We start from the raw sequence: 57,671 nt of genomic DNA on the forward strand, positions 1-57,671 counted from the left end.
CGCGAGGTGCAGGGCGACGAGGGAGGAGGAGCAGGCGGTGTCGACGGTGACGGCGGGGCCCTGGAGACCGAGGGTGTAGGCCAGGCGTCCGGAGGCGACGCTGGACGCCGAGCCGGTGCCCACGTGCCCGTCGAGCTGTCCGAGGGACGCGGCGGACAGGTAGCCGCTGTCGTAGAGGCCGACGTAGACGCCGGTGTTGCTGCCGTTCAGGCTGTCGGGGAGGATGCCCGCGCGCTCGATCACCTCCCAGCCGGTCGCCAGGAGCAGCCGCTGCTGGGGGTCCATGGCCGCGGCCTCGCGCGGGGAGATGCCGAAGAAGGACGCGTCGAAGCGGTCGATGGAGTCGAGGAACCCGCCGCGCAGGGTGTAGGCCCGGCCGACGGCCTCCGGGTCGGGGTCGAGGAGTTGCCGGGTGTCCCAACGGCCCGCGGGCACTTCGGTGATGGCGTCCTCGCCCGAGGTCAGCACCCGCCACAGGCCCTCGGGGTCGTCGGCGTGGCCGGGGAAGTGACAGGCCATGGAGATGACGGCGATGTCGTCGTGGGCCGGTGCGGACCGCCGCGCGGACGCCTCGTCCCCCGGCCGGTCTCCCCCGGGCCCCGGTTCGGCGAGCAGCGCGTCGGCCAGGGCCGCGACGGTGGGGTGGTTGAACAAGAAGGACGGCTCCAGCGGCCGGCCTACGTGCTCCGCGAGTTCGACGGTCAGGGCGACCAACTGACGTGATCCCAGGCCGAACTCGGCGATCGGCCGGTACGGGTCGACGGTCAGCGGGTCGAGTCCGGCCGCCTCGGCGACGGCCGTCGCCAGCCAGGCCCGTAGGCCCTCGGCGGTCTTGGGGGACGGCTCGGAGGTCCGCTTCGGGGACTCGTTCGCAGGCATCGGGAAAAGGTGTCCTCGGGAACTGGGGTTCAGGCGGAATGCCGTACGTACCGGGCACGGCCGTACGGCGGCTGCGGGCGGGCACGGGCCGCGGGGCGGGGGCGGGGTGGACGGGTGTCGGCGTGGGCCGCAACGTGCTCCCGGGCCCGGCCGGGTGCCGGGTGTCGGACCGTCGGCGCGAACGGGCTCGCCCATGCCGGACGTACCCCCGCCGGCCCGACCGGGACCGGCCGCCGCGGGCACCCTGCCGTCGGCCCCGCGCCCCACCCGCCGCCGACGTCGGACCGGTGGCGCCGACGCACGCACCCACGATCGGCGCCGTACCGTCGGCGTCTTACCGTCCGCGTCGTACCGTCGGCGGCGACGGAGTCATCCGTCGTCGGCCTCGCACCGCACGCGCGGACGGACGGACGTGCCCGCGCCCGGTGTCATCCGGTGGCGGGCGCGCCCACCGTCGAGAGGGTGCCGTCGCGGTACGCGGCCCGGCAGGCGCGGCGCTGGATCTTGCCGCTGGAGGTCTTGGGGATGGTGCCGGGGTGGACGAGGACGACATCGTGCACGGCCAGCCCGTGGGCGTCGCCGATCGCGGCGCGCACCAGATCGGTGATCTTCTCGGCCTCGTCGGCGGCCTCGGGGGCCACCTCGGCGACCAGGACGGGCAGTTCGCCCTCCACCCCGGCGTCGATGGAGAACGCGGCGGTGCAGCCGGGCCGCAGTGCCGGGTGGCACATCTCGGCGGCGAGTTCCAGGTCCTGCGGGTAGTGGTTGCGCCCGTCGACGACCATCAGGTCCTTCAGCCGGCCGGTGACGAACAGCTCGCCGGAGCGCAGGAATCCGAGGTCGCCGGTGCGCAGGAAGCGGCCCTCGTGGCCGGCCAGAGTGGCGCGGAAGGTCTGCCGGGTGGCGAGGGCGTTGCGCCAGTAGCCCTTGGCGACGCTCGCTCCGCTCACCCAGATCTCACCCACCTCGCCCTCGGGGAGTTCGACGCCCTGCTCGGGGTCGGCGACGACGAGGGTGACGCCGGGGCCGGGGCGTCCGCAGCCGATCGCGGCCGCGTCCGCCGCCCCGGTGCGCGCTCCCGCGTCGGCCGGTTCCAGCAGGACCGGCGGGGTGTCCACCGAGCCGCCGGTGACCATCACGGTGGCCTCGGCCAGGCCGTAGCAGGGGTAGAAGGCCTCGCGGCGGAAGCCCGCCGGTGCGAAGGTGCCGGTGAAGCGGCGCAGGGTGGCGGCGCGGACCGGTTCGGCGCCGTTGAAGGCGACCTTCCAGGAGCTGAGGTCGAGGCTGTCGACGAGTTCGGGGGTGGCGTGCTTCAGGCACAGCTCGTAGGCGAAGTTGGGGCCGCCGCTGGTGTGCGGGCGGTACCGGCTGATCGCGGTGAGCCAGCGCTCGGGCCGCTGGAGGAAGTGCAGCGGTGAGAAGAGCGTGGTGGTCAGGCCGAGGTGGACGGTGTTCAGGACCGGCCCGATCAGGCCCATGTCGTGGTACGTGGGCAGCCAGCTCAGGACCAGTTCGCCGCCGTACTCCTCGATGGTGTCGGGGGTGTGGCCCATCCGTTCGGTGATGACCCGTTCGTTGTCGAGCAGGTTCCCGTGGGTCACGACCACGCCCTTGGGGGCGGAGGTGGAGCCGGAGGTGTACTGGAGGAAGGCGACCGAGTCGGCGGTGAGGTCGGGTGCGCGCCAGCCGTCCGCCGCGTCGTCGGGTATGTCCTCGGTGACCACCCGGGTGAGGTCGCCCAGTTCGGGCAGGTACGGCGCCAACTCGTCGAGCGCGGCGACGACTTCGCGTCCGCCCAGGACGACCTCGGGTTCCGCGTCGGCGATCAGCCGCCGCATCCGGGTCAGGGCACGGTGGTTGTGGGCCCTTCCCTGCGGGGGGACGCCCGGTACGGCGACGACGCCGGCCGAGAGGCAGCCCAGGTATCCGGAGATGAACTCCAGGCCGGGCGGGTAGAGCAGCAGGGCGCGGGACCCGGCCAGGCCGCGGTCCTGGAGCCAGGCGGCGACGGCCCGGGAGCGACGGGCGAGCCGGGCGTAGGTGATCTCCTGTAATGCTCCGTCACAGTCACCGGTGACGAGATAGCGGTAGGCGACGCGGTCTGGCTGTTGCGAGGCGTGCGTGGTCAGGACATCAACCAGGGAACGAGCCATGAGACGAGTTTCACCTGTCCGAATCTAAGAGAAAGGGAACTGGAGTTCGAAATTCAGGTCCCGCTGATGCGCGGAATCCCCCGACGAACCGGCCCCCTTGCCGGATCGCGCGCGCCGAAGACCTGCCCGGGAAGTCGCGGCACCTCGGCCGCCCACCACCGGCGTCCCCCGCTCGGCGCGCTACCAACGGGTAGACCATAGCAAGTCCGTTCGCCCGACAGGACGGACTCACGTAAACCCTGGATGTCCGACAAGGGGTCGATGACCAGGACTGATTGCACATTAAACCGATACCGACCGGTCGGGCAGTGTCCGGCGGCCGGCGTCAGAAGTCCACAGGGTCCCGCACGATCGGGCACGTCATGCAGTGTCCGCCGCCCCGGCCGCGCCCCAGTTCGGCACCGACGATGGTGATCACCTCGATACCGGCCTTGCGCAGCAGCGTGTTGGTCTGGGTGTTGCGGTCGTACGTGAACACCACCCCCGGTTCCAGGGCGACCGCGTTGTTGCCGCTGTCCCACTGCTGCCGCTCGGAGGCGTAGACGTCGCCGCCGGTCTCCACGACCCGCAGCTCCGGCAGGCCGAGCGCCTCGGCGACCACGTCCACGAAGGCCGTCGAGCCCTCGTCGGTGATCTCGATGCCCGCGGCCGCCTTGTCCGACGGCCGCAGGGAGAAGGTGTGCACGGCCTCCATGATGGCCGGATACAGCGTCACCAGATCACGGTCGGCGAAGGTGAACACGGTGTCGAGGTGCATCGCGGAGCGCAGCCTCGGCAGCCCGGCGACCACCACCCGCTCGGCGGCGCCCTGCTCGAACAGGGCCGTGGCGACCTGGGACACCGCCTGGCGCGAGGTGCGTTCGCTCATCCCCATCAGCACGACGCCGTTGCCGACCGGCATGATGTCGCCGCCCTCGAACGTCGCCTGCCCCCAGTCGCGTTCGGGGTCGCCCCACCAGACGGTGGACCCCACGTACTCGGGATGGAACTGGTAGATCGCCTTCATCAGCAGGGTCTCGCCGTGCCGGGCCGGCCAGTACAGCGGGTTGAGCGTGAGGCCGCCGTACAGCCAGCACGTGGTGTCCCGGGTGTAGAGGGTGTTGGGCAGCGGTGGCATCAGGTACTCGCGCACACCGGTCGACTCCCGCGCGAGGGCGAGGTAGCCGGTGCGGTACTCCTCCGGCAGGTCGGTGGTGGCCAGGCCGCCGAGCAGGAACGTGGCGAGCCGGGACGGGGCGAGGGTCTCCAGATAGGCGCGGGTGCCGTCGATGAGCCCCAGCCCGACCTCGTTCGCGGTGATCTTCCGGTCGAGGAGCCAGTCCCGGGCCCCGGGAATCGCCATGGTCTGGGCGAGCAGGTCGTGCAACTCCACCACCTCGACTCCGCGTTCGCTCATCTTGTCGACGAAGTCCGCATGGTCGCGCTGGGCGTTCTCCACCCACATCACGTCGTCGAAGAGCAGATCGCCGGAGTTGGTGGGGGTGAGCCTGCGATGGGCGAGCCCGGGGGCGCAGACGAGCACCTTGCGCAGCTTGCCGACCTCGGAGTGGACGCCGTACGCGGGGCGGGGGTCTTGACCGGTCATGGTGCACCTTCCGGGTCAGAGGCTGATCCAGCCGAGGGCCAGGGCGGCGATCCCGACCACCGCGCCGACCACCGACACGGCGAGGACGACGAGTTCACGGCCCGAGAACACCCGTCGGTCCTGCTCCCTGCGTGCCATCACGAACAGGGCGGTGGCGGGCGCGTAGACGATCAACGAGAGCAGCAGGAACGTGAGGCCGGCCGCGTAGAGGAGGAACGCGGTGTACACGGTGGCCAGCACGGCGACGAGCAACTCCCCCTGTCCGCGCCCGCTCGCGCCGCCCACCGCCGCCGCGCCCGGTCCGCTCGCCGCCGCGACACGCGCCCCCTCCCGGCGCTCGGCGAGCGCGACCCGTACCGCGAAGGCGGCGGCCAGCAGGAACGGGATCAGCGTCAGCGAGCTGGTGAGGTCGAGCGCGAAGTCGAACGCGTCGTCCGAGAAGAGGGTGACGATCAGGAAGACCTGGCTCAGCAGGGTGGACATCACCAGCGCGGGCACCGGCACGTCGGCCTCGGTGGAGCGTTTCAGGAACCGTGGCATGTCGTCGTCCTGGGCCGCCACGAACAGCACCTCGGCGGCCATCAGGGTCCAGGCGAGATAGGCGCCGAGGACGGACACGACCAGCCCGACGCTGACGAAGACCTGGCCCCAGGTGCCCACGGCGTACTCCAGGACGCCCGCCATGGAGGGCTGCCGGAGCCGGGCGATCTCACCCATCGGCAGCAGACCGTACGACACGATCGTCACCGACGCGAAGATCGCGAAGACGCTGAGGAAGCCGAGGACGGTGGCACGGCCGACGTCCTCGCGGCGGCGGGCGTGCCGGGAGTAGACACTGGCGCCCTCGACCCCGAGGAACACGAAGACCGTGACCAGCATGGTGCTCTCGACCTGCCGGAAGAGCGATCCGGCGTAGTCGGCGCCGGCGAAGTTGTCGGCGAAGACCTGGGGGTCGAGGTAGAAGAGCGCGAGCAGGACGAAGACGATGATCGGCACGACCTTGGCGACGGTGACGATCCGGTTGACGGCCGCCGCCTCCTTCACCCCCCGGCTGATCAGCAGGAAGAACAGCCACAGGCCCACCGAGGACAGCACCACGGCGAGCACCGTGTCGCCTTCGCCGAGGGCGGGGGCGACGGCACCGACCGTCGACATGATCAGCACCCAGTACGTCACGTTGCCGACGCAGGCGCTGGCCCAGTAGCCGAAGGCCGAGAAGAAGCCCAGGTACTCGCCGAAGCCCGCCTTGGCGTACGCGTACACCCCGGCGTCGAGGTCCGGGCGGCGCACCGCGAGCGTCTGGAAGACGAACGCCAGCATCAGCATGCCGGTACCGGCGACGGCCCACGCGATCAGCGCGCCGGCCACGCCCGTGTGCGCGGCGAAGCGGCTCGGGAGGGAGAAGACGCCCGCCCCGACCATGGATCCGACGACCATGGTGGTGAGGGTCGGCAGGCTCAGTTTCGCGACAGCCACGCGTGTGACACTAATAGTGAAATATCGGAAACAGGCGAATGAACTGCCCCAAATGCCTGACGGAGGAATCAGTCCTATCGTTCTGGTATGGAGCACGCACTCAGTCCAACGACCCTCGCCGAGCTGCGGCGACCGCGCCCCTACCCGGCGGTGTCCGTGCTGACCCCGACGCACCGCCGCGAGCCCGACAACGCGCAGGATCCCGTCCGGCTGCGCAATGCCGTGGCCGAGGCCAAGCGACAGCTGGAGACCGATCCCGCGGTCACCCGGTCAGGACGCACCGAAGTCGTCGACCAGTTGGACCGCGCGCTGGCCGAGGTCGACCTCGCGCACGCCGAGGACGGCCTGGTGATCTTCGCCGCCCCGGGAGAGCACCAGGTGTGGTCGCTGGCCCGTCCGGTACCGGAACGGGTGGTGCTCTCGGACACCTTCCTGACCCGGAACCTGGTCTCCGCGCAGGCGGCCGAGCGGCCGTTCTGGGTGCTGTCGGTCTCCGCCGACCGCGTCACGCTCTGGAACGGCGGCGCCGACCGGGTGGCCGAGGAGCGCATCGGCGATTTCCCGATGACCCGCGGCCTCGACAACTTCGACGCCGAGCGCCAGGAGCGCATCGGCGACCATGCCAGCACCTTCCGCGACGAGGGAACCCGCCACTTCCTGCGCGAGGCCGACACCGCGATGAGCCGGATCCTGCGGCACAGCCCGCGGGCCCTGTACGTCACCGGCGAACCGGCGGCGCTGTCCTGCCTGGCCGAGGCGGGTGGGGCCACCAGCAGGAACGCGGTGCACATCCCGCACGGGGGACTCGCGAACGCCTCCCCCGAGGCGGTGTGGCAGGCCGTACAGCCCGTGGTGGCCGCCGAGGCCCGCAGGAACGTGGAGTCCGTCCGCCGGGAGCTCGAATCCGCGCGCGGCCGCAAGGAGTTCGCGGCCGGCGTGGACGAGATCTGGCGCAACGCCATGGAGGCGCGGATCCGGCTGCTCGCCGTCGAGGAGAACTACCGGATCACGGTCCGCGACGACGGCGACCATCTGATCCCGGCCCTGAGCGGCGACCTGGACGCCCGCGAGGACATCGTGGACGAGATCGTCGAGCGGTGTCTGGAGACGGGCGCGGACGTCCGCTTCGTCCCGGACGGCACGCTGGGCGACGCCCAGGGCATCGCGGGCGTGCTGCGCTACTGACCGACCTCCGGCGCACGCGCACCGGCACGCCTGCGCGCTCTCCTGTCCCCTTGACGACCATGAAACGCTGGTCGCCGAGGACCCGCCCGGGCAGCACCGCTGCCCGCCGCGGGGCCCGGAAAGGAGCCTGGGAGTCGTGTCCGACCTGCTGGGGGTAGCTGTTCTGGGAGCCGGCCACATGGGTGCCGACCACATACGACGTCTCGCTCGGGTGGTGAGCGGCGCGCGGGTGGCCGCCGTCGCCGATCCCGACGCGGGACGGGCCAAGGAGGCGGTCGCCGGACTCGACGGTGTCGCGGTGCACACCGAGGTGGAGGCCGCCCTGGCGGCGCCGGGCGTCGACGCCGTACTGATCGCGTCGCCGGGTCCGGCGCACGAGGAGGCCCTGCTGGCGGCCTTCGACCGCGGTCTGCCGGTGCTGTGCGAGAAGCCGATGGTGCCGGGGTCCGCGGGAGCGCTGCGGGTGGTCGAGGCGGAGGCGCGGCTGGGCCGCAGGCTCGCCCAGGTCGGGTTCATGCGCCGCTACGACGCCGAGTACCGCAAGCTGAAGTCCCTGCTGGACAGCGGGCGGTTGGGACGGCCGCTGATGCTGCACTGCACCCACCGCAACGTCTCCTCGCCGCCCGGCTTCACCAGCGCCATGCTGATCGACAGTTCCGTGTCGCACGAGATCGACGCGGCCCGCTGGCTGCTGGACCAGGAGCTGACCGCGGTGAGCGTGTTCCGGCCCCGGGCCGCCTCGGGCGCCCCCGAGGGTCTGCTGGACCCGCAGTTCGTGCTCTTCGAGACCGCCGGGGGCGCGCTGGTCGACGTGGAGGTCTTCGTCAACTGCGGCTTCGGCTACCAGGTGCGCTGCGAGGCGGTCTGCGAGCAGGGCAGCGCCCGGATCGGCGAGGAGCACGCCATGGCCGTGACGGCGGCGGGGGCCGCGAGCCGGGAGGTGCCGCTGGACTACCTCGTGCGGTTCGCGGACGCCTACGACCGTGAGGTGCAGGCCTGGGTCGACGCGACCCGGCGGGGCCGGGTCACCGGGGCGAGCGTCTGGGACGGTTACGCCTCCTCCGTCGTCGCCGAGGCCGGGGTGCGGGCGCTGGAGAGCGGCGGCCGGGTGGGCGTGGAGCTCGCCCCGCGCCCGGACCTGTACGCGGGCGTCAGCCGCTGACGCTGGGGGCGCCGGTCTCCAGGTGGCCGGTGAACCGGCGCGACCAGGTGGTGTCGGAGTCGACGGTGACCGTGAGGTCGTACCAGCCGTTCTGGTACGCGACCACGTCGAAGAAGTCCTCCGTCGACCCGCCCGCCGCGACGCGGTGGGTCCACGGGCCGTCGGCGCGGTAGTGGTTCGCGGTGACGGTGAACGTGACCGCGGCGGCGGCCGAGTTGGTCATCCTCAGCCAGAGCGCCTCGCGGCCCGTGCCGGACTCCGGCGCGTAACGCGCGCTCACCTCGGCCGACTTGCCGACCTTGGTCGCGTCGCCCAGGAACCGGCGCAGGAAGCGGTTGGGGCCGAGCATGGTGAAGTCGTACTTGCCGTCGCCGTATCCCGCGCCGATGTTGAAGGAGTCGGTCGCGGTGGCGCCCGCGTCGACCGTGTACTGCCAGGGCGTGGTGTCGCGGTAGGCGTTGGGGTGGATCGAGAAGTGCGCCGCCCGGCTCGCGGGCGCGCCCTGGTTGGCCATGGTGAACCAGGCGAGGATCCGGCCGCTCGCGCCGAACTCCAGCCGGTCCAGCTGTCCGCCGGGCTGGTAGGGCAGGGCCCGGGCGGGCCTGGTGCCGGGCTCCTGGGCGGGCGGCGTGTTCGTGGTGGGGACCGGGTTGGGCAGCGGCCCGCAGGTGGCGTAGCCGATGACGCTCGTGGCGGGCAGGTCCACCGCGCCGTACACCGGAGCGGTGAAGTCGAAGACGCCGGTGAGGTCGCCGCTCACCCTGCGGCGCCAGGCGCTGATGTGGGGGCAGGCGGCGGGTTTGCCCAGGGCCGTCGTCCAGGTCTCCAGGAAGCGCAGGACCGAGGTGTGCTCGAAGACCTCGGAGGAGACCCAGCCGCCGCGGGTCCAGGGCGAGACCACGATCATGGGGACGCGGAAGCCGAAGCCGTACGGGACCCCGTTGAGGAACTCCCCGGCGGTGCCCGCGGGCGGGGCCGGCGGCGGCACGTGGTCGAAGAAGCCGTCGTTCTCGTCGTAGTTGAGGAACAGGACGGTGGAGTCGAGGACGTCGGGATCCGCGGCCAGCGCCCGGTAGACGAGGTCGACGAAGTGGGCGCCGTCGCCGGGCGGGGCGTACGGGTGCTCGGAGAAGGCCTGGTTGGGGACCACCCAGGAGACCTGCGGGAGCGTGCCCGCGAGCACGTCCGCCCTGATGGCGGCGGCGATGTCGTCGGGGGTCGAGCCGGTGGCCCTCGGCACGGAGGACATGCCCCGGTCGTACAGCGGGTCGCCCGCCCTGGCGGCGGCGAACTTCTTGAAGTACGCGCAGCCGTTGTCCCCGTAGTTGTCCCGGGCGTTCTGGTAGACCCGCCAGGTCACCCCGGCGTCCTGGAGTGCCTCGGCGTAGTTCTGCCAGGTCAGTCCGGACTCGTCGCCGCCGTCGTAGCTGGCCGCGTCGACCTTGCCGCTCCACAGGTAGGTGCGGTTGGGGCCGGTCGCGCTGAGCGTGGAGCAGAAGTAGGCGTCGCAGACGGTGTAGTTGTCGGCGAGCGCGTAGTGGAAGGGGATGTCGGCGCGGTCCAGGTAGCCGAGGGAGCGTACGTCGCCCACGCCCGGGACCCACTTGTCCATCCGGCCCTTGTTCCAGGCGGCGTGCTGTGAGGACCAGGAGTGCGGCAGTTCGCCGTTGCACTGCGCCAGGGTCTCGCCGTCCGCGCCGCCCGCCGCCGGGGTGGCGCTCAGCCGCCACGGGTACCGGCGGCCGGAGCCGTTCGGCTGGTCGAAGACGCCGTGGCCGCCGGCCAGGGTGACGCCGCTGCGGTCGTCGAAGCCGCGCACTCCGCGCAGGCGCCCGAAGTAGTGGTCGAAGCTGCGGTTCTCCTGCATGAGGATCACCACGTGGCGTACGTCCGAGATCGTGCCGGTGGCCGGCGCCGCGGCCGCGGCGGCCGGCCGGGGGCCCGTGCCTGTCGCGATGCCCGCCGCCATGGAAGCGCCCAGTCCCACGAAACCTCTTCGGCTGATCGGTGTCATTCGCCCCGCCCTCGTCAGCGGAGTGCCCTTGCGGCACACCGTCGCAAGGCTGCACGGGGCAGTCGTCGAGCTCCCTGCCCGCGCGGCGAGGTCGAGGTGAATAGCTGTCAAATGCGTCGCACAGAAGGCAACTTGTCTTCAGGCGGTGGGGAAGAGGGCCCTCAGCCCCTCGTCGACGGCGGCGGCGAGATCCTCCTCGCCGGGCGCCACGACCGCGTAGGTGCGGACCAGGAAGCGGCGCAGCGCGGGGGTGTCGAACTGGAGCAGCGCCATCCCGTGGGGGGAGTGGAACTCCAGGACGGTACGGGACCCCCCGCACGGCCAGATGTGCACGTCGCCGCCGCCCGCCGGGCCCTGGAGGCCGGCCTCCAGCAGCGTACGGCCGAAGGTCCAGGTGGCTCCCGCGCCGTCGAGGGAGACCTCGGGCGGGAAGTCGACGTGGACGGCGAGCGGGTCGGTGGCGGTGTAGCGGAAGACGGCGGGGACGGGAAGCTCCCGATGCTCCGCGGTGATCAGGCGGCCGTGGCTGGGCTGCTCGACAGTGACGTCCATGGTCGTTCTCCCCCGGAGTGGTTGGCTGGTCGCTCGGCCGGATCGCCGTCCTGTCTTTACGACCCCGTAGCGGGCCTTCGCATTACGCGAAGCCGATGACAATTTGATGTGACCTGCATCACTCGCTACGTGATGCGCTCACCCATAGAACAAAGAGGCGTCGAACACACGGCTGGACGCGCCCCACGGACTTCGTCGGTCCGCCAAGACGCGTACCTCGCCTACGTCTTACCTCCTCCGACCACGTACATCATTCACCCCGCCCCATCACGCCATGAAGACGCTGGCATATGTCAGAAGCACCACCGAATCGGGTGTTGCCGAATCCCTTACACGGAGTCGCGGGCTGTGCAACAGTCGTAACGGTCCTTCCGTCAGCCTTGGTCGTACCGTTCCCGCATCGGAGTGCGTCATGCCGTCCCCTCGCTCTGCGGACCGCCCCGCCGCGCAGCCGCCCGGACGCGGTTCGGTCGACGCGCTGATATCGCAGGCGCGACGGCTCAAGGGCGAGGTGGACGCCGTACGGCGCGACGCACCCGGCGACGGGACTCACCCGGAAGAACGCTGGCAGCGCGCTCTGTACGATCTGGCGCTGCATCAACTCGACGATCTGGACGCGCACTTGGCGCAGCTGCGGGACGGCCCGCCGGCGCCGCCCACCTCCGGGACGGCACCCGTGCCGCCGCCCGCACCCGCCGCACCCTGCGGCGACTCCCTGCTCAGCCGGGTCGGCAGCGCCGAATGGAACCTGCTGACCGACGAGGCCAGCTGGTCGGGCGAGCTGTTCGCCATCCTCGGCCGGGACCCGGCCGCTCCCCCGCTCACCCTCGACGAACTGCCCTCCCTGGTGCTCGACGAGGACCGTGCGCTGCTGACCGCCATGGTCACCGACTGCCTCGTCGACGCCAGGCCCATCGACGGCGAGTTCCGCATCAGGCGCCCGGACGGCGGCCTGCGCACCGTCCACATGATGGGCGAGCCCGTCCTCGACGCCGACGGCAGCACCGTCTCCATGTGGGCCGTAGTGCGCGACGTCAGCGAACTGCGGCGCACGCAGCGGGCGGTGACCGAGTCCCAGGACTCGCTGCGGCACCACCAGCACCGGGCCCGGACCGAGCACCGGCTCGCGGTCGAACTCCAGGAGGCCGTGCTGCCCCCGTGGCGCGGCGCCCTGCGGCTTCCGCACCAGGGACCCCGTGCGCTCGACCTGGCCGCCCACTACCTGCCCGCCTCGACGAGCACACTGATCGGCGGCGACTGGTACGACGCGCTGGAACTGTCCGACGGCGAGACCCTGCTGAGCGTCGGCGACCTCACCGGGCACGGCCCCACCGTCACCTCCGGCATGGCGATGCTCCTCGGCGCCCTGCGCGGCATGGCGATGGCCGGCACCGGGCCCGCCCAACTGATGGCATGGCTGAACCAGTTGATGGACGCCACCGTCCAGCCGGCCCTCGGCAGCGCGGTCTGCTGCCGCTACCGCCCGGACACCCGCACCCTGGTGTGGGCGCAGGCCGGACACCCCGCCCCGCTGCTGTACCGCGACGGGACGGGGCGCAGGCTCGACTCCCCGGACGGCGTACTGCTCGGCGCCACCTCGGGCGCCGTGTACGGGCAGGCCGAGGTGACCCTCCAGGTGGGCGACCTGCTCCTGCTGCACACCGACGGGCTGGTCCCCGGGCGCAGCCGGGACACCGCCGTGGACCGACTCCTCGACCTGGCCCCGCGCTTCGGCGAGGCGCGCACCGCGCAGGACTGTGTACGGATGGTCGTGGAGGAGTTCGGCGGGGCCGAGCGGCAGGACGACGCGTGTGTGCTCCTGGCCCGCGTGGCCTCGTGATCGCCCGGGTGTCACCGGTCGTGGTCGTCCGGGTGTCACCGGTCGTGGTCGTCCGGGTGTCACCGGTCGTGGTCGTACAGCTGGCGTCGGCTGTGGCCGTACAGCTGTCGTCGTCGATTGTGGTCGCATAGTCGTCGTCGGTCGGGCCCGCGGTCGGTCACCGGTCGATCCGGTGGGTCGGCCGTGCTCTGTCGTCACCTGGTACGGCGTACGACAGCGGCCGCACGCAGCCCTCAGGCCCGCGCGCTGCCGCTCCTCTTCACCGTCTTCGGCAACGCCAGCCGGATCTCCTCGCGCAGTTCGCTGATCCTCGGATAGCCGGCGTACTCCGCGGTGAGCCGGTACATCTCGCGCAGCCGGTCCCAGGTGCGGTGCGAGGAGTTCGAGCCCATCGAGACCAACGCGAGCCGGGCGTAGCGGTCGGCCTGTTCGGGGTCGTCCGCGATGAAGCACGCGGAGGCCATCGACAGGAAGTCGAAGATCTTCGACCGTTGCCTGCCGTCGACCCGAAGGGCCAGGGCCTTCTCCGCGTAGTGCTGGGCGTGCACGGCCGCCGCCGGATCGTGCTCGGCCAGCGTGCGGTAGGCCAGGGCCTGCATGCCGTACAGGTCCTCCTCCTTGAAGGTCTGCATCCAGTCCGGTGTCTCCCGGTCCGCCCGGTCGGAGACGAAGAGGTCCTCCGCCCGCCCCAGGGTGCGGCGCATCGCCTGCCCCTTGCCCATCGACGCCTGCGCCCAGGCCTCCACGGTGTCGAGCATCGCCCTGGTACGCGGCAGCACTTCGTCGCCCACACCGGACTTGGCGAGGTTCATCAGGTCCAACGCGTCGCCGGGCCGCCCCAGATGGACCATCTGGCGGGCCGCCCTGGACAGCGCCTCCCCGGCGCGCGGCCGGTCACCGCCCTCGCGGGCGGCATGAGCGGCGATGAGGAAGTACTTCTGGGCCGTGGGCTCCAGGCCGACGTCGTGCGACATCCAGCCCGCGAGGACGGCGAGGTTGGCGGCGACACCCCACAGACGGCGCTGGAGATGCGGAGGATGGTGGTAGGCGAGCATGCCTCCCACCTCGTTGAGCTGACCCACCACGGCCTTGCGTTGCAGGCCGCCGCCGCGGGCCGCGTCCCAGGCCCGGAACACCTCGACGGAACGCTCCAGTTCCTCGACCTCCTGCGCCCCGACGGGGGCGGCCTCGTAGCGGTCGAACCCGGCGGGATCGGCGTGCAGGGGGTGGTCGAGTCGGGGAGCGTCGGCGGTCAGGGTCGGATCGGTGTGCAGCCAGTCGTACATGGCGCTGCTGAGGGCGGATCCGGCGGCGAGCGCGGCACCCGCGCCCACCAAGCCGCGTCGGTTGAGCATGAGGTCCATTCCCGTGAATTCGGTGAGGACCGCGGCAGTCCGCTCGGGCGCCCACGGCACACCGTCGGGATGTTCCACATCCCCGGCGCCCTGCCGCTTCCCCGCACGCCCGTGCCTGACCAGACCTAGGTCCTCTATGGTCACGACACGGCCGAGTCGCTCGGTGAACAGGGCTGCCAGCACCCGCGGCACCGGATCACGCGGGATCTCTCCCATGTCGATCCACCGCCGCACCCGCGAGGTGTCGGTCGACAGCTGGGGGTGGCCCATGGCCGCCGCCTGCCGGTTGACCAGCCTCGCGAGTTCGCCCTTGGACCAGCCGGCCAGGCCGAACAGGTCCGAAAGACGGGTGTTGGGTTCTCCGCTCACGTCAAGCCCCCAGGTTCTCGGCTGACTTGAATGTAGCCCGGTGAGAGTTGCCGGGCGACTATTCGCCAGGCTTCGCCAGGGTGCGCCAGATGGTGTGCCACGGGGCGACGGGTGTCAGGTAGGAATGCGCCACCCCGACCCGGTCGCCGAGGGACACTCCCCAGGGTGCACCCGGGCGGCCGGGCCGGGCAGCGCACTGACGTCGCAGGCACACGAAGGGATCTGTTTCGCCCATGTACGCAGCATCGTCCTCCGTGTCCGCCCCGCCCCGGCTCCTGCACCCCCGCCCGGGCGGCAGCGGCCCCTACCTCGACCCCGCGCGGTCGACCGCGGCCCCCGTCATCGGTGCGGGCCGGCCGCGGCGGGCCCCGGGCGTCGGTACGCAACCGCTCAGCGGGAGACTCGACTTGTCCGGTCCGCAGGGCGCCCAGCTGCGCGCGGCGATCGCGTCGGTGCACCGGATCTGCCCGGAGTTCTCCCCGGTGCAGGTGCTGCGCCGCAGCGGCCGCTCGGTCCTCCTCGTCGGTACGACGGGACGCAGCACGGCCGTCGCCAAGTGCTTACTCGACCACTCGCCCGTCTGGGCCGAGCGGTACCGCCACGAAATAGCTGCGTACCGCACGTTCGTCCGGCAGCGCCCCCCGGTGCGCGTGCCGAGACTGATCGCGGCGGACCCGGACAACTGCACCCTCGTGATCGAGCGGATGCCCGGCCGGGTGGCGGCCCTCCAGCGGCACCCCGCCGAGGCCCCGCCCCGTACCGACATCCGGGCGGCCCTCGGCGCGATCTGCCGGCTCAACGCCTGGCGTCCTTCGGCGGGAACCTTCGACGCGCCCCTGGACTACGCGGCCCGCATCTCCCGCGACCACGAGCTGGGCCTCCTCACCGACCGGGACATGGGCGACCTCCAGAAGCTGCTGCACGGCATCGCGCTCTCCGCGGGCCGGCAGGGCATGGGCCAGTTCTGCCACGGCGACGCGCTGCTCTCGAACATCCTGCTCTCACCGGCCGGTCCAGTGCTGGTGGACTGGGAGCACGCGGGCTGGTACCTCCCGGGCTACGACCTGGCGACGCTGTGGTCGGTGCTCGGGGACGCACCGGCGGCCCGTCGGCACATCAGCCAGATCGCCCAGTCGGCGGGACCGGCGTCCCGGGACGCGTTCCTGGTGAACCTGATGCTCGTCCTGACCCGCGAGATCCGTACCTACGAGACCGCCGTGCAGCGTTCGCTGAACGAGTCGGCCCCGCCGGCACCGGGCGTGGCCGCCCCGAACGCCGCGCCGTCCGGCGAGGAACAGCGGCTGCTGCTGAGGCGGCTGCACGACGACTGCCAGCTGGCCCGCCGGGCCGTACGCGCGGCGGTCGGCACCCGCTGACGGGGACGACGGTCCGCGGCGCGTTTCCGAGCGACGACGCACACCGCGGACCTTCGTCCTGCCCGCCCCGCCGCCACCGCGGGCACTCGCTCGCTCACCCCCCTCGCCCACTCCCTTCTCGCGCCTCCCGCGCTGCCTCTCCGATGCGCGCTCCGGCGGCCGTCACCGGCCGCCCGACACGGCCATTGGTGTACTCCACTGACGCCCCGCAGGCCCGTGAGCCGTCGCCACGAAACTCGCCGCACGCGCTGCTGACATGGGAAATCGCCTCCCTCTGGGCATGATTGACGGATCGTCGGATAGCCGGTAGCACTGACACGCCCGGCCCCGCACGTCTCATCGCGCCCGATCGCCCCAGGAGGCTGCATTGCCCGCACACGCGACCGCCCCCGACCGAACCACCGGGCGCAGACGCGTCCGCGCAGCCGCGGGCACCGTGGCCTGCGCGGCCCTGCTGCTCCCCCTGCTCGGCGCCGCCCCGTCCGCGGGCGCCACGAACTCCACGGCCCGCCTCCAGCAGGCGTTCGCCGACGCGGCCGCCACCTACCACGTACCGCAGAGCGTCCTGCTCGGCGTCTCCTACCTCCAGTCCCGCTGGGACGGGCACGACGGCGCGCCGAGCGTCACCGGCGGCTACGGACCCATGCATCTCACGGACGCCCGCACCGCCCTCGCGCAGGCGTCGCACCACAGCGACGGCACGGAGGACGCGCGCGGCGACAGCGCCCGTCCCGCCCTGGTGCGCACCGCCGAGGTGCCGACCGACGCGCAGCTCCCCGACCGCCTCAAGACGCTGCCGAAGGCCGCCGAGCTGACCGGCCTGAGCGCCGAGGCCCTGCGCACGGACCCCGCCGCCAACGTGGCGGGCGGCGCCGCGCTGCTCGCCGCCGCCCAGCGCGGTCTGGGCGAGCCGCTGAGCTCCGATCCGGCCGACTGGTACGGGGCGGTCGCCCGGTTCTCCGGCGCGGACGACACCGCCACGGCGGCGGCGTACGCGAACGACGTCTACGACGTGCTGCACAGCGGCGAGCAGCGCACCACCGACGCCGGTCAGGTGGTCGCCCTGGCCGCGCAGCCGGGCCTCGTGCCCGACACCGGGCAGCTGGCCCGCACGGGTCTGCGCACGGTCTCCGCGGACGGCACGGAGTGCCCGAAGACGGTGTCCTGCGAGTGGATCCCGGCGCCGTACGCGGAGTTCGGCGACAACGACTACGGCAATCACGACCTGGGCGACCGCCCGGCGTCGCAGAGCATCAGGTACATCGTCATCCACGACACCGAGGGCGCCTGGGACGGGACCATCAGCCTCGTCCAGGACCCGACCTACGTGTCCTGGAACTACACGCTGCGCTCCACCGACGGCCACATCGCCCAGCACGTGAAGGCGAAGGACGTGGCCTGGCACGCGGGCAACTGGTACATCAACGCCAAGTCGATCGGTCTGGAGCACGAGGGCTTCCTCGCCGCGCCGGACACCTGGTACACGGAGGCCATGTACCGGTCGTCGGCCCGTCTGGTGAAGTACCTCGCCACGAAGTACGGCATCCCGCTGGACCGGCAGCACATCCTCGGTCACGACACCGTGCCCGGCCCGACCACGGCGACCGTGCCCGGCATGCACACCGACCCCGGGCCCTACTGGGACTGGCGCCACTACTTCGAGCTGCTGGACCACCCCTTCGAGCGCACCGCGAAGAAGGACGGCGGCCTGGTGACGATCCTGCCCCGGTACGCGGCCAACCAGCCGGTGTACACGGGCTGTGTCACCAAGGGCGTGCCGTGCGACGCGCACGGCTCCAGCGCGGTCCGGCTGTACTCCGACCACGACACGAGCTCGGCGCTGATCAAGGACATCGGTCTGGGGACGGCACCGACCGACAACGTGAACGACCTGTCCTCGCGGGCGTCGACCGGCCAGCGGTACGCGGTCGCCGGCCACTGGGGCGACTGGACGGCGATCTGGTTCCTGGGCCAGAAGGCCTGGTTCCAGAACCCGAAGAAGCAGCCGACCGCGGTGGACGCGACCGGGCTCGTGATCACGCCGAAGGCGGGCCTGGACAGCATCCCGGTCTACGGGCGTGCCTACCCGGAGAAGGAGGCGTATCCGGCGGGGGTCCCGGCCCAGACGGTGTCGCCGCTGCCGTACCGGATCCTCGCGGGCCAGCGGTACGCGGCGGGCGAGAAGCTGCCGGGCGAGTACTTCTACGCGGTCACCTTCGCCACCGACTCGCACAAGGTGGTCGTCGGCACGGACCAGTACTACGAGATCCAGTACGGGCACCGGGTGGAGTTCGTGCGCGCCGCGGACGTCGACGCCGTACCGTCGTCCCGCTGACGGGCGCCGGGGCCTGACCGGTGCCGGTCGTGACCGGCACCGGTCGGCCCTGTCGGGTCGGTCCTGTCGGGTCAGCCCTGCTGGAAAAGCTCCGCCGGGAGCGGCTTCAGCAGGGCGTACAGGTCGTCGGTGATGGGGCGGTCCCAGGCGGCGATGGTCACCAGGACGTTGTCGCTGCGGTCGAACTGCACGCAGGAGATCCGGCCCTCGGACAGCTTCAGCCGGCGCACGATCAGCAGGTTGTCGCCCTGCATCACGGGCATGTCCTCGGTGCCGACGACGGTCACCTCCTCGTCGTTCTCCAGCGCCAGCAGGAGCTGGGCCACCTCGAAGGGGATCTCGCCCTCGGCGACCTCGCGGGCCGGGGAGCCCTCGGGCAGATTGCCGATGATCATCGCGGGGCCGCGGCCCCCGAAGAGGTCGTAGCGCAGGAAGACACCCTGGCAGCTTCCGTCGGGGGCGGGCAGCAGGCCCGCGCCCAGATTGCCGGGCCAGTCGCCCGGGTCCATGGCCAGAACGTCGAAGTCGGGCCCGGCGGGGGTGGCGCTGCGGCGGCGGAGGAACGACATGCGGCCATGGTACGTGCCCGCGCGTGTTCGGCGACGTGTGGGCGGACCGTTCTCCATGGCGGCGCCGCGCTCCGCGGGAGTGCGCGGGGCGTGGCGGGGGCGTCGACGGCCGGGCGGCCGTGCCGGCGGGGCCGGCCGGCCCCGCGGGCGGCAGGGCCGGCGGGTCTCCGCTCACCGTGATCCGTTCGGGTGCCGCAGACACCACGGGCACCGCCTGCCCTCGCGTCGGCCGGTTTCCAGGCCTGTTCCCGGCCGGTCCCTCAGCCTGTTCCCGGCCTGTTCCCCGGCCGGTGTCCAGACCCGTCTCCCGGCTGGTGGCTCGTCCGTTTCCCGGCCGGTGGCTCCGCCCGCTTTCGCGTCGGTCCCCGGCCTTGCGACGCGCCCGATCCCCCCGCCGTTCCGCGCTTCGCGTCCCGGGTGCTCTCAGTCCGGAACGTGGTCGGCCAGGGCCGTCGGCAGTCCCGTACGGTCCGTGCCGATCTTGCGGCAGACCGCCGAGAGCAGACGTACGACGGTCGGCTCGTCGGTGTCCAGTTCGCCGGCGATCTCGGTGTCGCTGCGGCCCCGGGCCGCCAGCCCGGCCGCGGTGCGCTCACGCGCGGTGAGTGTGTCGGTCTCGTCGGTGTGCAGTCGGCGCGGGCGCAGCCCGGCGGCGGCCAGTCCGTCGCGGGCGGCCCCGACGAGTCCGTCGGCGCCGCACTGCGCCGCGGTCTCGAGACCTCGGTAGAGGTGGTCGGCGGCCTCCTCGGCACGGCCGGCGCGGTGCAGCTCGGTGCCCAGGGCGACCAGGGCGCAGGCGAGCTCGTAGGCGGCCGGGGAACGCTCCAGGTGGGAGACGGACTCCTCCAGGTACTTGACGCGGACGGAGCCCGAGGAGACCTCGGCGGTGGTGCGCAGTGCCTGGCCGATCGTGGAGGGGGCGCCGAACTGGCGGGCGCGGGCCAGCGCTTCGTGAGCGATGGCCACGGCCCGCTCGGGGTCTTCGTGGGCCACGGCGCGGGCGAGATGGAGCTGCCAGGGGCACCAGGCGGGGTTGCGGATGCCGCGCGGGTCGAGGCGGCGGCCCGCGGCGGACAGCTCTGCCGCCGCCTCCTCGGTCAGACCGCGGGCGAGCAGCAGCTCGCCGTACACGGTCTGGGCGTCGGGGAAGACCACGGCCGCCGGGAAGGGCGCGGAGAAACAGTGGTGGTCGGCGATCTGCGCGGCCTCGGCGACCCGGCCACGGGCGATCAGCACCTCGATGAGCGTGCCGACCGCGTACCAGTGGGCGGGAGTGCCGGGACCGACGCGTTCGGCCAGCCGCAGCCCGGCGCGCACGAAGTCCTCGGCCTCGGCGAGCCGGCCGCGCCGGTAGCGGACGTAGGCGAGGAGCGTGTAGGCGAAGGAGAGGTGGGCGCCGCGCCAGCCCTGGCGTTCGAACTCGGCGATGCCGGCGGCGAAGAGTTCCTCGGTTCGGCCCGGACGGTCGGCGTACATGAAGGCGATGGCGACCAGGACGGGCACCTCGAAGCCGCGGTCGGGCTCGGCCCAGCCGAGGCCGCCCGCGAGGGCGCGTTCGGCGTGGTGGAAGGCGACCTGGGCGGGCTCGCCGCGCTGGATGGCGTCCCAGGTGCGCAGGCCGATGATGTACCGCTCGGTGAGGTCACGGCCCTTGAGCCGGTCGGCCAGCCGGGCCAGGCGGCGGGAGCGGGCGGGGTGGTCGGGTTCGTCGGCTCGGAAGGCGTTCCACATGAACTCCTCGGAGACCATGCGCAGTTTCACCCGGGCGTCGTCGGTGACACGGATCGCGCCGGCCAGCGTGTCGCAGGCCTCGGCCAGGCGGTCGCTGTGGGCGAGGACCTGGGAGAGCCGGTAGACGATGTGGTGGCGCAGTTCGGGGTCGGCGATGGGTTCTTCGAGGGCGGCGCGCAGATGGTTGACGGTGGTCGCCGGTTCGGTGAGCAGGGAGGCGCAGCCCAGCTCGTACAGGATGGCGGCCCGGTCGGCGGCGGGCGGGGGTTCGCGCAGGGCGCGTGCCAGGTAGCTGCGGGCGGCGTCGGGGGCTCCGGCCCTGAGGGTCTCGCCCGCGGCGGCGCGCAGCTGCTGGACGACCCAGGGGTCGCCTTCGGGGTGGGTCTCCAGGAGGTGGCGGGCGGCGGCCGCGGGGCCGAGCCCGGCGTCGATGACGCACCAGGCGGCCTGGCCGTGCAGGGCGACCCGGAAACTGCCGGAGATGTTGCGGTAGACGGAGGTGGCGATGAGGGGGTGGACGAACTCCAGGGTGCTCTCGCCGGTCAGGACACGGGCCTCGCGCAGGGCGTCGGCGGCGTCGGCGGCCTCCTCGTGGCCGAGTCCGGCGACGGCGGCGGCGAGGTCCAGGGGGATCTCGGTGCCGAGCACGGCGCACGCCCAGGCGAAGCGGACGGTGGAGCTGCCGAGCCGTTCGATACGGGAGATCAGGCCGCTGCCCTTGGCGGCGGCCGCGAGGTCGCGCAGCAGATGGGCGCCGTCCTCGGTCGGGTTGAGCCCACGGTCGCGGACCTTGGCGGTCAGCTCGACGGTCTCGAACGGGTTGCCCGCGGTGACGGCCCAGCACTCGTGGCAGAACGCGTCGTCGGCGTGGCCGCCGACCGTCTCGCGGACCAGGTCCGCGACGGCGACGGCGCTCAGCGGCTCCAGGTCGAGCGGGCGTCCGCCGGCGCGTCCGGGCAGTCGGCGGAACGACTCCGCGTGCTCGGGGAGTTCGTCGGGCCGGTAGGCGACGACGACCAGGAGCGGGAGTTCCTCGGCGCGGGGGGCGAACGCGGCCAGCCAGCCCAGGGATTCGGGGTCGGCCCAGTGCGCGTCGTCGAGCAGGAGGACCATCGGGGCGCGCTGGACGGCGAGGTGGGTGAGCACCCAGTCCAGCCCGTCGCGCAGACCCTGGAGGTCGGGCGGGGCGCCTTCGGTGGGGGCGCAGATGCCGAGCGCGGGTCCGACGATGTCGTACCAACTGCCCAGCGAGGAGCGCAGTTCGGTCTCCGCCGTGCCCGCGAACTGCGGCTGGAGCAGCTGCCGGGCGACGTGGAAGGCGACGCGCTGTTCCTGGTCCCCGCCACGGGCGGAGAGCACGGTGCAGCCGCGGGCGACGGCTCGGCGGCGGACCTCGGCGAGGAGGGTGGTCTTGCCGATGCCCGCGTGTCCGGCGAAGGCGAGCAGCGCGCCGCGCGGCCGGTCGGACGGTTCGGCACCGTCCGCGCGCAGGCCGGTCAGCTCTCCCAACGCCTCGTCGACGGCGGCGAGTTCGCTCTCACGCTCGAAGAGAGTCCTTCTGCCGCGTGCGAAGTACTGCCCCATGGTGCACCCCCTGTCACGATGATCCACCCGCGCGGGGAGCGGGCGCGCACCGTGACCTACAGGCAGCTCAGCGTACGCCTTGCGGGGCGGGTACGACCCACCCTTGAGCATTACCCGTGGAAGCCGTCGCGGTGTCCGGGCGGTGTCGCGCGCGATGGTGTACGGCTTCGGCCCGACCGCCTCGTCCGAGCCTGCGGCAGGCCCGGCGCGGCGGCCGTCGGGGGAGGTCGTCGAAGGGGGCGCCGAGGGAGGTCGCACATGGCGTGCGGGCGCGGTCGGCCGGCGCACGGCGAGCGGGGCCGACGGCCGGCCGGCCTCCGCGCGGAGCGGGAGCGGACGCCGGGCCGACACCCGTACGGGTCGAGGCGAACGTCAGCCCGACACCCGTACGAGGCGAGATCGAACACGCGTGCGCGACGATGTCCGTACGGGGGCCGGTCGCAGGACTCGCTCGCAGGACCGACGGGGGCGGCCCCGCGTCACTCCTCCGCGGGCGCGGGCGGCACCACCGCGATGGGGCTCGCCGCGTGCAGCAGGACGGCGTGGGTGACGGAGCCCAGCAGATGGCCGGGCACGAGGAGACGGCGGCGGTGGCGGCCCACGACCAGGAGGTCGGCGTCCTTGGAGGCCGCGACCAGGTGCCCCGCCGCGTCGCCGGGCGGCACGTACGCCTCGGCCCCGACGTCGGGATGCCGTTCGCGGTGCGGGGCGAGGAAGCCCTCCGCGAGGGTGCGCGTCTCGCTCTCGACCGCGTCCTGATCGACCACCGGCGGCAGGATCTCACCGGGCGTCCCCCAGATCTGGATCGGCCACCCGTAGGCGGCGACCACCTGGAGCCGGGCCGCGCGCAGTTCCGCCTCGGCGAAGGCGAAGGCGAGGGTGGCGTCGTCGGGGCCGTCCACGTTCAGGCCGACGACCACGCGGGGCCCGGGTGCGGTCGGCGGCGCGTCGTCGACCTTGCGGTCGGGCCTGGGCACCACGACGACCGGGCAGGCGGCGTCCCTGGCGGCGGCCAGCCCGTTGGAGCCGAGCAGCAGGCTGGCGAAGCCGCCGCGCCCCCGGGAGCCGAGCACCAGGAGCTGGGCGGTCGAGCCCAGTTCGGGCAGCGTGGCGCCGGTGGCGCCGTCGACCGCGACGTACTCCGTCTCCGGCAGGTCGGCGCGCCCGGCCAGGAGCTCCCGGACCTGGGCCAGAACGGGGTCCTCCGCCGTCGGCGGCGCGGCCACCGGGACGGCGGCCGGCACCCAGGCGGCGAACTCCCGCACATGGACCACCCGCAGCGGTGCCGCCCGTCTGCGGGCCGCGTCGAGGGCCCACTCCAGGGCGCGCATGCTGTCGTCCGAGCCGTCGACCGCCGCGATGACCGGCAGGGCGCTCATGGTTCCTCACCTCCGGAATACGACCTTCCCGTTCCTGGGGTCAGCCTGGCTCAGGCATCGGCCCCAGGACGGCGTACCAGGTCGCGTGTCCGGAAAAAGGGGTGCGACACGCCCGGATCGGCCCGCGGATCAGGTGAGGTCGAACTCCCCTTCCCGCGCGCCGGACACGAAAGCGCCCCACTCCGCCGGTGTGAAGATCAGGGAAGGGCTCTCCGGGCGGCCGCTGTTGCGCATGGCGATGAATCCCTCGACAAAAGCGATCTGAACATCCCCTCGGCCTCGGCTGCTGGACTGCCACTCGGCGTTGCTGAGGTCCAGCTCCGGCTTGTCCCAGCCCGTGAGCGGCTGCATCTGGATGGTGCTCTCGGCCACGTCCGTGCTCCTCCCGGTTCGTCGTCCGCGGGCCAGCCTAGCGACCGGTTCCCACGGCCGACAGGCCACGTGAGAGGGACCTTCGGGCGCCTTTCGGCCGCCGCCCCGCGGCTCCGCTCTCAGCCGTCCGGGGGCCGCGCCCCCACCAGCCACATGGAGAAGAACTGGGATCCGCCCCCGTAGGCGTGCCCGAGCACTCTGCGGGCGCGGTCCACCTGGTGTTCCCCGGCCTGCCCGCGTACCTGGAGGGCCGCCTCGGCGAAGCGGATCATGCCGGAGGCGCCGATGGGGTTGGCGGACAGCACCCCGCCCGACATGTTCACCGGAAGGTCGCCGTCCAGTTCGGTCACGCCCGCCTCGGTGAGCTTCCAGCCGCCGCCCTCCTCGGCGAAGCCGAGGTTCTCCAGCCACATGGGCTCGTACCAGGAGAACGGTACGTACATCTCGACGGCGTCGATGTCGCGGCGCGGGTCGGCGATGCCGGCCTGCCGGTAGACGTCGGCGGCGCAGTCCCGGCCGGCCCGCGGGGAGACGAAGTCCTTGCCGGCGAAGAGGGTGGGTTCGCTGCGCATGGCGCCGCCGAGCATCCAGGCGGGCGGCCGGGGCGCGCGGGCCGCGCCGGCCCGGTCGGTGAGGACCATCGCGCAGGCGCCGTCGGAGGACGGACAGGTCTCCGAGTAGCGGACGGGGTCCCACAGCATCGGCGAGGCCTGGACCTTCTCCAGCGTGATGTCGTGCTCGTGGAGATGGGCGTAGGGGTTCTTCAGCGCGTTGCGCCGGTCCTTGTAGGCGACCAGCGAGCCGACCGTGTCGGGGGCGCCGCTGCGGCGCATGTACGCCCGGACGTGCGGTGCGAAGAACCCGCCCGCCCCGGCCAGCAGCGGCTGCTGGAACGGGATCGGCAGGGACAGGCCCCACATGGCGTTCGACTCGGACTGCTTCTCGAAGGCGACGGTCAGCACGGTGGCGTGCACCCGGGCCGCGACGAGGTTCGCGGCGACCAGTGCCGTGGACCCGCCGACCGAGCCGGCCGTGTGCACCCGCAGCATCGGCTTGCCGACCGCGCCGAGCGCGTCGGCGAGGTACAGCTCGGGCATCATCACGCCCTCGAAGAAGTCGGGCGCCTTGCCGATGACGACGGCGTCGATGTCGGCCCAGGTCAGTTCCGCGTCGGCGAGGGCGCGCAGGGCGGCCTCGCGGACCAGTCCGGCGATCGACACGTCACGGCGGGCCGCCACGTGCTTGGTCTGGCCGATCCCGACGACGGCCACGGGCTCCTTGCTCATCGCCGATCCCCTTCCAGTACGGCGACCAGGTTCTGTTGCAGACAGGGGCCGGAGGTGGCGTGGGCGAGCACCCGGTCGGACTCGCCCCGGTGGACGGCGGCGGCGGCCTCGCCGATGCGGACGAGTCCGGCGGCCATCATCGGGTTGGCGGCGAGCGCCCCGCCGGACGGGTTGACGCGCACCCGCTCGTCCAGCCGCAGCGCCTTGCGCAGCACCACCTCCTGCGAGGTGAACGGGGCGTGCAACTCCGCGGTGTCGACGGGGGCTTCGAAGGCCCCGGCGTGTTCGGCGGCGAGCCGGGCGGAGGGCGAGTCGGTCAGGTCGCGCACGCCCAGGCCGTGCGCCTCGACGCGGTGGTCGATGCCGCGGATCCAGGCGGGCCGCGCGCACAGCTCCCGCGCCCGCTCCCCCGCCGCGAGGATCACGGCGGCGGCGCCGTCCCCGACGGGCGGGCAGTCCCCGGTACGCAGCGGACGCACGATGTGCTCGCCGTGCGGCACCGGGCCGCGCAGCTGGGCGTGCGGGTTGGCACCCGCGGCGGTCCTGCTGCGGGCGGCGACGGCGGCGAGCGCGGACTCGTCGGTGTCGCCGGCGTCGATGAGCGCCTGCGCCTGGAGGGCGGCCAGGGCCACGGAGTCCGGCCACAGCGGCGCGACGTAGTACGGGTCGAGCTGCCGGGTCAGCACGTCGCGCAGCGAGCCGGGCGAGGACTTGCCGTACGCGTAGACCAGGGCGGTGTCGGCCTCCCCGGTGAGCAGCTTGGTCCACGCCTCGTACAGGGCCCACGCGCCGTCCGTCTCGACGTGCGACTCGGAGATCGGGGGCCAGGCGCCGACGCCGTCGAGGGCGAGGGTGAAGGAGAAGGCCCGGCCGGCCAGGTAGTCGCAGGAGCCGGAGCAGGTGAAGTCGATGTCGGCGGTCCTCAGGCCGGTCCGGTCCAGCACCTCGTGCAGGACGGGCATGAGCATCTCCACCTCGGAGAGCTCGTCGGTGGTGCGCCGGTGGTCGGTCTGGGCGAAGGCGACGACGGCGATCTCGCGGCCCCGCGGGGCTTGCGCGCGCGTCACAGCAGCTCCTTGTACGTGTCGTAGTCCGCGTCGGGTTCGCCGGTGGGCCGGTAGTGGTCGGGGAAGCGGGCGTCGGGCGTCCACACCGGTTCGACGCGCAGGCCCATGCGCACCTGGTCGTAGGGGATGCCGCCGACCCGGCCGTGCAGCGCGAGGTCTGCGCCGTCGAGGGCGATGTGGGCGTAGACGTAGGGGACTTCGATGTCGAGGTTCTTGGCCTTGATGTTGACGATGCAGAAGGTGGTGACGGTGCCGCGGGGGCCGACCTCGACCCGTTCGGCGGTGGCGACACCGCAGGTGGGGCAGGCGCCGCGGGGCGGGACGTACACCTTCCGGCAGGACGGGCAGCGCTCGCCCACGGTCCGCCGCCCGCCGAGCGCGTCGAGGTAGGCGGCCTGGGCGCGGCCGGGGGTGTAGGTGTAGTCGAGGCGGGCGGGGGCGACGATGCCGGTGACCGCGTCCTCGAACTCCCCCGTGTGCGGCGCCGGTTGTGCGCCCGTTTCCTCGGCCGGGCCGTCGTACGGCTCGAAGCAGGCGATGTCGGTGATGGCGCCGGTGCGTTCGGCGGCCCAGCGGACCCGGACCCGCATGCCGGTGCGCACGGCGTCCGGGCCGGGGGCGTCCAGGGCGTGCAGCAGGGCGGTGTCGGCGCCGTCCGGGCGGACCAGGACCCAGGCGAAGGGTGTGTCGAGGGGCTGGCCGCGGCGGGGTTCGTGGTTCCAGGCCCAGGTGGTGACCGTGCCGGTGGCACCGACCTCGACGAGGTCGCGCAGCTCGTCGGCGGTGACGGGGTCGTACTCGACGGGCGGCACCAGGACTCGGCCGTCGACCGTGCGCACCCCGAGGACCACGCGTTCGCGCAGTCCGGTCAGGAAGGCGCTCTGCACCGGGCCGAGGGAGCGGATGAAGGGGAACTCGACGGCGAGCGGGGCTTTGAGGACTTCGGGCATGGCGGCTCTCTCTCCTCGGCGGGATCGGGCGCGCGGGTCGGACGCCGGTCGGGCGCACGGGCGGGGCGCGCAGGACGGGCGCTCGGGTCAGGCGCGCTTGTAGACGGGCGGCCGTTTCTCGGCGAAGGCACGGGCGCCTTCCTTGGCGTCGGCGGTGTCGAACACCGGCCAGCCGCGCTTGAGTTCGGCCGCGAGACCGTCGCTCTCGGTCATCTCGGCGGTCTCGTACACCGAGGCCTTGACGGCCTCCACGGCGAGCGGGCCGCAGGAGTTGACCAGTTCGGCGATCTCCAGTGCCTTCGCCAGGGCCGTGCCGTCGGGGACGACGTGTCCGACCAGGCCGATCCCGGCCGCTTCCCGGGCGGTGTAGGGGCGGCCGGTGAGCAGCATCTCCAGGGCGTGGGTGCGCGGGATCTGGCGTTGCAGCCGGACCGTGGAGCCGCCGATCGGGAACAGGCCACGCCTGACCTCGAAGAGCCCGAAGGTCGCGGACTCGCCGGCCACCCGGATGTCGGTGCCCTGGAGGATCTCCGTGCCGCCCGCGACGCAGTACCCCTCGACGGCGGCGATCACCGGCTTGCGCGGGCGGTGGTGGCGCAGCATCGCCTTCCAGTGCAGATCGGGGTCGGCGGTGAGCCGCTCGCGGTGACGTTCGCCGTCCATCCCCTGTCCGGCCAGGGCCTTGAGGTCCATCCCGGCGCAGAAGGAGCCGCCCGCGCCGGTGAGCACGACCGAGCGGACGGTGTCGTCCTCGTCGGCCTCGATCCAGCCGTCGTACAGGCCGACGAGCATCCCCAGCGAGAGCGCGTTCCTGGCGTCCGGCCGGTTGAGCGTGAGCACGAGTGTGGCGCCCTCGCGCCGCACGGTGAGGTGTTCCGTCCCACCCATCGCCCATCTCCCCTCTCGAGAACGAGAACAGGTTGCAGGAGCGGAGGAGGCACTTCAAGGGTTTTCTGACAGATAGTCAGATTTCTTGGTGTGGACCCTTCCCTGTTGCCCCGCCCTTTGCTCTGATGACCGGCGAACCGTCGGATGCCAGACACCCCCGGGGTCAGGAGGAACGGTGGAGTACAACCTTGCCGACCTGTTCGAGTCGGTCGTCGACGTGGTGCCGGACCGCGAGGCACTGGTGTACGTCGACCACCCCGGCACGGGCGCGGAACGCCGGCTGACCTATGCGGAGCTGGACGCGGCGGCCAACCGGATCGCCCACCACCTCGTCGCCGCCGGGATCCGCCCGGGCGAGCACCTGGGCCTGCACCTCTACAACGGCGTCGAGTACCTCCAGACGGTGATCGGGTGCCTCAAGGCGCGGATCGTGCCGGTGAACGTCAACTACCGGTACGTGGAGGAGGAGCTGACCTACCTCTACCGGGACGCCGACCTGGTGGCACTGGTCTTCGACGCGGAGTTCACCGACCGGGTGGCGGCGGCACTGCCCCGGGCGCCGAAGCTGCGGCACCTGCTGCGGGTCGGGGCCCCGGCGGAGGGGACGCCCGGGACGGACCCGGCGGCCGTGCCGTTCGGCGAGGCGGAGGCCGCGGGCGACCCCGGCCGGGGGTTCCCCGCCCGGTCGGGCAACGACCAGTTCATCATCTACACCGGCGGCACCACGGGGCTGCCCAAGGGCGTGATGTGGCGCCAGGAGGACCTGTTCTTCGCCGGGCTCGGCGGCGGGGCGCCGACCGGCGAGCCGGTGCGCGCACCCCACGAGCTCGCGGAGCGCGTCGCGGCGGGCGGTGCGGGCATCACGTTCTTCCCCACCCCGCCGCTCATGCACGGCACCTCCACCCTGACCGCGTTCATCGGCTTCAACTTCGGCCAACGCATCGTGCTGCACCGCAAGTTCGTGCCCGAGGAGGTGCTGCGGACGGTCGAGCGGGAGCGGGTCACCAGCATGTCGCTGGTCGGCGACGCGATGCTGCGCCCGCTCATCGACGCCCTCGGCGGGCCCATGAAGGGCACGGACTGCTCGGCGCTGTTCAGCGTCTCCTCGTCGGGCGCGATCATGTCGGACACCGTGCGCAGGCAGTTCACCGAACTCGTCCCGAACGCCATGCTGCTGAACAACTTCGGCTCCTCCGAGTCCGGCTTCAACGGCACCGCGACCGCCGACTCGGGGCCCGAGCGCGGCTTCCGCATCCGCGTCAACTCCCGCACCCAGGTGGTGGATCCGGCGACGCACGAGCCGATCGCCGTCGGTGGGACCGGACGGGTCGCCCAGTGCGGGCACGTCCCGCTCGGCTACTACAACGACCCCCGGAAGACCGCCGAGACCTTCTTCGAGAAGGACGGCGAGCGGTGGGTGCTGCTGGGCGACATGGCGACCGTCGACGAGGAGGGCGTGGTCACCGTGCTCGGCCGCGGCTCGCAGTGCATCAACACCGGGGGCGAGAAGGTGTATCCGGAGGAGGTCGAGCAGGCGCTGAAGTCCCATCCCGACGTGTACGACGCCCTGGTGGCCGGGGTGCCGGACGTGCGCTGGGGCAGCCATGTGGCGGCGGTGGTGCAGCTGCGCGCGGGGGCGCCGAGGCCGTCCCTGGAGGACATCCAGGCCCACTGCCGCACCCACCTCGCCGGGTACAAGATCCCGCGCCAACTGGTGATCACCGAAACCGTCCGCCGCTCACCGAGCGGCAAGGCGGACTACCGGTGGGCGCGCGAGGTGGCGGTGGCGGAGGACCGCTGAACCCTCCGCGCCCCGGCTTCACGGCCGCCGCGCCGACGGCTCGGCGGCGCGACGGCCGTCGAGGAACGCCGTGACCCGGCCCGTGAACCACTCCGGGTCGTCCAGCCACGGATAGTGCCCGGCGCCCGGCTGTACGGCGAACTCGGCGTCCGCGAAGGCCTCGGCGGCCTCCCGGGCGAGCTCGGGACGGGGACCGCCGTCGACCTCGCCTGCGAGAACCAGCACGGGCGCGGCGACCCGGCGGAGCGCCCGCCGGGTGGCGACCGGGTCGAAGGCGCCGTCGGAGAAGCAGACGTCCCCGGCGGCGTCGTTCACCTGGTCGTCCAGCGCCGCCACATGGGCGCGGGCGGTGTCGTCCCAGCGTCCGTAGAAGAACCCGGCGAAGGCCGTCAAGTCCTCGTCCGCCCCCTCATCGCCGCCGAGCCATGCCTCGAACACCGGGTACGCCCGGGCGAACCACGGTTCGTCCGCGCGCAGCCGGGCCGCGGCCAGGCGGTGCTCGACGGTCGCCGGCCGCCCCAGGGCCCACGGTGTGGCGGTGACCAGCACGAGCCGTGCGAGGCGGTGCGGGTACCGGCCCGCGTACAGCATCGCCAGGCTGCCGCCCGCGGAGTGGGCCAGCATGTCCATCCGCTCCAGTCCCAGATGGACCCGGAGCGCCTCCACGTCGTCCACGAGCCGGTCGCACCGGTAGCTCGCAGGGTCCGCCGGCACCGCGGAGTCTCCGGTGCCGCGCAGATCGAGCAGGATCAGACGGCGGTGCGCGGTCAGCCCGCCGAGGTCGCCGAGGTACACGGACGCCCGCATCGGCCCGCCGGGCAGCACGACGAGCGGCTCGCCCTCGCCCTTCACGTGGTAGGCGAGTTCGGTCCCGTCGGGCGCGGCGAAGGTCGGCATGGCCGGGATCCTCGCCCCGCCCGGCGGCCGGGCGCAACGGTTTTCCCGGCCCGTGCCCCCGACGGCTCCCCCTTCGCCCCCGAGCGCACGACGAGCGGTCGCCTGCTCCGCACCGCACCGCGCTTCCCAGGGCCACACCGGCCGCAGGAGCGTCGGCGCCTCCTCCGTGGTTCAGGACGTGTCACCGGTACGAGGGCCGTCGGGCCAGGGGAACCCGAGCTCCTCGGCACGCTGACGGCTGCCGCCGCACACCTGTGCGTAGGACTTCGGGTCCTCTTCGGCCAGCCGGCGCAGCGCGGCGGCGGCCTGTGCCTCGGGCGGGGTGCCGTCGTCCGGGACGACCCAGCGGAACTGAAGGGGGCTGTCGGCTCGTTCCGGTCGGCCGGATGCCGACCCCGGCACGTACCAGAAGGTGACCACGGCGGTGTCGGGGTCGTCGAAGCCGCTGCTGATCCAACCGCGGCTCGCATCCCATCGGCTCAGCAGGTCCGGTTCCTCGATCAGTCCCGCCTTGATCAGGCGGGCGACGGTGCGGGCCCGCCAGGACCAGGCGCGGTCGGTCTCCGCCCTGGCGATCTCCGTGTCGTAGGCGGCGGCGTCGAACCGGTGGGCGGGTGGTTCGGTCGCGGGCTCACGGGAGCCCGTCATGGTCTGCCGCCAGTTCTCCCAGACCACTTGGTCCGCGTCCCGCCGGATGGTGACGTAGAGCGCGCCGCAGCACCCCTCCGTGCAGGTGGCCTCCGCGAGTTGCACTTCTCGGGGCTCCTCCCCCGCCCGCAGCCGGCCTCCGTCCAGCAGATACTCGGGGCTGTGGGCGGGACCACGGCCGAAGAGGGCCGGGACCACCGGGCGGCCGTCGATGAGCACACGCGTCTCGACGGGTTCTCGGTCCGCGGGGTCACCGGTCACCACCTCGACGCGGAACCTGTCGGGCGTGGCCGGGTGGCTGAACGGCTGTCGTCCGGTGCGGCGGATCCAGTCGGCCCGCCACCGCTGCACCGCCTCGCCGCCGGTGGCACCCGCCGACGTCCATCGGGGCTCGGCCAGCAGCCGTCCGAGCGATTCCAGCAGTGCCGCGCGCCGCCCGGGCGGCCAGTCCAGCAGCACGCCGGTGCCGCTGCTCAGTTCCTGGGCGAGCGACAGCAGCATGGCTGCGTTGTCGAGGGTGGGCGCCAGCAGACCGGCTCGGCCGACGACGCTGTCGTACACGCGCAGCGCGTCGCGGTAGGCGAGGAGGTCGGTCGGGTCGTCGCGTGAGCTCCCCATCCGGACGAGCAGCCGGCCCGCGTGGGCCAGCAGCCGGGTGTCGTCGGGGTGCCGGTCGAGCAGGCCGGACAGCCGGGAAGCCTCCGCGATCCGGCGGGCGACCGCGCTGCCGACGAAGCGCGGTGAGGCAGGCAGCGCGGTCGACTCCGTTCGCACGGCTTGCCGGTCGCCCGTCCACAGGGCTCGGACGAGTGGTCGCAGTTCGTCGCGGCCGGCGCGGACCGCGAGCCACAGGACAGCGGCAGACCGGCGATCGAGGATGTCGAGCGCGGTGACAGCCGGACCGGTGAGTTCCCGCAGCAGGCCGAGAACGGAGAGATACGGGACGTCCTCGGGCTCGCCGACGCGGCCCAGCAGGGCGATGCCCGCGGTGACGGTGAGCACCGTGGTACCGGTGCGGGTCAGCCGCCGTGCCAGGGTGCGGGCCGCATCCGTCTGTCCGGCCGACAGGGGCAGCCCGACCACGATGGACTCGATCAGGTGCCTGTGGTGATCCTGGATGCCGAGTCGTTCGAAGCGGCGGTGCAGGGTGGCGGGGTCGTCCGGAAGTGGGCTGAGTGCTTCCCGGACGGCATTCAGCGCCTCTTGCCGGGAGAGCGGGTCCTCACCCGGTGCGGTCTTCCGGGGCAGGGAGTAGCCGCGCCGGGACGGGGCCCCGTCGGTGGACTCGCTCAGCAGATGCAGGACACGGTCGTGCAGGGCGGTCGCAGGAGTGAGCGCGTCGCGCTCTTCCCGGGCGCTCACCGGGTGGGGTGGGACTCGATTCCGTAGGTCATGTGCGAAGCATGCCAGCCGGTCGGCGTCCTGTCGAAAAATTTGATGAGGCCGTGGCCGCTGCTCCTGCGTCATCGGCCGGGCACCAGGCTGCCACGGCAGAAGCCGCGCCGCCGAAGCCGGAGCCCCCTGCAAGTAAATTGCGCGGCCGGCACCCGCAACCGATGAGACGATCCGCGCAGGACCTCAACGGAAGCGACGACGAGCCCGATGACTGGCAGACGCCCACTCACCCACGTACTCAGCGAGTTCGCGCGGCCTTTCGGACGTCGTGGTGATCGGAAGCCGCGCCCGCTCGACCTGCTCCTCGCTGGGGGCACCGCCCCCGGAACGGCGCGGGCAGTGGTGGAAGAGGTGATTCGGGAGGTGGCGCCCGACGCGGCTTCGACGGACATCGATCTCATCTCCGACCTCCCCTGGCCTTCGGACGCCCAGGCCGCCCTCGACGCCGTCACCGCTGCGACGGGGGCCCGGGAAGGGGAGACCGCCGTCTTCCTGGACCTGACGGACGAGCGGCAGCGCGAATGGTTCATCACCCTCGTACCGCACACCATCTCCGCGGAGATCTGGGGGCCGAGGGGATCAGGAGTCTCCTTCTCCGCGAGTGACACCGGATCGGCGATCGGGTGGCAGTTGCCCGCCGAGCGGTGGGAGAGGGTCCGCGCGCGGCTACGGCAGCGGGGCGTGGACCCCGACGCCGTGGCGCGAAGGTCCGCCCGAGGCCGTTCCTGACGGAGGTGGAGAGCGAGGCACCCGGACCTCGGTCGTGGATCGCGGGCGGGTACCCGGTGTCGTCGGTGGTGTCCGCCCGGCCGGTCGCCGCCTCACACTGCCGGGTCGCTCCGGCCGTCCGCGTCCCCGGCCATCGGGAACGGCTGCCGGGCGGGGGCGGTCCTGCGGCGGGGGAGCCTGCCCCGGGAGACGGCGAGAGCGGCTCCCGCGAGCAGGATCAGCGCCCCCGCTCCCTGGAGCCGGCCGAAGGACTCGTCGAGGAGGAGCGTGGCGCACAGAGTGTTGATCACCGGGACGTTGAACATCATGAGGGAGGCGTTCGCGGGTCCCACGGCAGCCACCCCGCGGTAGTAGAGCAGGTTGGCCACGGCCGCGGCGCCCACGGCGAGGTACACGGTGTTCAGCCAGACGCCCGACGGCAGTTCGCGCCACCGTACTCCCGCCATGTCGGGTGCGGCGAGGACGCCGAGCAGCACGGCCCCCGCGCAGGTCGCGTACGTGGTGGCGCGCAGCGGTTCGACGCCGGACAGGACACGGGATCCCAGCAGCGTGTACGAGGCCCAGCAGACCGCGCTCGCGAGGAACAGGGCGTCACCCCAGAGCCGTGACGAGCCTTCCTGAGCGCCGCCGCCGGCACCGAGGAAGAAGACCACCGCGCCGACGAGCCCCAGGGCCAGACCCGCCGTCCGGGCCCGTCCCGCCCGTTCCTTGCCGGTCACCAGCAGGTACGCGCTGGTGAGCACGGGGCTCATGACCGGGATGAGGATGCCGGCGTCCAGGGAGGGGGCCAGTGACAGGCCCCAGAAGAAGAAGCCGTTGTAGGCGAAGACGCCCGGCACGCCCGCCCCCGCCGCCCGCCACGCGTTGCGGACCGGGACACGCGTCCCGCGGTCGCCGAACAGCCGGACGGCCAGGAGCAGGGTGGCGGCGCCGACGCCGAAACGCAGGAAGGCGCCCACGGAGTGAGGAACGTGCTCCACGACCGCCTTGGAGCTCGAGAAGGCACTCCCCCAGAGCACCATGGTCATCGACAGTTGCAGGTACGGGCCGCTCGTCCTTCTCCGTGTCTCCATGCCCGCGACTCTGCGGGGTCGGGGCCCCGTCCGGCTTGAACGCTGGTGCGCGGGTCACAATGGGCCCGTGGGACCGGGGAACGGCTGGGCACGGTACTGGCGGGACCGCGCTCGCCCGTTGGAGGCCATGCACGCGCACTTCTTCGAGCATGTGTATCCCCGGCACAGCCACGACACGTATTCCTTCGGTATCACCGACATCGGTGCGCAGAGGTTCCGCTGCCGGGGAGCGGACCACACCAGCGGTGCCGGCATGGTCATGGCCTTCAACCCCGACGAGGTGCACGACGGCCGCGCCGCGGCGGAGTCGGGCTATCAGTACCGCATCGTGCACATCGGTCCCTCGGTCGTCCGCGGGATACTCGCCGACGCCTCCGACGGGCGCACCGGCGCGATGCCGCTGTTCATGCGCCCTGTCCTGACCGATCCTGTGCTCACGGGCGGCCTGGCGCGCCTGCACGCCGCCCTGGTGGGCGGCTCCGCCCCGCTGGCGAGGGAGGAACTCCTGACCGCGGCCGTCCTGGCGATGGCGCGACGCGGCGCCACCCGTGCTCCGCGCGGGCGGACACTGACGGACCGGGCACGACGTCAGGCCGCCCGCCGGGCCCGTGCTCTGCTGGACGAGGCGTTCCTCGGACCGGTCTCGGCGGCCGACCTGGCCGAAGCCGCGGGGTGCAGCCGCTTCGCCCTGTACCGCGCCTTCCAGGGGGAGTACGGGATGCCGCCGAGCGACTACCAACGCCTTCTGCGGCTGCGCCGGGCACGGTGTCTGCTGGCCGGTGGCCTGTCGGCGGCGGACGCCGCGGCGTCCGCCGGTTTCTCCGACCAGGCGCACTTCCACCGCTGGTTCAAGCGCACGTACGGCATCACACCGGGGGCCTTCCAGCGCGCCGTGCTGTGAAGCCGCCGGCCGCCGAACGGCTCATGGACTGTCGTGGAAGCGGTCCCGCAGCTCGCGCTTGAGGATCTTTCCGCTGGCGTTGCGCGGCAGGGTCTCGACGAAGAGCACCCGCTTGGGGGCCTTGAAGGGGGCGAGCTTCTCCCGGGCGTGGGCCACGAGTTCGGCCTCGGTGACCTCGCCGCGCGGCACCACGATCGCGGTGACCGCCTCGATCCAGCGTTCGTCGGGCAGGCCGACGACGGCGACCTCGGCGACGGCGTCGTGGGTGTACAGGGCGTCCTCGACCTGCCGTGAGGCCACCAGGACACCACCGGAGTTGATGACGTCCTTGACCCGGTCGACGACCGTGAAGAAGCCGTGGGCGTCGCGCACCGCGAGGTCGCCGGAGTGGAACCAGCCGTCGCGGAACGCCTCGGCGGTCTCCTCGGGCTTGTCCCAGTAGCCCTCGCACAACTGCGGGGAGCGGTAGACGATCTCACCGGGCGTGCCGTCCGGGACGTCCTTGCCGTCCTCGTCGACGACCCGCGCGTCCACGAAGAGGACCGGACGGCCGCAGGAGTCCATCCGGCCCTTGTGCTCGTCGGGGGCGAGGACGGTGGCCAGCGGGCCGATCTCGCTCTGGCCGAAGCAGTTGTAGAAGCCCAGCTTCGGCAGGCGCTCGCGCAGCCGTTCCAGGACCGGGACGGGCATGATCGACGCCCCGTAGTAGGCCTTGCGCAGTCCGCCGAGGTCGCGGGTGGCGAAGTCGGGGCGGTTGGCCAGACCGATCCACACCGTCGGCGGCGCGAACAGGCTGTCCACGCGGCCCGCCTCGATCAGGTCGAACAGCTCGTCGCCGTCGGGCCCGTCGAGGATGACGTTCGTCGCGCCGACCGCCAGGTAGGGCAGCAGGAACACGTGCATCTGCGCCGAGTGGTAGAGCGGCAGGGAGTGCACCGGGCGGTCGCCCGCGCTCAGGTCGAGGGCGGTGATCGCGCTCAAGTACTCGTGCACCAGCGCCCGATGGGTCATCATCGCGCCCTTGGGCAGCGCCGTCGTCCCCGAGGTGTAGAGCAGCTGCACCAGGTCCTCGGCGCGCGGCTCGGGGCCGTCGTACGGCGCCGCCGTGGCCAGCCGGGCCAGCAGGGAGTCGTCGCTGTCGCGCAGCGGCAGCGTGCGTACGTCCGAGGGCAGGCGCGCGGCCAGGTCCGGGTCGGTGAGGACCAGCGCGCTGCCCGACTGGCCGACGATGTAGGCGAGATCGTCGCCGGTCAGGTTCTGGTTGACCGGTACGTGCACCAGGCCCGCGCGGGCGCAGGCGAGGAAGGCGATCAGGTAGGCGTCGGAGTTGTGGCCGTAGGCGCCGACCCGGTCGCCCGGGGCGAGGCCCTGGTCGAGCAGCACGCTCGCCGCGCGGGAGACGGCCGTGTCGAGTTCTTCGTAGGTCCAGGCGCGGTCGCGGTAGTCCACCGCGACGCGCGCCGGGGTGCGGCGGGCGCTGCGCCGCAGCACCCCGTCGACCGTGCTCCCGTGTCCAGGCGTCATGGGACCTGATCCTCGGTCGGCGGAAGAAGGAGGTCAAGCGCCCGGCCACGGCACGCTCCCGGCCCCGTGCTCCGCGTCGGGTCACATCTTCTTCGCACGGCCCTCCCAGTAGGGGTCCCGCAGCCGTCGCTTGTAGAGCTTGCCGTTGGGGTCGCGTGGCATCTCGGCGACGAAGTCGACGGTCTTCGGGCGTTTGTAGCCGGCGAGCCGCCCGGCGCAGTGGTCGAGGAGGGCGGCCGCGAGGTCCGGGCCGGCCTCGTGGCCCGGGGCCGGTTCGACGACGGCCTTGACCTCCTCGCCCCAGTCGTCGTGCGGGATGCCGAAGGCGGCGGCGTCGGCGACGGCGGGGTGCGCGAGGAGGGCGGACTCGATCTCGGCCGGGTAGACGTTGACCCCGCCCGAGATGATCATGTCGATCTTGCGGTCGCGCAGGAAGAGGTAGCCGTCCTCGTCGAGGTAGCCGAGGTCGCCGACGGTGAAGAAGTCACCGATGCGGTTCTTGCGCGTCTTGGCCTCGTCCTTGTGGTACGAGAAGCCGCCGGTGTTCATCTTCAGGTAGACGGTGCCGAGTTCGCCGGGCGGCAGCCGGTTGCCGTCGTCGTCGAAGACCGCGAGTTCGCTGATCGGCCAGGCCTTGCCGACCGTCCCGGGCTTCTTCAGCCAGTCCTCGGCGGTGGCGAAGGCGCCGCCGCCCTCGCTGGCCGCGTAGTACTCCTCCACCGCGTGCCCCCACCAGTCGATCATCGCGCGTTTGACGTGGTCGGGGCAGGGCGCGGCGCCGTGGATGGCGTGCCGCATGGCGGAGACGTCGTACGACCGTCTGACCTGCTCGGGCAGCGCGAGCAGCCGGTGGAACTGGGTCGGGACCATGTGGGTGTGGGTGCACCGGTGGGTGTCGATGAGGCGGAGCATCTCCTCGGGCGTCCACTTGTCCATCAGCACCAGCCGGTGGCCGATGTGCAGCGAGGCGCCCGCGAACTGGAGGACGGCCGTGTGGTAGAGCGGCGAGCAGACGAGGTGGACGTTGTCGTCGTGCGGCCGGATGCCGAAGATGCCGAGGAAACCGCCGAGGTAGGACTCCTCGGGGAGCTTGCCGGGCAGCGGGCGCCGGATGCCGCGGGGGCGTCCCGTGGTACCCGAGGTGTAGTTCATGACCCAGCCGAGGGTGCGGTCCGCGGGTGCCGACTCCGGTTGTCCGTGGAGGAGTTCGGCGTACGGGCGGAAACCCTCGACCGCGCCGACCGCGTACCGCCGGTCGGCCGGCAGCCCGGCCTCGTCGGCGGCCTGCCGGGCGGTACCGGCGAACCGTTCGTGGGCGAGGAGCACCTTGGCGCCGGAGTCGGCGACGATCCAGGCGATCTCGGGTGCGACGAAGTGGTGGTTGACCGGGACGAGGTAGAACCCGGCCTGGGAGGCGGCCAGATAGGCCACGAAGAACTCGGCCGAATTGGGCAGGACGACCGCGAAGGAGTCGCCGCGTCCGAGTCCGGCGGCGCGCAGGCCGTGCACGAGCCGGTTGGCGGCGGCGTGCAGGCGCCCGGCGGTCCACTGTTCGCCGTCGGGGGCGACGAGGACGGTGCGGTCGGGGTCGGCGGTGGCCTGGGCCCAGAATCCGACGGGAGGTGTGCTCATGACCGGCCGCTCCTTCCGGCGATGCGGTTGACGCGGTCCACGGCCCGTTCGAAGCCGCGGGTGAGGTCGTCGAGGACGGCCTGGACGCCGCGTTCGCTGTTCATGCGGCCGACGATCTGGCCGACGGGCGTGCCGAGCAGCGGGTCGATCTCGTACTTCTGGATGCGGGAGACCGCCTCGGCGACGAGCAGCCCCTGGAGGGGCATGGGGAGGGTGCCGGGCCCGTCCGGGGCGTCCCAGGCGTCGGTCCATTCGGTACGCAGCTGGCGGGCCGGTTTGCCGGTCAGGGCGCGGGAGCGGACGGTGTCGCCGGAGCCGGCGGCCAGCAGTTTGCGGGTCAGGGCGGGCGAGGTGAGGTCGGCCTCGGTGGTGGTGAGCCACAGGGATCCCAGCCACACCCCCTGGGCGCCGAGCGCGAACGCGGCGGCGGCCTGCTCGCCGCTGCCGATGCCGCCGGCGGCCAGCACGGGCAGCGGGGCGACGGCCTCGACCACCTCGGGGGTCAGCACCATGGTGGCGATCTCCCCGGTGTGGCCGCCGGCCTCGTACCCCTGCGCGACGACGATGTCGATGCCCGCCTCCTGGTGCTTGCGGGCGTGCCGGGCGCTGCCGGCGAGCGCGGCGACGAGCACGTCCCGGTCGTGGGCGCGGGCCACGACGTCGGCGGGCGGCGAGCCGAGGGCGTTGGCGAGCAGCCGGATCGGGTAGTCGAGGGCGACGTCGAGCTGGGTGCGGGCGACCTGTTCCATCCAGCCGGTGATCCGCCAGCCGGACGGCTCGCCCGGGGCCAGCTCGGGCACGCCGTACTTGGCGAGGGTGTCGGTGACGAACCGGCGGTGCCCCTCGGGGATCATCGCCTCGACGTCGGCCTCGGTCACGCCCTCGACCTTATTGGCGGGCATGACGACGTCCAGGCCGTAGGGCCGGCCGCCGATGTGCGCCTCGATCCAGTCGAGGTCGCGCTTGAGGTCGTCCGGGGCGGTGTAACGGACCGCGCCGAGCACCCCGAAGCCGCCTGCCCTGCTGATGGCCGCGGCGACGGCGGGGAACGGCGTGAAGCCGAAGACGGCGTGCTCGACTCCCAGTTTCCTGCTCAGCTCCGTCTGCATGGGCGCAGGATGCCGCAGCCGGTCTGCCGACGGAAGACCTTTTCTGATGCTCCGTCAGATCGGCGTCCGATTTCTCGTCAGATTCCTCGGGCCTCCTGCCGCGCCGCTTCTCGGGCTTCCTGCCGTGCCGCGCGTACGACCGTGTGCAGATGGCCGTCGAGGGGGAAGGCGGGCGGAGCCGCGGGCAGCAGGGCGGTGAAGGCGAACCCGGCCTTCTCGGCCACGCGGCAGGAGGCGGTGTTGTCCTGCTGGTGGAGGAGTTCGAGCCGGGTCAGCCCGTCCTCGGCGAAGGCGGCGAACGCCCAGTCCACCAGTACGGCCAGGGCCCGGGGCGCCAGACCCCGGCCCCGGGCGGAGGCCGCGGTCCAGTAGCCGACCTCGGCACCGGGCGCGCCGGCCACGGGCCGCTTGAGCACGACATGGCCCGCGGGCGCGCCTTCGGTGCCGTCCGGGCGACGCTCGACGACGGCGAACGCGAAGCGCTCCCCCGTCGCCCGGCCCCGTTCCTGCTCCCGCACCCAGCGCGCCGCGCTCTCCTCGTCGTCCACCGCGCCGGTGGTCCAGCGGCGCAGTGCCGCGTCCCGGTACGTCTCGACCAGGGCGGGCGCGTCGGCGGCGGTCCAGGGGCTCAGCAGGAGCGCGGGAGCCGTCGCGCCGGCGGCCGCCTCCAGTCGCAAGGCCGTCAGGTCCATCCGCCGACCCTGAGGTCTGCCGTCGGGGCGGTCAGTCGGTCCCCTCCTCCAGCACGGCCATCGCCGCGTTGTGCCCGGGCACCCCGCTCACCCCGCCGCCGCGCACCGCGCCCGCCCCGCAGAGCAGCACGTTGGCGTGCCGGGTCGCCACACCCCAGCGGCCGGTGCCCTCGTCTGCGTACGGCCAGGACAGGTCGCGGTGGAAGATGTTGCCCCCGGGCAGCCGCAGGTCGCGCTCCAGGTCCAGCGGGGTCTTCGCCTCCAGGCACGGGCGCCCGTCGGCGTCGACGGCGAGGCAGTCGGCGAGCGGCTCGTCGAGGTGCGCGTCGAGCTGGGCCAGTGTCGACCTCAGCAGCTCCGCCCGTACGGCGTCGTTGTCCTGTGCGAACAGGCGGGCCGGGGTGTGCAGGCCGAAGAGGGTGAGGGTCTGGTAGCCCTGCCGGACCAGGTCCGGGCCGAGGATCGTCGGGTCGGTGAGGGAGTGGCAGTAGATCTCGGAGGGCGGGGCGGTGGGCAGTTCGCCCGCGGCGGCCCGGGCGTGCGCGGCGGCCAGTTGCTCGTAGCCCTCGGCGATGTGGAAGGTGCCGGCGAACGCCTCGCGCGGGTCGACGGACCTGTCCCGCAGCCTCGGCAGCCGCTTGAGCAGCATGTTCACCTTGAGCTGGGCGCCCTCGGCGGGGGCCGGCGGGGTGTCGCCGGTCAGGGCCGCGAGAGCCTGCGGGGAGGCGTTGACCAGGACGTGCCGGGCCTCGGCGACACCCTCGCCGTCCGCCGTGCGGTAGGTGACCTCGGCCGTGCGGCCGTCCGTGGCGATGCGCAGCGCCTCGTGCCCGGTCGCGAGGACGGCGCCGGCCTGGCGGGCGGCCGTGGCCAGCGCGTCGGTCAGGGCGCCCATGCCGCCGACGGGTACGTCCCAGGCTCCGGTGCCGCCGCCGATCACGTGGTAGAGGAAGCAGCGGTTCTGCTTCAGCGAGGGGTCGTGGGCGTCGGCGAAGGTGCCGATGAGCGCGTCGGTCAGGACGACCCCGCGGACCAGGTCGTCGGCGAAGTGCTTCTCGACGGCGACCCCGATGGGCTCCTCGAACAGCATCCGCCAGGCGTCCTCGTCGTCGACCCGGCGGCGCAGTTCCTCGCGGGTGGGCAGCGGGCCGGTCAGGGTCGGGAAGACCCGTTCGGCGACGCGGCCCGTCATGGCGTAGAAGCGCCGCCAGGCCTCGTACTCGCGCGGGCCGCCGGTCAGCCGGGCGAAGGCCTCGCGGTTGCGCCGTTCGCCGCCGCCGACGAGCAGCCCGGTGGGCCGTCCGTCGCGTTCGACGGGGGTGTAGGAGGAGATGGTCCGCCCGCGCACCCGGAAGTCCAGGCCCAGATCGCGCACGATCTTCTTCGGCAGCAGGCTGACCAGGTAGGAGTAGCGCGACAGCCGGGCGTCGACGCCGGTGAACGGGCGGGTGGAGACGGCGGCGCCGCCGGTGCGCTCCAACCGCTCCAGCACCAGCACGGATCGTCCGGCCCGGGCCAGATAGGCGGCGGCGACCAGGCCGTTGTGTCCTCCGCCGACGATCACGGCGTCGTAACCGCGTCGTCCGCTGCGATGTCCCTCGAGAGCAGGCATGATCCCAGGAAACACGAGGTGATCCCGGTCGGCCAGAGGGCGGACGCCGGGGTCAGTGGCCCTGCGACGCCTGTTGCTGACGCAGCACCGCGACCCTCCGGTACAGCTCCACCGCCTCCGCGGAGCGTCCGAGCTGTTCCAGGCAGTGGGCCTCGTCGTTGCGGCCGGCGAGGGTGTCGGGGTGGTCCGCGCCGAGGACGCGCTCGCGGGCCGACGCCACCTGGCGGTACTCGGCCAGCGCGTCCGGCCAGCGGCCGAGCCAGCCCAGGCTCACGGCGACCTCGCGCCGGCTGACCAGGGTGTCGGGGTGGTCGGGACCCAGCGCGCGTTCGCGGATCGCGCACACGTCCCGGGCCTCGGCGAGGGCCTCCTCCCAGCGGCCGAGGCGGCCCAGGTTGACGCCCAGGCCGTGGCGGGCGCGGAGGGTCTCGGCGTGGGCGGGGCCGTGCACCCGGGCGCGGGCCTCGGCGAGCTCGCGGTAGAGGACGAGCGCCTCCGCGCCGCGGCCCAGCCGGCCGAGGCTGATGCCGATCTCGTGCCGGGCGGCGAGGGTGTCCGGGTGGTCGGGGCCGAGCACCCGGGCGCGGGCCTCGGCGATCTCGCGGTACTGCTGGAGCGCCTCCGGCCAGCGGCCGAGCTGGCCGAGCGCGTAGGCGACCTCGTAACGGGTCACCAGGGTGTCCGGGTGGTCGGGGCCGAGCACCCGGGCGCGGGCGGCGGCGACCTCGTGGGCCATGCGGTAGGAGTCCTGCGGACGGCCGAGCCGGCTGAGGTTGAAGGCGAGGTTGTGGCGGCAGCGCAGGGTGTCGGGGTGGTCCGGGCCCATGAGCTGCTCCCGGGCGGTGAGCACCGCGCGGTAGACCTGGTGCGCGTCGAAGTGACGGCCCAGCTGTCCGAGGACGTAGGCCATCTCCTGGCGCACGGCGAGCGAGTCGGGATGGTCGGCGCCCAGCGCCCGGGTGCGGGCCGCGGCGACCTGCTTGTACTCGCGCAGCGCGTCGGCGGCGCGGCCGGTGCGGCTGAGGGTGAAGGCGAGCTCGTAGCGGCTGGCGAGGGTGTCGGGGTGGTCGGGGCCGAGGAGTCGTTCGCGTTCGGCGGCGACCGCGCGATGCACCTCGCCGGCCTCGCTCCAACGGCCGAGCCGGCCCAGTCCGAGCCCGGTGCCGTGGCGCCCGGCGAGGGCGGTGAGGGTCTCGTGGTCCGCGGCGGGCGCCGCGGCGGGCCGCGGCTGCGCGGGCGGGGGCTGCACAGGCCGGGGCCGCGCGGGCCGGCCGGTGACCGGGCGCGCGATCCACTCGCCGGTGAGCGCGGCCCCGGCGTCGGGGAGCACGGGACGCAGCCTGGCCGCGGTCGCCTTGTGGCCGGTGGTCATGCCCCGGGTCCAGGACGGCAGGCGCGGCTCGCGGGCGGCCGGCTCGGCGGTGCGCAGCTGCGGACGGGGGCTCACCACGGTCGGCACGTACACCGCCGGGGTGCGGCCCGCGGCGATCCGGCGGCCCACTTCGAGGGCGTCACCGGGGCGTTGTCCGGGTTCCTTGGCGAGCAGGTCGAGGATGATCCGCTCCAGGTAGCCGGGCAGTTCGGCGCGGTGCTCGCGCGGCGGGCGGGGCGGGGTGTCGCGGTGGCCGATGAGGACCGCCCAGGCGTCGTCGAGGTCGAACGGCGGCGCCCCGGTGGCGATCTCGTACAGCACGCAGCCGAGCGAGTACAGGTCGCTTCGCCGGTCGACCTCGTCGCCGCCGATCTGCTCGGGCGACATGTAGTGCGGGGTGCCCATGGCGATGCCGGTGCCGGTCAGCCGGGAGGTGAAGCCGATGTCGTGGGCCAGCCGCGCGATGCCGAAGTCGCATATCTTCACGGTGCCGTCGGTGAGCCGGACGATGTTGGCGGGCTTCAGGTCGCGGTGCACGATGCCCTGGCGATGGGTGTAGGCGAGCGCGGCGGCGACCTGGTCGGCGATCTCGACGACGTCCGCGACGGGCAGCGGCCGGTGGCCGTCGTCCTCCAGCAGCCGGCCCAGGTCGCGGCCCTCCAGGAGCTCCATGACCAGGAAGAGGACGCCGTCGGACTCGCCGAAGTCGTGGACGACGGTCACCCCGCGGTGCTGGAGGCCCGCGGCTACCCGGGCCTCGCGCCTGAACCGCTCGCGCAGCACCCGGGTGAAGGTCGCGTCGTGCGCCGGACCGCGCGGCTTGAGGCACTTCACGGCGACATGCCGGTCGAGCGACTCGTCCCGCGCCCGCCACACCTCGCCCATGCCGCCGCGCCCGATCACGTCGAGCAATCGGTACCGGCCCTGGATCAGTCTGGTCTCCGCCATCGCGTACGGTCGCCCCCGTTCGCCCCGTCCTCCCCTGGCTCGTCCAGTATGGCGGTCTATCGTCCGACTTTGTACGGTGCCGGGCGCGCATCGGGGCCGAGGCGGGCCATGGCGCGCAGGATGTGTTTGGGCGGGAGTCGCCAGCGCAGACGTGCGGGAACACAGCGCAGGAGGGTGCCGGTGGCACGCAACCTGCGGGTGACGGTGACGGGCCGCGGGGCCGGTCTGCCGTACAACGTGTGGGCGTACGGCGGCAGGGAGGCGTACGCCAGGTCCGCCACGCGCCGCCACAGCACCTCGCGCGCCGGGACGAGGAGGGGGTGCGTCGGCGGGTGCAGCAGGAAGTCGTCCACGGTGCGCGCCTCGGGTCCTGCGGCGAGTTCGGGACGCACCCGCGCGAAGTACGCGGCCAGCTCGGCCCGGTCGGCCGGGACGGCGTCGGGGTCCAGGCCCACCAGGCGGGCGCCGACGCGGTGTTCGCCGATGTAGCGGTCGGCCTGGGCGTCGGTGAGCGGGAAGCCGGAGCGGCGCAGGACGTGCAGATAGGAGTCGATCTCGGCGCAGTGCACCCACAGCAGCAGCGCGGGCTCGTCGACGCCGTACCGTTCGCCGGTCTCCGGGTCGGTCGCCGTCAGCCTGGCGTGGATCTTCCGGACCCGGGCGCCGGCCTTCTCGGCGGCCTCGGTGGTGCCGTACGTCGTGGTGCCGACGAAGTCGGCGGTACGCATCAGCCGGCCCCAGGCGTCCTGCCGGAAGTCGGAGTTCTGCATGACCCCGCGCACCGCGCGCGGGTGCAGCGCCTGGAGGTAGAGCGCGCGGACGCCGGCGACCCACATCATGGGGTCGCCGTGCATCTGCCAGGTCACGGACGCGGGGCCGAAGAGCCCGGGATCGGGTGTGCCTCGGGACGCCATGCCCGCAGTGTGACCCGCGGGGCCGACGGCCACCAGCCCGTCGGCCGGCCCCGGCCCTGTCGAGCCCTGGGTCGCCGTGTGACCAGGATTGATAGCTGACATCAGGAAACGTTCGTGACCTGCGCTGATGCCAACTGGCTTCAGCAACCTGAGGCCACGGATCAGAGAGATGGTTGGCACTTTGGTACAGCGCAGGTCACAACGGGTGCCGCCACGCTTGGGCATCCAATCCGACCAGTACTGCAGGTGGCCGAGAAGCCATCTCCGGATGGGCCGTCAGGTTCCTGTGACGCCGTAGTTCACGGATCCGCTCGAGAGGCAGCTCGCGCCAGTTGCCGCCGAGAGCGCCGGCGTCCGCCCGATCTGCACCCGCACTCAACGATCTTCGCTCCAGGCCGTAGGCATATCGCGACCGACGATGTTTGCTTGCGGGAACGTCTGCCGATCTGGGCGAGCTCATCCTCGGCGCCGGCGAGACCGGCGCGCAGTCCTTCGACTTCACCGGGCCGCAATTAGGTCGGCCGAATGGCCGATTCACTGGTCATCGGTGAACTTCGGGTCCTTCTCCTGATTGTAGATCTCCTCACCGGACGCGTCGTAGGCGTGGACGTAGGGGCTCGGGCCCGCATAGTGCGAGCCGGGGTCGTCGGCGGAGAGAGCCGCCGCGTAGACGAACGCTCCGCCTGCCATTACCGCCGGGTACTGCTTCGGGTTATCGCCGTAGCTGATGGCGATCCTGGCAATGCCGGATGTGTAGTGCCCGGCACCCAGCACGAGATATTGCCCCTTGCCGGTGGACTCGCGAATGGAGTCGAAATACTCAATCGTATGACCGGTGCCCCACAGGCGATCGTTGATGAACGTGGGCGGGGAATCCTGGCTGTTGCCCTTGTCGCCCTTCGACTCGCATTGCACGTACTGATCGGCGGAGTTGACGGCGATGACCACACCGTCCCCGCGCTGCGAGACGACGGGAGCACGGGCCGCGACCACCGCGTGGTAGCTCGAGGCATCCGAGCCCAGGCAGGAGGCGAGGATCCTGGCGACGGTCCCGGCGTCGATCGGGGTCGTCGTCCCGCTGGTGACGGCGAACGCGTCCGGGGTGGAAGTCGTGCGAGTCGGTGACGGCGCAGACCCGGCTCCGGCCGACGTGGAGCCGCGCGTCGTGATCGGACTCGGTGGCGCGGCGGCGCTCGTCGGGTTTCCGTCAGGAGCGGCGAGAAGCGGCTTGGCATCCCCTACCCCGCCGAAGACGGCCACGGCCGCGACGCTCACCGCCACAACGCCGGTGGCAACACCCAGCGGCACCACCCACCCGCGTCGCAGCGAAGCACGGTTGTCCTCTGGGCCGATCTTCTTCAGTAGCTCCTCTCGGGTCCGCCGGTGGTTCGGCAGATCACGATCGGAAGGAGCCGCGGGAATGCCCGGCATGTCATTCATCGTGCGACCTCTTCCGCGTTGACGGGATTCACCGAACCGAATGACGCCGGAAGCGTGGATCTGCCGACGAGGTCGGCCCCCAGCCTCCGCCGCGCCCGGTGCAGTCTGGACTTCACGGTTCCGACCGCCACCTTCAGCGTTGCCGCAGCCGCCTGCTGATCCAGGCCGGACCACACGCAGAGCTCGACGACCTCGCGTTCGTGGCGCGGCAGCCGAGCCAGCGCCCGGTGGATCTCCGACATACGACGCTCGTCGTCGACCAGGACGGCGACACGGTCCGCGTGGTCGCCCACCGACTCGTCATGCGAGACGAGCCGGCGCAGCAACGCCTCGGCCCGCCTCAACCGCCGCCTGGTGTTCGACAGCAGGCGGTCGGCGATGCCCAGCAACCACGGCAAGGCCGAGTCGCGGTCCAGCACCGTCTCCGATCGTCGACGCCAGGCGTGCAAGAACACGGTCGACGTGAGGTCTTCGGCCTCGGACCAGTCGGCGGTCCGCCGGAACAGGTGGTTGTAGACGGTCCTCCCATGACGGTCGAAGATCAGACCGAACGCCTCCCGGTCGCCGTCGACGGCCCTCGCCCACAGCTCTCGGTCAGATATCCCTCCGACCGGTACGGCGGGACCAGCGTCATTCAGTTCCATGCTCCATACGTGTCCGGCAACCGGCCGAAGGTTCCCGCTGAACCAGCTCCGTTTTGACGGACTCGGATTCAACCGGCCAGAGCGACAGTGCCGGTTGGAGGCAGGCGGCGCCGACCCTGCCGGCGAAGGAGTGGTCGCCCGAACAGATCGTCGGACACTTGCCTCTGCACCACGGGGACGACCCGCGGACGCGGATCACCCACGAGACGGTCTACCGGACGATCCACACCACCCGCTGGAAAGTGGTCCCCCGCGAACCGTGCAAGCGCGTTCGAACTGGCCGCCCGATCCGGAAGAACAAGCCCCACACGGTGAAAGGCCAGTGGCGTTCACGGATCACCGACGCCCGACCGGTCGAGGAGCTGCTCCGGCAGCATCCGCCCGAAGGAACAAACCTGGCGACGTTCAGCCAGGACGAGCTCGACGCCATCGCGGCGAAGCTCGACAACCGGCCGCGCGAGTGCCCGGGATTTCGCACACCAGCCGTGAGTGTCGCCTTGACAGGTCGAATCCACATCAACACCTGCCACCTACCCGGCAGCACTCCGAAGGAAGCCGTAACTCGTCTCTGTCACTCAACATCCCTCATTACAAAGCCACTTGCTCTAATGAAGACCGAGTCACTACAGTCGCCATCCGAACCTTTGCCCGGTTGTTCACTCGCTGGGGGTGACAGTGAAGGATCACCGCTCGCCGGCGTTTTCGGCAGGCGGCTGGAGGAAGAAGGAGTTCGCTTTCGTGACGTCCCACCGTCGGCCCAAGCAGCCGAGCCGCACCCGTGTGACCGTGTTCACCACCGCCGCCGCTGCCGCCGTTGCCCTCAGTGCCAACGTCGCCAATGCCGCGCCGTCCGGGAAACCCGACAAGGACGAGGTCAAGGCCAAGGTCGACAAGCTCTACGAAGAGGCCGAGCAGGCCACCGAGAAGCTCGACGGCGCCAGGGAGAAGCAGCAGAAGCTGCAGAAGCAGATCAGCGCTCTCCAGGACAACGTCGCCCGCGGCCAGGAAGAGCTCAACGAGCTGCGCGACGGCCTCGGTTCGATGGCCGGCGCCCAGTACCGCACCGGTGGCATCGACCCCTCCGTGGCGCTCTTCCTCTCCTCGAACCCGGACGACTTCCTGGACAAGGCCTCGGCCGTGGACCAGCTGACCGCTCAGCAGGCCGAATCGCTCAAGAAGGTCCAGGAGAAGCAGCGTTCGCTCGCCCAGCAGCGCGCCGAGGCCTCCGCGAAGCTCAAGGACCTCGCCGACACCCGGGCCAAGCTCGCGAGCAGGAAGAAGGAAGTCCAGAGCAAGCTGGGCGCGGCGCGGAAGCTCCTCAACACGCTGACCGCGCAGGAGAAGGCGGCGCTGGCCGCCCAGGACCGGCAGCGGGCCACCCGCGCCGGCGAGCGCGTCGACCTCGGCACCACCAAGGCCGCCTCGGGCCGCGCCGCCGCCGCGTTCGCCGCCGCCCAGAGCGTGATCGGATCACCGTACGCGTACGCCCACTCCGGCCCCAGCACCTTCGACTGCTCGGGTCTCACCTCCTGGGCGTACGCCCAGGCCGACGTGACCATACCCCGCACCTCGGAGGCCCAGGCCGACGCGGGCACCCGCATCTACTCGCAGAGCGATCTGCAGGTCGGTGACCTGGTCATCTTCTACGGCGACCAGCACCACGTCGGCCTCTACGCGGGCAACGGCCAGGTGCTGCACGCCCCGCACACCGGCGCGTTCGTCCGCTACGAGTCGATCGGCAACATGCCCTTCCAGTTCGGCGTCCGGATCTGACCTGCGCCTCGGGCCGGGGCCGCGGTGCGGTCTTGACGACAGCCGTGCCCGTCACAGCCCACCGCTACCGCACCTTCGGCGGGTCGCGACTACCTGGCCTTGCCCGGCCTCGCCGCCACCCGGCTGCCACGAGCGGCTGCGCGCCACCAGCCTGCCGGCTCTGCCTGAAAAGCCTCGTCACACGCCGCTACCGGCGCACCCGGGGCATCCCCAGGCCGATCCACGCGATGATCTCCCGCTGGATCTCGTTGTTGCCGCCGCCGAAGGTGAAGATCACCGCCGAGCGGTAGCCGCGTTCCAGTTCGCCGCGCAGGACCGCGCCCGCGGAGCCCTCCTGGAGCGCGCCGGGGGCTCCGACGATCTCCAGCAGCCAGGCGTAGGCGTCGCGCCGGGCCTCGGAGCCGTACACCTTGACGGCGGAGGCCTCCTGCGGGGTGAGGGTGCCGTCCTGGACGGCGCTCACCATCCGCCAGTTCATGAGCTTGAGGGCGTCGAGTCGGGTGTGGGTCTGCGCGAGCCGGCGGCGCACCCAGGGCAGGTCGACCACCCGTCGGCCGTCGGCGAGCTTGGTCTCCCGCGCCCAGCGCTGTACGTCGTGCAGGGCCCGGACGGCCATGGTGCCGTGCGCGGCGAGGGTCACGCGCTCGTGGTTGAGCTGGTTGGTGATCAGCCGCCAGCCCTGGTTCTCCGCGCCGACGCGGCGCGAGACGGGGACGCGGACGTTCTCGTAGTAGCTGGCCGTGGTGTCGTGTCCGGCGAGGGTGTTGATGAGGGTGCAGGAGTAGCCGGGGTCCGTGGTCGGCACCAGCAGCATGGTGATGCCCTGGTGGGGCGGGGCGGACGGGTCGGTGCGCGTCGCGAGCCACACCCAGTCGGCCGTGTCCCCGTTGGTGGTCCAGATCTTCTGCCCGTCGACGACGTAGGTGTCGCCGTCCCGTACCGCGCGGGTGCGCAGCGCGGCGAGGTCGGTGCCGGCGCCGGGCTCGCTGTAGCCGATCGCGAAGTCGATCTCGCCGGAGAGGATGCGGGGCAGGAAGTACGACTTCTGCTCGTCGGTGCCGTACCGCATGATCGTCGGACCGACGGTGTTGAGGGCCATCAGCGGGAGCGGGACGCCGGCCTGGGCGGCCTCGTCGAAGAAGATGAACTGCTCCATCGCCGACAGGCCGCGTCCGCCGTACTCCTTCGGCCAGCCCACCCCGAGCCAGCCGTCCGACCCGAGCCGCCGTACGGTCTCCCGGTAGAACCGCTTCTGGGCGGCGGGCTCGGCATGGCGGGCGGAGGCGTCGGCCGGCGTCAGCCCGGCGAAGTAGGCGCGCAGTTCGGTGCGCAGCCGCTGCTGATCGGGTGTGTGATCGAGGTGCACGGCGCCTCCAGGTTCCCCTCGGCCGGTCCTGACGGCGCACACCGTAGAACGTGTTCCAGAAATTGGGAACGGGACTCACACCACCGGTCGCGCGCGACCGGACCTGCACCGGCGCGCACGCCCGCGCGGACTCACCCGCGCGCGGGGGTCCGTCCGGGCACGCAAGCCCGCGCGGACCCGCTTGAGCGGGGAGGTCCGCGCGGACCGGCACGGGCGCGGCAGGCCGCGCCGACTCATCTCAGCGCGGTCATGAAGTCGGCACAGGCCCGCGCGCACGCGCGGCAGGTGTCCGCGGCCGCCTGCGCCTCCGGCTGCCCGTCGAACATCTGCGCACATTCCAGACAGACGGTGCGGCACCACTCCAGCTGGATGCGGACACCCGCCTCGTCCGTGTCGTCACCCTGCTCGGCCAGCGCCCGGCAGGTGGCGTCGCACACCTCCGCGCACATGATCGCCTTGCGTCGTACGAGCTCCCGCTCCTCACTACTCCCACCCGGATCCACCAGGCTCGCGCGCACGGCACACACCCGGGCGCAGTCGGCACACGTCTGCGCACACGCGAACCGGTCCTCCAGGAACCGGAACAACTCCTGCTCAGATGTCGTCAATGCCACACCCTGCGGGTAGCCGCGTCGCCCCCCGGCCAAACCCGAAGCCCGGCAGACCGCAGCGGAATCCGAAGCCGGGCGGACCGCAGCGGAATATATGGTTCACCCCGATCCCAGCGGGTATCCGAAGGGCATGATTACCGCAAACGCGCAGATAGCCGCGCAAAGCGGCTGGCTGACTCTCGGACCATTGCTGGCGGGCCTGGTCGTCGTGGCCATCCTGCTCGGCGGTTTCTACTGGGGTGCCATCGTGCGACGCCGCGAGTCGCCCCCACCACGGCCAGAGGAACAACCGCACCTGCCGCCGGGCGGCGCGGTCCGCGAGGTCCAGGAAAACCGTGAACCGGACGAGATGCCCAAGGGCTCCAGCCGGGTGCTTCCGCACGACCTGCACGGGTACGGCAATCTCGGCACCCGGAGCAGTACCTCCACGAAGCGGCCCCGCTGGGCCAGGGGCACCAGCGGGTCGTTCGGCGGCGGCGGGCTCGGGGGCCACTGAACCCACGCCCGACAGGGCACGGATCCGGGGCCGGCGTTTCGACGCCGGCCCCGGATCCGTCCGCGCGGGCGCGGCCACGGACCGGTCGGAGAGCGGGAAGGGACGGCATGGCCGACACGGAGGGCAAGGACACGGCGAGGCTGCCGCGCAAGACGTACGAGCAGGAACTGCTGCGCCTCCAGACCGAGCTGGTGAGACTCCAGGAGTGGGTCCGGGCGGAGGGCGCCCGGCTCGTCGTCGTCTTCGAGGGGCGGGACGCGGCCGGCAAGGGCGGCACGATCAAGCGGGTCGCCGAGTACCTCAACCCCCGGGTCGCCCGGATCGCCGCGCTGCCCAGACCGACCGAGCGCCAGCGCACCCAGTGGTACTTCCAGCGGTACGTGGAGCATCTGCCGGCCGCCGGGGAGATCGTGCTGTTCGACCGGTCCTGGTACAACCGGGCCGGGGTGGAGCACGTGATGGGCTTCTGCACCCGGGAGGAGTACCGGCTCTTCCTGCGCCAGTGCCCGGTCTTCGAGCGGATGCTCGTCGAGGACGGGATGCTGCTGCGCAAGTACTGGTTCTCGGTGAGCGACACCGAGCAGCAGGAGCGCTTCCGGCGCAGGCTGGAGGACCCGCTGCGCCGCTGGAAGCTGTCCCCCATGGACCTGGCGTCGATCACCCACTGGGAGGCCTACTCACGGGCCAAGGACGAGATGCTGGTGCACACCGACACCCGTGAGGCGCCCTGGTACGTCGTGGAGAGCGACGACAAGCGCCGGGCCCGGCTGAACACCATCGCCCATCTGCTGGGGTCCCTGCCCTACCGCGACGTTCCGCCACCGGTGCTCCGGCTGCCGGAACGTCCCCCGTCGACCGGGTACACCCGGCCGCCGCGTGAACTGCAGACCTACGTGCCGGACCACTGCGCCGGGCTGTGACGGCCCGGGGCCGCCGGAGCGCCCCGGGCCCCGCCCTCAGCCCGCCGCGCCGAGGTCGAAGACGATCCGCGCCTTGACCTGGCCCCGCAGGACCTCGTCGATGGATTCGTTCACGGTGTCCAGCGGCCGGGTCTCGTAGATCACCCTGGTACGGCCCGCCGCGTGCAGCTCGAAGACCTCGGCGAGGTCCTGGCGGGTGCCGACGATCGAACCGATCACCGAGGTGCCGTTCAGGACCGTGTCGAAGACGGGGACCTGGATGGTGCCGTGCGCGGGCAGCGCCACCATGACCAGCTTGCCGCCCCGGCGCAGTCCCGAGTTGACGGCCGCGAACGACTCCTCGTCGACCGCGAGGGCGACGGCGGCGTGCGCACCGCCGTGCTTCCTGAGCACGGCGCCCACGTCCTCCGTGCGGGCGTCGACGACGAGGTCGGCGCCGAGCTCGGTGGCCAGCCGCAGTTTCTCGTCGGAGATGTCGACGGCGGCGACGGTGGCTCCGGCGATCTTCGCGTACTGCACGGCGAGATGCCCGAGCCCGCCCACACCCGAGATCGCCACGAGCTGCGCGGGCCGCACACCGGCGACCTTCAGCGCCTTGTACGTGGTGACACCGGCGCAGGTCAGCGGGGCGGCGTCGAAGGCGCCGACCCCGTCGGGCACCGGCTGGGCGAAGTCGGCCCAGGCCAGCATCTTCTCGGCGTGACCGCCGTCGCAGCCGTAGCCGGTGTTGATCTGCTGCTCGCACAGCGTCTCCCAGCCGGACCGGCAGTGCTCGCACCGGCCGCAGGCCCACCCGAGCCACGGCACGGCGACCCGCTGTCCGACGCCGAGGTGGGTGACACCGGTACCGAGCTCCTCGACCAGGCCGACCCCCTCGTGGCCCGGCACGAACGGCGGGCTCGGCCTGACCGGCCAGTCGCCGTGCGCCGCGTGGATGTCGGTATGACACAGACCGCTCGCCTCGACCCGGACCCGCACCTGGCCGGGGCCGGGCACGGGATCGGGGCGGTCCTCGATCACCAACGGCCGGCCGAACGCCTGCACGACTGCTGCCTTCATGGTCCAGTTCCTCCGTGTCCCTGCCGACCCGGCCGGCGCCGAAGGAGCCGGGGCCCGTCGGCGGCCGGCGCTCGCTCCGCGGCGCCGCCGTCTCTCAGAGTGCCGGTGGCCACGGCCGTCCGCAGCGCGAGAGCCGCGCGGGCCGCCGCCCCGGCCCGAACCCGGCGACCGGCACCGACCCGCCCTGACCTGCACCGGGGTCCCGACCCGCCGGGCCGGCCGGACCGCGAACGGCACCCGCCGCGGAGCCGCCGGCCGCGGCTGCCTCGCACCGCCGCCCGGGAGAGGGCGATGACGGACAGGTTCGGGCAGGACACGGACAGTAAGCGACATCACGCCATGGGGGTGGCCGGAAGACGCTGAGATGTCCAAGACCGTTAAGCAGGATGGGGTGAGCATGACCGACTTGGTTGAGGCGGGACCGGCGCCGTCGCCCGGCCCGAGGCAGCACCAGAAGCAGAAACGGTGCCGCTGCGGGACCCGGACGCCGGAGGGTGTTCCCGGAGGGGCCGAGGAGCGCTTCCGGGGTCTGCTGGAGGCCGCGCCCGACGCCATGGTGATCGTCGACGACACCGGGGTCATCAAGCTCGTCAACGCCCAGACCGAGGCCCTGTTCGGCTACCACCGCGAGGAACTGCTCGGCCGTCCGGTCGAGTTGCTGATCCCGGAACGCTTCCGCCCCCAGCACACGCAGCACCGCGGGGACTACACGGCCAACCGGCAGGTGCGCCCGATGGGGGCCGGGCTCGAACTGCACGGGATCCGCAAGGACGGCACCGAGTTCCCGGTGGAGATCAGTCTCAGCCCGCTGGAGACCGCGGAGGGACTGCTCGTGTCCGCCGCCGTGCGCGACGTCAGCGACCGCAAGGCCGCCGAGGCCCGCATCAACGAGCTGGCCGCGCTCGTGGAGTCCTCCCAGGACGCGATCCTCGCCAAGACCCTCGACGGGTACATCACCTACTGGAACGCGGCCGCCCAACGGCTGTACGGCTACACGGCCGAGGAGGCGATCGGCAGGCACGTCTCGCTGCTGGCCCCGGCCGAGCTGGAGGGCGAGATCAGCGCGCTGCTGGAGCGGCTGCGGCACGGTGAGCGGGTCGAGCACTTCGAGACCCTGCGGGTCACCCGGACCGGCGAGCTGCTGGACGTGGACGTCACGCTCTGGCCCACCCGGGACGCCCACGGCAGGGTGGTCGGGGCCTGCGCCATCGTGCGCGACATCAGCGACCGCAAGCGCGCCGAGGCCGAACTCACCGCGCTGTACGAACAGCAGCGGCACATCGCGCTCACCCTCCAGCGCAGTCTCATGGGCACCCCGCCCGCCCTGCCGGGACTGGCCACGGCGAGCCGCTACCGGCCCGCCACCCAGGGCGCCGGTGTGGGCGGTGACTGGTTCGACCTGATCCCGCTGGGCGCCGACCGGGTCGGGGTGCTGATCGGCGACGTCATGGGCCGCGGTCTCGAAGCCGCGGCCGTCATGGGCCAGTTGCGCTCGGCCGCGCACGCGCTGGCCAAGACCGGGATGCAGCCCCGACAGCTCATGCAGGCCCTGGACACCTGCGTGACCGACCTGGACGTCCCCGACCAACTGGTCACCTGCTGCTACCTCGTCATCGCCCCGGACGCGGGCACGGTGACCGTCTGCTCCGCCGGGCATCTGCCGGTCCTCGTCGCCGGTGCGGGGAACATGATCCGCGAACTCCCCGCCCCGGTCAACGCGCCGCTCGGCGTCGGCGGCATCCTGTACGAGCAGTCCAGCTGCGCCATACCGCCGGGCGCCACGCTGGTGCTCTACACGGACGGCCTGATCGAGACGCCGGGCAGCGACATCGAGGTCAGACTGGGCGAACTGACCGTCCTGCTCAACAGCTTCTTCTCCGGGACCCCGTGTCTGGAGGCCGCCGCCGACCATGTGCTGGCGAGCCTGCTGCCGGACGCCGAGAGCCACAACGACGACGTCACGCTGCTGCTCGCGCAGTTGCCGGCCGCGCCGCTCGCGGCCGTCGCCGCCGACCTGCCGGCCCTGCCCGCCTCGGTGCCCGAGGGCCGCGCCCTGCTCCACAAGACGCTCTCCTCGTGGAACTGCACGGCCAACGCCGACGACGCCCTCCTGCTGCTCTCGGAGACCCTGACCAACGCCGTCCAGCACGCGCAGGGCCCGCTCGGGCTGCATCTGCACCGCACCGCCACCGACCTCACCGTCGAGGTCAGCGACCGCAGCCCACAGCTCCCCCAGCCACGGCGGGCCGGCGAGGGCGACGAGTCCGGCCGGGGCCTGATCCTCGTACGCACCCTCGCCGACAACTGGGGCGTCCGGCCGACCGACGAGGGCAAGACGACCTGGTTCACCCTGAAGTTGTGAGGCCGCCGGGGCCCGCCCCCGGGCCGCGGCGAGGTGTTCATGCCGCGGCCCGGCCCGATCAGGCGGAGAGCTGACCGCCCCGGTCGAGGGTCGGCCGGGCCGGGCGCGGAAGGACCTGGCGGTCCCCGCGCAGCAGGGCGAGGGCGTCGAGATGTGCCTGGATGTACGGGACGGCCACGGCCTGGAGTTCGCCGTCCACGAACGCGGGCTGGACGTTGACCTCGAAGACCACTCCCCCGTTCTCGACCGCCAGGTCGACCCCGGCGAAGGGCAGTCCGACCGACTCGGTGGCGGCGACGGCGAGTTCGGCCAGGCGCGGGGACAGCTCCTGCGGCGTCAGGTGGACGGGGGTGGCGCCCCGGCAGGTGTTGCAGGGCGTGTCCGGTTCCGGCTGGAGGTGCTCACGGGCGTGCACGACGCGACCGCCCAGGACGAACACCCGGAACTGGTGGCGCATGCCGTCCGCGGTGACGTTGCCCGCGTCGCGGGACATCAGCCAGTCGGAGCCGCAGCGCGCGTAGTAGTCGGTGGCGTCGTCGAGTTGGTCCCCGGTGGTGATGTGGAAGGTGTCGTTGCCGCCGGTGCCGACCACGGGCCGGGCCCAGACGTCACCGCCGAGCCGGTCGAACGCGGCGGCCGCTTCCCGCCGTTCGGGCCGGGACAGGACGACGGTCTCCATCTGGGCGACGCCGTCGCGGGCGAAGCGCTCGACGGTCAGGTTCTTCTGCGTCGCCGTACGCCAGGCGGCCGGGCCGGTGCCCAGGGACACCACCTCCGGGGCCTCCAGCAGGCGCTGGAACGCGGCGAGTTCGTGACGGCGGTGGGGCTGGATCTCGTAGAGCACGACCACGTCGGGGAGCACGTCCGTCTCCTCCTGTGGGACGTACAGCCGTAATCGGCCCCCTTCGAGGACGCCACGGCCCGTCCCGCCGGCTCCGAAGTGCCGGGCGTCGATCCGGACCGGCGGGGCGCCGGTGAGCAGTTCCACCGCCTCGGCCAGGTACTCCCGGCAGCCTTCGGTGGACGTGGGGTCGGCGATCAGGGCGATGCACGGTCGGGACACAGCGGCCTCCAGGGTTCGACGCGCGCTCGGTCCGCGGGGCTGCCGACGTTGCGGACCGAGCGGGTTCACAGGGGTGGTGCCTGTCGCACGCGTGGCCGTCGGCACCCCTGCGCTCCGATGGAGCCGAGCCGGTGTGCGCGGCCGCGCCCGGTACGGTCGGCGGCCGTGGCGGGACGGCCGGGGACCACGTGGTGGGACTCGGCCCTGCGGCATCCCCCTCGCAGGGCCGTGGCGCCACACTGTAGGCGCCCGGCGAGAGGCCGTGACAGGGCGCATGCCGTGACCGCGCCTGCTCCTGCCTCTGCGCCGTCCGCCCCCGTGCGTGCGCCCTGCCGAACCACCGCCTCCGCCCGGTCGCTCGCGGCCGGAGCTCTCAGGCGCTCAGCCCTCCCACGCCCACTCCGCCACCTCCGGGAGGTCGACGCCGTGCTCGCGGATCCACTCGTGGTGACGTTGCCGGGCGTCCTCCATCCGCTGCCGTACGCCGGCCGCCCGCACCGCGAGGTTCGGGACGCGGTCGATGACGTCCATGACCAGGCGGTAGCGGTCGAGGTCGTTGCCGACCACCATGTCGAACGGCGTG

At 72.6% G+C, this 57,671-nt stretch carries 44 protein-coding genes (2 of these 44 cut by a window edge); 12 read left to right on the plus strand and 32 right to left on the minus strand.

Going from position 1 to position 57,671, the window contains the following annotated elements; genetic code table 11:
* The 4 genes from ACZ60B_RS24420 to ACZ60B_RS24435 all read right to left on the minus strand — a co-directional run.
* Positions 1-879, minus strand: partial view of an SDR family NAD(P)-dependent oxidoreductase gene (locus ACZ60B_RS24420; RefSeq protein ID WP_469390300.1) — the 5' end (the start) only. The gene continues 13,125 nt to the left of window position 1, outside the view; only the first 879 of its 14,004 coding nucleotides appear in the window; the start codon lies at positions 877-879; the stop codon falls past the left edge of the window.
* Between the two features lie 428 nt (positions 880-1,307).
* Entirely contained in the window at positions 1,308-3,032 is a 1,725-nt protein-coding gene (locus ACZ60B_RS24425; protein WP_469390302.1) for a fatty acyl-AMP ligase, read from the minus strand.
* A gap of 325 nt (positions 3,033-3,357) precedes the next feature.
* Positions 3,358-4,617, minus strand: a complete 1,260-nt coding sequence (locus ACZ60B_RS24430; RefSeq protein ID WP_469390305.1) for an arginine deiminase — start codon at positions 4,615-4,617, stop codon at positions 3,358-3,360.
* Positions 4,618-4,632: 15 nt separating this feature from the next.
* The gene (locus ACZ60B_RS24435; protein ID WP_469390307.1) at positions 4,633-6,093 is read right to left on the minus strand and encodes a basic amino acid/polyamine antiporter; all 1,461 of its coding nucleotides are present in this window, start codon (positions 6,091-6,093) and stop codon (positions 4,633-4,635) included.
* 87 nt (positions 6,094-6,180) lie between these two features.
* On the opposite strand from ACZ60B_RS24435, the gene ACZ60B_RS24440 reads away from it, so the two are divergent.
* Together ACZ60B_RS24440 and ACZ60B_RS24445 are read left to right on the plus strand one after the other, a co-directional pair.
* Positions 6,181-7,278, plus strand: coding sequence for a baeRF3 domain-containing protein (locus ACZ60B_RS24440; RefSeq protein ID WP_469390309.1), 1,098 nt, complete (start codon positions 6,181-6,183; stop codon positions 7,276-7,278).
* 136 nt (positions 7,279-7,414) lie between these two features.
* Positions 7,415-8,440, plus strand: a complete 1,026-nt coding sequence (locus tag ACZ60B_RS24445) for a Gfo/Idh/MocA family protein (protein WP_469390311.1) — start codon at positions 7,415-7,417, stop codon at positions 8,438-8,440.
* Here the strand turns inward: ACZ60B_RS24445 and ACZ60B_RS24450 are convergent.
* Both ACZ60B_RS24450 and ACZ60B_RS24455 read right to left on the minus strand, forming a co-directional pair.
* Complete coding sequence (locus tag ACZ60B_RS24450) at positions 8,430-10,454, minus strand: phosphocholine-specific phospholipase C (protein WP_469390313.1); 2,025 nt, start codon at positions 10,452-10,454, stop codon at positions 8,430-8,432. The two genes, ACZ60B_RS24445 and ACZ60B_RS24450, sit on opposite strands and share 11 nt — an antisense overlap.
* Positions 10,455-10,592: 138 nt before the next feature.
* Entirely contained in the window at positions 10,593-11,006 is a 414-nt protein-coding gene (locus ACZ60B_RS24455; RefSeq protein WP_469390315.1) for an SsgA family sporulation/cell division regulator, read from the minus strand.
* A gap of 412 nt (positions 11,007-11,418) precedes the next feature.
* Here ACZ60B_RS24455 and ACZ60B_RS24460 point away from each other — a divergent pair, with 412 nt between their 5' ends.
* Positions 11,419-12,846 carry a PP2C family protein-serine/threonine phosphatase gene (locus ACZ60B_RS24460; RefSeq protein ID WP_469390317.1) on the plus strand — a complete coding sequence of 476 codons (1,428 nt, stop codon included), beginning with the start codon at positions 11,419-11,421 and terminating at the stop codon, positions 12,844-12,846.
* Positions 12,847-13,079: 233 nt separating this feature from the next.
* Here the strand turns inward: ACZ60B_RS24460 and ACZ60B_RS24465 are convergent, their stop codons facing one another.
* Complete coding sequence (locus ACZ60B_RS24465; protein WP_469390319.1) at positions 13,080-14,570, minus strand: DNA-binding protein NsdB; 1,491 nt, start codon at positions 14,568-14,570, stop codon at positions 13,080-13,082.
* A gap of 233 nt (positions 14,571-14,803) precedes the next feature.
* On the opposite strand from ACZ60B_RS24465, the gene ACZ60B_RS24470 reads away from it, so the two are divergent.
* Together ACZ60B_RS24470 and ACZ60B_RS24475 are read left to right on the plus strand one after the other, a co-directional pair.
* Positions 14,804-15,946, plus strand: coding sequence for an aminoglycoside phosphotransferase family protein (locus ACZ60B_RS24470; protein ID WP_469390321.1), 1,143 nt, complete (start codon positions 14,804-14,806; stop codon positions 15,944-15,946).
* Positions 15,947-16,313: 367 nt separating this feature from the next.
* Positions 16,314-18,281, plus strand: coding sequence for an N-acetylmuramoyl-L-alanine amidase (locus tag ACZ60B_RS24475; RefSeq protein WP_469390324.1), 1,968 nt, complete (start codon positions 16,314-16,316; stop codon positions 18,279-18,281).
* A 71-nt stretch (positions 18,282-18,352) separates the two neighbouring features.
* On the opposite strand, the gene ACZ60B_RS24480 is transcribed toward ACZ60B_RS24475, so the two are convergent.
* From ACZ60B_RS24480 to ACZ60B_RS24515, 8 genes are all read right to left on the minus strand, one after another.
* Positions 18,353-18,850 (minus strand): hypothetical protein, encoded by a 498-nt coding sequence (locus ACZ60B_RS24480; protein ID WP_351606116.1) that lies wholly within the window; start codon positions 18,848-18,850, stop codon positions 18,353-18,355.
* A 423-nt stretch (positions 18,851-19,273) separates the two neighbouring features.
* Entirely contained in the window at positions 19,274-22,165 is a 2,892-nt protein-coding gene (locus ACZ60B_RS24485; RefSeq protein WP_469390326.1) for an ATP-binding protein, read from the minus strand.
* A 479-nt stretch (positions 22,166-22,644) separates the two neighbouring features.
* On the minus strand, positions 22,645-23,544 hold the full coding sequence (locus ACZ60B_RS24490) for a universal stress protein (protein WP_469390328.1): 900 nt from the start codon (positions 23,542-23,544) through the stop codon (positions 22,645-22,647).
* A 129-nt stretch (positions 23,545-23,673) separates the two neighbouring features.
* On the minus strand, positions 23,674-23,916 hold the full coding sequence (locus ACZ60B_RS24495; protein WP_351140707.1) for a DUF397 domain-containing protein: 243 nt from the start codon (positions 23,914-23,916) through the stop codon (positions 23,674-23,676).
* A gap of 119 nt (positions 23,917-24,035) precedes the next feature.
* Complete coding sequence (locus ACZ60B_RS24500) at positions 24,036-25,202, minus strand: thiolase domain-containing protein (protein WP_469390331.1); 1,167 nt, start codon at positions 25,200-25,202, stop codon at positions 24,036-24,038.
* The gene (locus tag ACZ60B_RS24505) at positions 25,199-26,269 is read right to left on the minus strand and encodes a thiolase domain-containing protein (protein ID WP_469390333.1); all 1,071 of its coding nucleotides are present in this window, start codon (positions 26,267-26,269) and stop codon (positions 25,199-25,201) included. The genes ACZ60B_RS24500 and ACZ60B_RS24505 overlap by 4 nt, the downstream gene beginning before the upstream one ends.
* Positions 26,266-27,219 (minus strand): Zn-ribbon domain-containing OB-fold protein, encoded by a 954-nt coding sequence (locus ACZ60B_RS24510; RefSeq protein ID WP_469390335.1) that lies wholly within the window; start codon positions 27,217-27,219, stop codon positions 26,266-26,268. Before ACZ60B_RS24510 ends, ACZ60B_RS24505 begins: the two co-directional genes overlap by 4 nt.
* An 87-nt stretch (positions 27,220-27,306) precedes the next feature.
* On the minus strand, positions 27,307-28,107 hold the full coding sequence (locus ACZ60B_RS24515; RefSeq protein ID WP_469390337.1) for a crotonase/enoyl-CoA hydratase family protein: 801 nt from the start codon (positions 28,105-28,107) through the stop codon (positions 27,307-27,309).
* A 175-nt stretch (positions 28,108-28,282) separates the two neighbouring features.
* On the opposite strand from ACZ60B_RS24515, the gene ACZ60B_RS24520 reads away from it, so the two are divergent.
* Positions 28,283-29,908: an acyl-CoA synthetase gene (locus ACZ60B_RS24520; protein ID WP_469390339.1), complete on the plus strand. Its 1,626-nt coding sequence runs from the start codon at positions 28,283-28,285 to the stop codon at positions 29,906-29,908.
* Between the two features lie 18 nt (positions 29,909-29,926).
* Here ACZ60B_RS24520 and ACZ60B_RS24525 read toward each other — a convergent pair whose 3' ends face one another.
* A complete protein-coding gene (locus tag ACZ60B_RS24525) occupies positions 29,927-30,805 on the minus strand; it encodes an alpha/beta fold hydrolase (RefSeq protein WP_469390341.1) in 879 nt (292 codons plus the stop codon).
* Between the two features lie 171 nt (positions 30,806-30,976).
* Positions 30,977-32,815, minus strand: a complete 1,839-nt coding sequence (locus ACZ60B_RS24530) for a hypothetical protein (RefSeq protein WP_469390344.1) — start codon at positions 32,813-32,815, stop codon at positions 30,977-30,979.
* 396 nt (positions 32,816-33,211) lie between these two features.
* Between ACZ60B_RS24530 and ACZ60B_RS24535 the strand changes: the two genes are divergently transcribed.
* A complete protein-coding gene (locus ACZ60B_RS24535; RefSeq protein ID WP_469390346.1) occupies positions 33,212-33,577 on the plus strand; it encodes a hypothetical protein in 366 nt (121 codons plus the stop codon).
* A gap of 92 nt (positions 33,578-33,669) precedes the next feature.
* On the opposite strand, the gene ACZ60B_RS24540 is transcribed toward ACZ60B_RS24535, so the two are convergent.
* Complete coding sequence (locus tag ACZ60B_RS24540; protein WP_469390348.1) at positions 33,670-34,650, minus strand: DMT family transporter; 981 nt, start codon at positions 34,648-34,650, stop codon at positions 33,670-33,672.
* Between the two features lie 127 nt (positions 34,651-34,777).
* Here ACZ60B_RS24540 and ACZ60B_RS24545 point away from each other — a divergent pair, with 127 nt between their 5' ends.
* Complete coding sequence (locus tag ACZ60B_RS24545; protein WP_469390402.1) at positions 34,778-35,551, plus strand: AraC family transcriptional regulator; 774 nt, start codon at positions 34,778-34,780, stop codon at positions 35,549-35,551.
* A gap of 21 nt (positions 35,552-35,572) precedes the next feature.
* On the opposite strand, the gene ACZ60B_RS24550 is transcribed toward ACZ60B_RS24545, so the two are convergent.
* The 9 genes from ACZ60B_RS24550 to ACZ60B_RS24590 form a co-directional block, all read right to left on the minus strand.
* On the minus strand, positions 35,573-37,075 hold the full coding sequence (locus ACZ60B_RS24550) for an acyl-CoA synthetase (protein WP_469390350.1): 1,503 nt from the start codon (positions 37,073-37,075) through the stop codon (positions 35,573-35,575).
* 81 nt (positions 37,076-37,156) lie between these two features.
* Positions 37,157-38,707, minus strand: a complete 1,551-nt coding sequence (locus ACZ60B_RS24555) for an acyl-CoA synthetase (protein ID WP_469390352.1) — start codon at positions 38,705-38,707, stop codon at positions 37,157-37,159.
* Positions 38,704-39,816 (minus strand): NAD(P)H-dependent flavin oxidoreductase, encoded by a 1,113-nt coding sequence (locus tag ACZ60B_RS24560; protein ID WP_469390354.1) that lies wholly within the window; start codon positions 39,814-39,816, stop codon positions 38,704-38,706. Before ACZ60B_RS24560 ends, ACZ60B_RS24555 begins: the two co-directional genes overlap by 4 nt.
* A 77-nt stretch (positions 39,817-39,893) precedes the next feature.
* A complete protein-coding gene (locus ACZ60B_RS24565) occupies positions 39,894-40,508 on the minus strand; it encodes a GNAT family N-acetyltransferase (protein WP_469390356.1) in 615 nt (204 codons plus the stop codon).
* A 31-nt stretch (positions 40,509-40,539) separates the two neighbouring features.
* Entirely contained in the window at positions 40,540-42,120 is a 1,581-nt protein-coding gene (locus tag ACZ60B_RS24570) for a phytoene desaturase family protein (RefSeq protein ID WP_469390357.1), read from the minus strand.
* Between the two features lie 52 nt (positions 42,121-42,172).
* Positions 42,173-44,440 (minus strand): serine/threonine-protein kinase, encoded by a 2,268-nt coding sequence (locus ACZ60B_RS24575; RefSeq protein WP_469390359.1) that lies wholly within the window; start codon positions 44,438-44,440, stop codon positions 42,173-42,175.
* A 56-nt stretch (positions 44,441-44,496) separates the two neighbouring features.
* Positions 44,497-45,354 (minus strand): oxygenase MpaB family protein, encoded by an 858-nt coding sequence (locus ACZ60B_RS24580; protein WP_469390361.1) that lies wholly within the window; start codon positions 45,352-45,354, stop codon positions 44,497-44,499.
* Positions 45,355-45,888: 534 nt separating this feature from the next.
* A complete protein-coding gene (locus ACZ60B_RS24585) occupies positions 45,889-46,785 on the minus strand; it encodes a hypothetical protein (RefSeq protein ID WP_469390363.1) in 897 nt (298 codons plus the stop codon).
* 5 nt (positions 46,786-46,790) lie between these two features.
* Positions 46,791-47,438 carry an RNA polymerase sigma factor gene (locus ACZ60B_RS24590; protein WP_469390366.1) on the minus strand — a complete coding sequence of 216 codons (648 nt, stop codon included), beginning with the start codon at positions 47,436-47,438 and terminating at the stop codon, positions 46,791-46,793.
* Between the two features lie 738 nt (positions 47,439-48,176).
* On the opposite strand from ACZ60B_RS24590, the gene ACZ60B_RS24595 reads away from it, so the two are divergent.
* Positions 48,177-49,211: a C40 family peptidase gene (locus ACZ60B_RS24595; protein WP_469390368.1), complete on the plus strand. Its 1,035-nt coding sequence runs from the start codon at positions 48,177-48,179 to the stop codon at positions 49,209-49,211.
* 187 nt (positions 49,212-49,398) lie between these two features.
* Here ACZ60B_RS24595 and ACZ60B_RS24600 read toward each other — a convergent pair whose 3' ends face one another.
* A complete protein-coding gene (locus ACZ60B_RS24600) occupies positions 49,399-50,577 on the minus strand; it encodes an acyl-CoA dehydrogenase family protein (RefSeq protein WP_469390370.1) in 1,179 nt (392 codons plus the stop codon).
* 233 nt (positions 50,578-50,810) lie between these two features.
* The gene (locus tag ACZ60B_RS24605; RefSeq protein WP_469390372.1) at positions 50,811-51,191 is read right to left on the minus strand and encodes a four-helix bundle copper-binding protein; all 381 of its coding nucleotides are present in this window, start codon (positions 51,189-51,191) and stop codon (positions 50,811-50,813) included.
* 127 nt (positions 51,192-51,318) lie between these two features.
* Between ACZ60B_RS24605 and ACZ60B_RS24610 the strand changes: the two genes are divergently transcribed.
* Positions 51,319-51,684: a DUF6479 family protein gene (locus ACZ60B_RS24610; protein WP_469390374.1), complete on the plus strand. Its 366-nt coding sequence runs from the start codon at positions 51,319-51,321 to the stop codon at positions 51,682-51,684.
* A gap of 107 nt (positions 51,685-51,791) precedes the next feature.
* Positions 51,792-52,604, plus strand: coding sequence for a polyphosphate kinase 2 (gene ppk2 / locus ACZ60B_RS24615; RefSeq protein WP_469390376.1), 813 nt, complete (start codon positions 51,792-51,794; stop codon positions 52,602-52,604).
* A gap of 36 nt (positions 52,605-52,640) precedes the next feature.
* Here ppk2 and ACZ60B_RS24620 read toward each other — a convergent pair whose 3' ends face one another.
* The gene (locus tag ACZ60B_RS24620) at positions 52,641-53,663 is read right to left on the minus strand and encodes a zinc-dependent alcohol dehydrogenase (RefSeq protein ID WP_469390378.1); all 1,023 of its coding nucleotides are present in this window, start codon (positions 53,661-53,663) and stop codon (positions 52,641-52,643) included.
* 397 nt (positions 53,664-54,060) lie between these two features.
* On the opposite strand from ACZ60B_RS24620, the gene ACZ60B_RS24625 reads away from it, so the two are divergent.
* A complete protein-coding gene (locus ACZ60B_RS24625) occupies positions 54,061-56,025 on the plus strand; it encodes a PAS domain S-box protein (RefSeq protein ID WP_469390380.1) in 1,965 nt (654 codons plus the stop codon).
* Between the two features lie 58 nt (positions 56,026-56,083).
* On the opposite strand, the gene ACZ60B_RS24630 is transcribed toward ACZ60B_RS24625, so the two are convergent.
* The gene (locus tag ACZ60B_RS24630; RefSeq protein WP_469390382.1) at positions 56,084-57,088 is read right to left on the minus strand and encodes an ATP-grasp domain-containing protein; all 1,005 of its coding nucleotides are present in this window, start codon (positions 57,086-57,088) and stop codon (positions 56,084-56,086) included.
* Positions 57,089-57,469: 381 nt separating this feature from the next.
* Positions 57,470-57,671, minus strand: partial view of a phosphoketolase family protein gene (locus ACZ60B_RS24635; RefSeq protein ID WP_469390384.1) — the final stretch only. Its footprint extends 2,183 nt past the window's final position; the window shows 202 of its 2,385 coding nt (coding positions 2,184-2,385); the start codon falls outside the window, past its right edge — the gene reads right to left on this strand; the stop codon is at positions 57,470-57,472.

Source organism: Streptomyces sp. NPDC104096 (assembly GCF_055584385.1).

Coding starts and splice junctions, on each gene's coding strand:
- ACZ60B_RS24625 (WP_469390380.1), top strand. CDS start 54,061: ATGACCGACTTGGTTGAGGCGGGACCGGCGCCGTCGCCCGGCCCGAGG.
- ACZ60B_RS24580 (WP_469390361.1), bottom strand. CDS start 45,354: ATGGCGTCCCGAGGCACACCCGATCCCGGGCTCTTCGGCCCCGCGTCC.
- ACZ60B_RS24470 (WP_469390321.1), top strand. CDS start 14,804: ATGTACGCAGCATCGTCCTCCGTGTCCGCCCCGCCCCGGCTCCTGCAC.
- ACZ60B_RS24585 (WP_469390363.1), bottom strand. CDS start 46,785: ATGCCGGGCATTCCCGCGGCTCCTTCCGATCGTGATCTGCCGAACCAC.
- ppk2 (WP_469390376.1), top strand. CDS start 51,792: ATGGCCGACACGGAGGGCAAGGACACGGCGAGGCTGCCGCGCAAGACG.
- ACZ60B_RS24490 (WP_469390328.1), bottom strand. CDS start 23,544: ATGAGCGCCCTGCCGGTCATCGCGGCGGTCGACGGCTCGGACGACAGC.
- ACZ60B_RS24440 (WP_469390309.1), top strand. CDS start 6,181: ATGGAGCACGCACTCAGTCCAACGACCCTCGCCGAGCTGCGGCGACCG.
- ACZ60B_RS24485 (WP_469390326.1), bottom strand. CDS start 22,165: ATGGGGCAGTACTTCGCACGCGGCAGAAGGACTCTCTTCGAGCGTGAG.
- ACZ60B_RS24545 (WP_469390402.1), top strand. CDS start 34,778: ATGCACGCGCACTTCTTCGAGCATGTGTATCCCCGGCACAGCCACGAC.
- ACZ60B_RS24610 (WP_469390374.1), top strand. CDS start 51,319: ATGATTACCGCAAACGCGCAGATAGCCGCGCAAAGCGGCTGGCTGACT.
- ACZ60B_RS24620 (WP_469390378.1), bottom strand. CDS start 53,663: ATGAAGGCAGCAGTCGTGCAGGCGTTCGGCCGGCCGTTGGTGATCGAG.
- ACZ60B_RS24515 (WP_469390337.1), bottom strand. CDS start 28,107: ATGGGTGGGACGGAACACCTCACCGTGCGGCGCGAGGGCGCCACACTC.
- ACZ60B_RS24590 (WP_469390366.1), bottom strand. CDS start 47,438: ATGGAACTGAATGACGCTGGTCCCGCCGTACCGGTCGGAGGGATATCT.
- ACZ60B_RS24510 (WP_469390335.1), bottom strand. CDS start 27,219: ATGCCCGAAGTCCTCAAAGCCCCGCTCGCCGTCGAGTTCCCCTTCATC.
- ACZ60B_RS24540 (WP_469390348.1), bottom strand. CDS start 34,650: ATGGAGACACGGAGAAGGACGAGCGGCCCGTACCTGCAACTGTCGATG.
- ACZ60B_RS24560 (WP_469390354.1), bottom strand. CDS start 39,816: ATGCAGACGGAGCTGAGCAGGAAACTGGGAGTCGAGCACGCCGTCTTC.
- ACZ60B_RS24525 (WP_469390341.1), bottom strand. CDS start 30,805: ATGCCGACCTTCGCCGCGCCCGACGGGACCGAACTCGCCTACCACGTG.
- ACZ60B_RS24450 (WP_469390313.1), bottom strand. CDS start 10,454: ATGACACCGATCAGCCGAAGAGGTTTCGTGGGACTGGGCGCTTCCATG.
- ACZ60B_RS24430 (WP_469390305.1), bottom strand. CDS start 4,617: ATGACCGGTCAAGACCCCCGCCCCGCGTACGGCGTCCACTCCGAGGTC.
- ACZ60B_RS24480 (WP_351606116.1), bottom strand. CDS start 18,850: ATGTCGTTCCTCCGCCGCCGCAGCGCCACCCCCGCCGGGCCCGACTTC.
- ACZ60B_RS24575 (WP_469390359.1), bottom strand. CDS start 44,440: ATGGCGGAGACCAGACTGATCCAGGGCCGGTACCGATTGCTCGACGTG.
- ACZ60B_RS24455 (WP_469390315.1), bottom strand. CDS start 11,006: ATGGACGTCACTGTCGAGCAGCCCAGCCACGGCCGCCTGATCACCGCG.
- ACZ60B_RS24565 (WP_469390356.1), bottom strand. CDS start 40,508: ATGGACCTGACGGCCTTGCGACTGGAGGCGGCCGCCGGCGCGACGGCT.
- ACZ60B_RS24460 (WP_469390317.1), top strand. CDS start 11,419: ATGCCGTCCCCTCGCTCTGCGGACCGCCCCGCCGCGCAGCCGCCCGGA.
- ACZ60B_RS24550 (WP_469390350.1), bottom strand. CDS start 37,075: ATGACGCCTGGACACGGGAGCACGGTCGACGGGGTGCTGCGGCGCAGC.
- ACZ60B_RS24555 (WP_469390352.1), bottom strand. CDS start 38,707: ATGAGCACACCTCCCGTCGGATTCTGGGCCCAGGCCACCGCCGACCCC.
- ACZ60B_RS24425 (WP_469390302.1), bottom strand. CDS start 3,032: ATGGCTCGTTCCCTGGTTGATGTCCTGACCACGCACGCCTCGCAACAG.
- ACZ60B_RS24500 (WP_469390331.1), bottom strand. CDS start 25,202: ATGAGCAAGGAGCCCGTGGCCGTCGTCGGGATCGGCCAGACCAAGCAC.
- ACZ60B_RS24570 (WP_469390357.1), bottom strand. CDS start 42,120: ATGCCTGCTCTCGAGGGACATCGCAGCGGACGACGCGGTTACGACGCC.